Annotated in this window: 50 protein-coding genes (1 of these 50 only partly in view); 25 read left to right on the top strand and 25 right to left on the bottom strand. The window is 63.2% G+C overall.

Annotated features, from left to right (window positions below; translation table 11 throughout):
• Positions 1–635 carry the 3' portion of an ATP-dependent Clp protease ATP-binding subunit ClpX gene (gene clpX, locus BUB62_RS18125; protein ID WP_073112624.1) on the top strand. It extends 595 nt beyond the left edge of the window, so the window shows 635 of its 1,230 coding nt (coding positions 596–1,230); its start codon lies beyond the left edge, outside the window; its stop codon occupies positions 633–635.
• Positions 636–983: 348 nt separating this feature from the next.
• Here the strand turns inward: clpX and lpxB are convergent, their stop codons facing one another.
• The 4 genes from lpxB to BUB62_RS18105 form a co-directional block, all read right to left on the bottom strand.
• Complete coding sequence (gene lpxB / locus BUB62_RS18120; RefSeq protein WP_073112622.1) at positions 984–2,093, bottom strand: lipid-A-disaccharide synthase; 1,110 nt, start codon at positions 2,091–2,093, stop codon at positions 984–986.
• Between the two features lie 146 nt (positions 2,094–2,239).
• Complete coding sequence (locus BUB62_RS18115; RefSeq protein WP_073112620.1) at positions 2,240–2,656, bottom strand: 6-pyruvoyl trahydropterin synthase family protein; 417 nt, start codon at positions 2,654–2,656, stop codon at positions 2,240–2,242.
• 159 nt (positions 2,657–2,815) lie between these two features.
• Positions 2,816–3,814, bottom strand: coding sequence for a FecCD family ABC transporter permease (locus tag BUB62_RS18110; protein WP_073112618.1), 999 nt, complete (start codon positions 3,812–3,814; stop codon positions 2,816–2,818).
• On the bottom strand, positions 3,811–4,719 hold the full coding sequence (locus BUB62_RS18105) for an ABC transporter substrate-binding protein (RefSeq protein WP_073112616.1): 909 nt from the start codon (positions 4,717–4,719) through the stop codon (positions 3,811–3,813). The genes BUB62_RS18110 and BUB62_RS18105 overlap by 4 nt, the downstream gene beginning before the upstream one ends.
• A 161-nt stretch (positions 4,720–4,880) precedes the next feature.
• Here BUB62_RS18105 and rfaD point away from each other — a divergent pair, with 161 nt between their 5' ends.
• The gene (gene rfaD / locus BUB62_RS18100; RefSeq protein ID WP_073112614.1) at positions 4,881–5,846 is read left to right on the top strand and encodes an ADP-glyceromanno-heptose 6-epimerase; all 966 of its coding nucleotides are present in this window, start codon (positions 4,881–4,883) and stop codon (positions 5,844–5,846) included.
• Positions 5,847–6,084: 238 nt separating this feature from the next.
• Entirely contained in the window at positions 6,085–7,491 is a 1,407-nt protein-coding gene (locus tag BUB62_RS18095; protein ID WP_143164273.1) for an FAD/NAD(P)-binding protein, read from the top strand.
• Positions 7,492–7,658: 167 nt separating this feature from the next.
• On the opposite strand, the gene BUB62_RS18090 is transcribed toward BUB62_RS18095, so the two are convergent.
• The 3 genes from BUB62_RS18090 to BUB62_RS18080 form a co-directional block, all read right to left on the bottom strand.
• The gene (locus BUB62_RS18090; protein WP_073112610.1) at positions 7,659–7,916 is read right to left on the bottom strand and encodes a hypothetical protein; all 258 of its coding nucleotides are present in this window, start codon (positions 7,914–7,916) and stop codon (positions 7,659–7,661) included.
• A gap of 109 nt (positions 7,917–8,025) precedes the next feature.
• On the bottom strand, positions 8,026–9,030 hold the full coding sequence (locus BUB62_RS18085) for a zinc-binding dehydrogenase (RefSeq protein ID WP_073112608.1): 1,005 nt from the start codon (positions 9,028–9,030) through the stop codon (positions 8,026–8,028).
• An 80-nt stretch (positions 9,031–9,110) separates the two neighbouring features.
• Complete coding sequence (locus tag BUB62_RS18080; protein ID WP_073112606.1) at positions 9,111–9,518, bottom strand: thiol-disulfide oxidoreductase DCC family protein; 408 nt, start codon at positions 9,516–9,518, stop codon at positions 9,111–9,113.
• Positions 9,519–9,734: 216 nt separating this feature from the next.
• On the opposite strand from BUB62_RS18080, the gene BUB62_RS18075 reads away from it, so the two are divergent.
• Complete coding sequence (locus BUB62_RS18075; RefSeq protein ID WP_084539195.1) at positions 9,735–10,751, top strand: MBL fold metallo-hydrolase; 1,017 nt, start codon at positions 9,735–9,737, stop codon at positions 10,749–10,751.
• A gap of 20 nt (positions 10,752–10,771) precedes the next feature.
• Here BUB62_RS18075 and BUB62_RS18070 read toward each other — a convergent pair whose 3' ends face one another.
• Positions 10,772–11,470 (bottom strand): Dph6-related ATP pyrophosphatase, encoded by a 699-nt coding sequence (locus tag BUB62_RS18070; RefSeq protein ID WP_073112602.1) that lies wholly within the window; start codon positions 11,468–11,470, stop codon positions 10,772–10,774.
• A 107-nt stretch (positions 11,471–11,577) separates the two neighbouring features.
• On the opposite strand from BUB62_RS18070, the gene BUB62_RS18065 reads away from it, so the two are divergent.
• The gene (locus tag BUB62_RS18065) at positions 11,578–11,946 is read left to right on the top strand and encodes a hypothetical protein (RefSeq protein ID WP_143164272.1); all 369 of its coding nucleotides are present in this window, start codon (positions 11,578–11,580) and stop codon (positions 11,944–11,946) included.
• Between the two features lie 70 nt (positions 11,947–12,016).
• Here BUB62_RS18065 and BUB62_RS19235 read toward each other — a convergent pair whose 3' ends face one another.
• From BUB62_RS19235 to BUB62_RS18050, 3 genes are all read right to left on the bottom strand, one after another.
• Positions 12,017–12,574 carry a hypothetical protein gene (locus BUB62_RS19235; protein ID WP_073112598.1) on the bottom strand — a complete coding sequence of 186 codons (558 nt, stop codon included), beginning with the start codon at positions 12,572–12,574 and terminating at the stop codon, positions 12,017–12,019.
• 305 nt (positions 12,575–12,879) lie between these two features.
• Positions 12,880–13,422, bottom strand: coding sequence for a DUF4126 family protein (locus BUB62_RS18055; protein ID WP_073112596.1), 543 nt, complete (start codon positions 13,420–13,422; stop codon positions 12,880–12,882).
• A 91-nt stretch (positions 13,423–13,513) separates the two neighbouring features.
• Positions 13,514–15,373: a DUF885 domain-containing protein gene (locus BUB62_RS18050; protein ID WP_073112594.1), complete on the bottom strand. Its 1,860-nt coding sequence runs from the start codon at positions 15,371–15,373 to the stop codon at positions 13,514–13,516.
• Positions 15,374–15,691: 318 nt separating this feature from the next.
• Here BUB62_RS18050 and BUB62_RS18045 point away from each other — a divergent pair, with 318 nt between their 5' ends.
• The 6 genes from BUB62_RS18045 (at position 15,692) to BUB62_RS18020 (ending at position 18,762) form a co-directional block, all read left to right on the top strand.
• Positions 15,692–15,892 (top strand): type II toxin-antitoxin system HicA family toxin, encoded by a 201-nt coding sequence (locus tag BUB62_RS18045; protein ID WP_073112592.1) that lies wholly within the window; start codon positions 15,692–15,694, stop codon positions 15,890–15,892.
• 111 nt (positions 15,893–16,003) lie between these two features.
• Positions 16,004–16,384 (top strand): helix-turn-helix domain-containing protein, encoded by a 381-nt coding sequence (locus BUB62_RS18040; RefSeq protein WP_073112590.1) that lies wholly within the window; start codon positions 16,004–16,006, stop codon positions 16,382–16,384.
• A 232-nt stretch (positions 16,385–16,616) separates the two neighbouring features.
• Positions 16,617–17,240, top strand: a complete 624-nt coding sequence (locus tag BUB62_RS18035) for a Holliday junction resolvase-like protein (protein WP_200799949.1) — start codon at positions 16,617–16,619, stop codon at positions 17,238–17,240.
• A gap of 25 nt (positions 17,241–17,265) precedes the next feature.
• Complete coding sequence (locus BUB62_RS19705) at positions 17,266–17,388, top strand: hypothetical protein (RefSeq protein ID WP_084539192.1); 123 nt, start codon at positions 17,266–17,268, stop codon at positions 17,386–17,388.
• 266 nt (positions 17,389–17,654) lie between these two features.
• Complete coding sequence (locus tag BUB62_RS18025) at positions 17,655–18,371, top strand: 3-ketoacyl-ACP reductase (RefSeq protein ID WP_073112588.1); 717 nt, start codon at positions 17,655–17,657, stop codon at positions 18,369–18,371.
• Positions 18,372–18,513: 142 nt separating this feature from the next.
• Complete coding sequence (locus BUB62_RS18020) at positions 18,514–18,762, top strand: antitoxin VbhA family protein (RefSeq protein ID WP_143164271.1); 249 nt, start codon at positions 18,514–18,516, stop codon at positions 18,760–18,762.
• Positions 18,763–18,844: 82 nt separating this feature from the next.
• Here BUB62_RS18020 and BUB62_RS18015 read toward each other — a convergent pair whose 3' ends face one another.
• Both BUB62_RS18015 and BUB62_RS18010 read right to left on the bottom strand, forming a co-directional pair.
• Positions 18,845–19,660, bottom strand: a complete 816-nt coding sequence (locus BUB62_RS18015) for a universal stress protein (protein WP_073112585.1) — start codon at positions 19,658–19,660, stop codon at positions 18,845–18,847.
• Between the two features lie 107 nt (positions 19,661–19,767).
• A complete protein-coding gene (locus BUB62_RS18010) occupies positions 19,768–20,022 on the bottom strand; it encodes a VOC family protein (RefSeq protein ID WP_234988815.1) in 255 nt (84 codons plus the stop codon).
• Between the two features lie 330 nt (positions 20,023–20,352).
• On the opposite strand from BUB62_RS18010, the gene BUB62_RS18005 reads away from it, so the two are divergent.
• Together BUB62_RS18005 and BUB62_RS18000 are read left to right on the top strand one after the other, a co-directional pair.
• Positions 20,353–21,798 carry an MBL fold metallo-hydrolase RNA specificity domain-containing protein gene (locus BUB62_RS18005; RefSeq protein ID WP_234988814.1) on the top strand — a complete coding sequence of 482 codons (1,446 nt, stop codon included), beginning with the start codon at positions 20,353–20,355 and terminating at the stop codon, positions 21,796–21,798.
• Between the two features lie 52 nt (positions 21,799–21,850).
• Positions 21,851–22,738 carry a DUF6544 family protein gene (locus BUB62_RS18000; protein ID WP_084539191.1) on the top strand — a complete coding sequence of 296 codons (888 nt, stop codon included), beginning with the start codon at positions 21,851–21,853 and terminating at the stop codon, positions 22,736–22,738.
• Here BUB62_RS18000 and BUB62_RS17995 read toward each other — a convergent pair.
• Positions 22,692–23,432, bottom strand: coding sequence for an LOG family protein (locus BUB62_RS17995; RefSeq protein WP_073112581.1), 741 nt, complete (start codon positions 23,430–23,432; stop codon positions 22,692–22,694). The two genes, BUB62_RS18000 and BUB62_RS17995, sit on opposite strands and share 47 nt — an antisense overlap.
• A gap of 197 nt (positions 23,433–23,629) precedes the next feature.
• On the opposite strand from BUB62_RS17995, the gene BUB62_RS17990 reads away from it, so the two are divergent.
• From BUB62_RS17990 to BUB62_RS17950, 9 genes are all read left to right on the top strand, one after another.
• Complete coding sequence (locus BUB62_RS17990; RefSeq protein WP_073112579.1) at positions 23,630–25,141, top strand: L,D-transpeptidase scaffold domain-containing protein; 1,512 nt, start codon at positions 23,630–23,632, stop codon at positions 25,139–25,141.
• A 480-nt stretch (positions 25,142–25,621) separates the two neighbouring features.
• On the top strand, positions 25,622–25,861 hold the full coding sequence (locus tag BUB62_RS19390) for a hypothetical protein (RefSeq protein WP_073112577.1): 240 nt from the start codon (positions 25,622–25,624) through the stop codon (positions 25,859–25,861).
• A gap of 127 nt (positions 25,862–25,988) precedes the next feature.
• Positions 25,989–26,852 (top strand): universal stress protein, encoded by an 864-nt coding sequence (locus tag BUB62_RS17980; RefSeq protein WP_073112575.1) that lies wholly within the window; start codon positions 25,989–25,991, stop codon positions 26,850–26,852.
• Between the two features lie 54 nt (positions 26,853–26,906).
• Positions 26,907–27,752: a universal stress protein gene (locus BUB62_RS19700; RefSeq protein WP_073112573.1), complete on the top strand. Its 846-nt coding sequence runs from the start codon at positions 26,907–26,909 to the stop codon at positions 27,750–27,752.
• 62 nt (positions 27,753–27,814) lie between these two features.
• Positions 27,815–28,696: a universal stress protein gene (locus tag BUB62_RS17970; RefSeq protein ID WP_073112571.1), complete on the top strand. Its 882-nt coding sequence runs from the start codon at positions 27,815–27,817 to the stop codon at positions 28,694–28,696.
• An 870-nt stretch (positions 28,697–29,566) separates the two neighbouring features.
• The gene (locus BUB62_RS17965) at positions 29,567–30,997 is read left to right on the top strand and encodes a BON domain-containing protein (protein WP_073112569.1); all 1,431 of its coding nucleotides are present in this window, start codon (positions 29,567–29,569) and stop codon (positions 30,995–30,997) included.
• A 252-nt stretch (positions 30,998–31,249) separates the two neighbouring features.
• Complete coding sequence (locus BUB62_RS17960) at positions 31,250–31,732, top strand: Hsp20/alpha crystallin family protein (protein WP_073112567.1); 483 nt, start codon at positions 31,250–31,252, stop codon at positions 31,730–31,732.
• Between the two features lie 193 nt (positions 31,733–31,925).
• On the top strand, positions 31,926–32,750 hold the full coding sequence (locus BUB62_RS17955; protein WP_073112565.1) for a universal stress protein: 825 nt from the start codon (positions 31,926–31,928) through the stop codon (positions 32,748–32,750).
• 177 nt (positions 32,751–32,927) lie between these two features.
• Positions 32,928–33,806: a universal stress protein gene (locus tag BUB62_RS17950; RefSeq protein ID WP_073112563.1), complete on the top strand. Its 879-nt coding sequence runs from the start codon at positions 32,928–32,930 to the stop codon at positions 33,804–33,806.
• A 54-nt stretch (positions 33,807–33,860) separates the two neighbouring features.
• Here BUB62_RS17950 and BUB62_RS17945 read toward each other — a convergent pair whose 3' ends face one another.
• From BUB62_RS17945 to BUB62_RS17900, 10 genes are all read right to left on the bottom strand, one after another.
• Positions 33,861–34,868 (bottom strand): MlaD family protein, encoded by a 1,008-nt coding sequence (locus tag BUB62_RS17945; protein WP_073112561.1) that lies wholly within the window; start codon positions 34,866–34,868, stop codon positions 33,861–33,863.
• Between the two features lie 99 nt (positions 34,869–34,967).
• Complete coding sequence (locus BUB62_RS17940; RefSeq protein WP_073112559.1) at positions 34,968–35,744, bottom strand: ABC transporter ATP-binding protein; 777 nt, start codon at positions 35,742–35,744, stop codon at positions 34,968–34,970.
• A gap of 9 nt (positions 35,745–35,753) precedes the next feature.
• Positions 35,754–36,512, bottom strand: a complete 759-nt coding sequence (locus BUB62_RS17935; protein WP_073112557.1) for an MlaE family ABC transporter permease — start codon at positions 36,510–36,512, stop codon at positions 35,754–35,756.
• Positions 36,513–36,968: 456 nt separating this feature from the next.
• A complete protein-coding gene (locus BUB62_RS17930) occupies positions 36,969–40,241 on the bottom strand; it encodes a TonB-dependent receptor (RefSeq protein WP_073112555.1) in 3,273 nt (1,090 codons plus the stop codon).
• 240 nt (positions 40,242–40,481) lie between these two features.
• Positions 40,482–43,193, bottom strand: a complete 2,712-nt coding sequence (locus tag BUB62_RS17925) for a cyclic nucleotide-binding domain-containing protein (RefSeq protein ID WP_073112553.1) — start codon at positions 43,191–43,193, stop codon at positions 40,482–40,484.
• Between the two features lie 108 nt (positions 43,194–43,301).
• Positions 43,302–44,207, bottom strand: a complete 906-nt coding sequence (locus BUB62_RS17920; protein ID WP_073112551.1) for a DUF6929 family protein — start codon at positions 44,205–44,207, stop codon at positions 43,302–43,304.
• 173 nt (positions 44,208–44,380) lie between these two features.
• Positions 44,381–46,414: an RICIN domain-containing protein gene (locus BUB62_RS17915; RefSeq protein WP_084539188.1), complete on the bottom strand. Its 2,034-nt coding sequence runs from the start codon at positions 46,412–46,414 to the stop codon at positions 44,381–44,383.
• 996 nt (positions 46,415–47,410) lie between these two features.
• On the bottom strand, positions 47,411–48,094 hold the full coding sequence (locus BUB62_RS17910; RefSeq protein WP_073112637.1) for a response regulator: 684 nt from the start codon (positions 48,092–48,094) through the stop codon (positions 47,411–47,413).
• Positions 48,095–48,366: 272 nt separating this feature from the next.
• Positions 48,367–49,671 (bottom strand): amidohydrolase family protein, encoded by a 1,305-nt coding sequence (locus BUB62_RS17905; RefSeq protein ID WP_073112546.1) that lies wholly within the window; start codon positions 49,669–49,671, stop codon positions 48,367–48,369.
• A 367-nt stretch (positions 49,672–50,038) separates the two neighbouring features.
• Complete coding sequence (locus tag BUB62_RS17900; RefSeq protein ID WP_073112544.1) at positions 50,039–53,098, bottom strand: amidohydrolase family protein; 3,060 nt, start codon at positions 53,096–53,098, stop codon at positions 50,039–50,041.
• 160 nt (positions 53,099–53,258) lie between these two features.
• On the opposite strand from BUB62_RS17900, the gene BUB62_RS17895 reads away from it, so the two are divergent.
• Positions 53,259–54,419 (top strand): serine hydrolase domain-containing protein, encoded by a 1,161-nt coding sequence (locus BUB62_RS17895; protein ID WP_073112542.1) that lies wholly within the window; start codon positions 53,259–53,261, stop codon positions 54,417–54,419.
• Between the two features lie 33 nt (positions 54,420–54,452).
• Positions 54,453–54,671: a hypervirulence associated TUDOR domain-containing protein gene (locus BUB62_RS17890; protein WP_073112540.1), complete on the top strand. Its 219-nt coding sequence runs from the start codon at positions 54,453–54,455 to the stop codon at positions 54,669–54,671.
• Between the two features lie 91 nt (positions 54,672–54,762).
• Here BUB62_RS17890 and BUB62_RS17885 read toward each other — a convergent pair whose 3' ends face one another.
• Positions 54,763–56,331: an amino acid permease gene (locus BUB62_RS17885; protein ID WP_073112538.1), complete on the bottom strand. Its 1,569-nt coding sequence runs from the start codon at positions 56,329–56,331 to the stop codon at positions 54,763–54,765.
• 454 nt (positions 56,332–56,785) lie between these two features.
• On the opposite strand from BUB62_RS17885, the gene BUB62_RS17880 reads away from it, so the two are divergent.
• Positions 56,786–57,009: hypothetical protein (locus BUB62_RS17880; RefSeq protein WP_143164270.1), on the top strand; the 224-nt coding region annotated here is incomplete at its 3' end.

The following is a 57,009-nucleotide window of genomic DNA, read 5'->3' as shown; positions in this document are numbered from 1 at the left end:
AGGGCGTGCAGCAGGCCATGCTGAAGCTGCTGGAAGGCACCACCGTGAACGTACCGCCTCACGGCGGCCGCAAGCACCCCGAGCAGAAGATGATTACGGTGAACACCGAGAACATCCTGTTCATCTGCGGCGGGGCCTTCGTGGGCATCGAGCGCATCATCAAGAGCCGCCTGAATACCAAGCCCATGGGCTTCGCCAAAACGATGCTGGACGATAAGGTGGACACCAACAACTTCCTGCGCTACGTGACGGCCATGGACATGAAAGCCTTCGGCCTGATTCCGGAGCTGATTGGCCGTCTGCCGGTGCTCACCCACCTCAACCCGCTCGACCACGCCACGCTACGCAAAATCCTGACCGAGCCGAAAAACTCGATTGTGAAGCAGTACAACCGCCTCTTCGAGATGGAAGGCGTGGAACTGACCTTCACCGAGGAAGCGCTGGAGTATATCGTGGTAAAAGCCGACGAGTACCGCCTCGGGGCCCGCGGCCTGCGCAGCATCTGCGAAAGCATCATGACCGATGCCATGTTCGACATTCCGTCGGAATCGGATGTGAAGGAGCTGGTTATTGATCTGGACTACGCCCAGAGCAAGTTTGAAAAGTCACCGCTGAAGCAGTTGCGGGCGGCGTAAGCGTTAGATACAAGCCTTGTTGGGCAAAGACCTGAGTTTAAAGGTTACTTTGACTGTTGACTTTGCAATGTCTGTAGCTGGGGTTGTGGACTTCTTCTCATTTGTAAAAATGGTATTATCCCAAAACTTGACAGCCATGATGACATCGCTCATAAGTGTAGTAGGTGGAGTAGCTCTCGTGGGAGGAACGGTTCCGGCTCCATGCTATCAAGATATTGAAAGCATAGAATAAGTAATCTTAATTCAGGACAGAGAGCGGAGGTTCGAGTCCTCCACTTCCCACCAGACTCAAAAAGCCCCATTAGAAAGTTCTAATGGGGCTTTTTTATAAGTTAAAATATCACTCACTTACTCTTTCAAATACCCCACCATCAACTCCGCCGCTTTCTGCGCGGCATTATTGCGCCCGAGTTTCTCCTGTAGTTCCGCGTAGCCGGCTTTCTGCTCGGCAATAAATGCTTCGTCGGCAGTGATTTTTTTCAGTTCCGTGACCAGGTTGCGGGAGTTGAATTCGCCCTGAATCAGTTCTTTTACCACTTCCTTGCCGGCAATCAGGTTGACCAGGGAAATGTAGGGCACTTTGATAACGGCCTTGCCGATGGCGTAAGACACAGCGCTGGTGCGGTAGCAGACCACCTGGGGCACGTTGAACAGGGCTGTTTCCAGGGTGGCGGTGCCGCTGGTGACGAGGGCGGCTTTGGCGTGAGCGAGCAGGTCGTAGGTTTGGTCGAAAAGGATGCGCACGTTGTTGCGCTCGAAGTTGGCGTAGTAGCTGCGCTCCAGGTTCGTCACGCCGGCCACGATGAACTGGTAGTCGAGGAAGGGCGGCAGGATGGCGAGCATCTCGTAGAGCATCTCCTCGATTTCCTGCTTGCGCGAGCCGGGCAGCACAGCAATGATGGGCTTCTGCGAGTCGAGGTTGTTGCGCTGGTAGAAGTCGGTGGTGACGGGGTGCTCAGCAATGGCATCCACGGTGGGGTTGCCGATGTAGTCCACGTCGTAGCCGAAGCGCTGGTAGAATTCCTTCTCGAAGGGCAGGATGACGAACATCTTGTCTACCAGGGCTTTCACTTGATGCACGCGGCCTTGGTTCCAGGCCCAGATTTTGGGCGAGATGTAGTAGAATACTTTCAGGCCCTGGGCCTTGGCGAACTTGGCCACGCGCAGGTTGAAGCCGGCGTAATCAATCAGAATCACGACGTCGGGCTGGTAGGCCTGAATATCGCGCTGGCACTCCTTGAGGTAGCCGCGAAACTTGAGGATGCTGGTAGCCGCTTCCCAGAAGCCCATAATGGCCATTTCCTGGTAGTGGTGCACGAGCGTGCCGCCTTCGGCCTGCATCATGTCGCCGCCCCAGCCACGGAATTCGGCTTCGGGGTCTTGTTGGCGCAGTTCGCGCATGAGGTGCGAGGCGTGAAAGTCGCCGGAACGCTCACCGGCTATCAGGTAATACTTCATTTAGTTGAAATGCGGCCTTTATGAGCCTAATCAAAAATCGGTGCGTGTCATGCTGAGCTTGTCGAAGCATCTCTACCGCTTCGTTGTAATGGCACTAATTAGCATTGCAGTAGAGATGCTTCGACAAACTCAGCATGACAGTACAGTTACTCGCCGTAATATTCCACGAAGTTGCGGGGGGTTTCGTAGAGCTTGATGCAGTGCAGTTGGGCAGCGGAGATTTTGGCGATTTCGGGGGCCAGAATTTGCCAGAAGGCCACCACCAGGTTTTCGGTGCTGGCGAGCTGGTCCTTCATGAAGGGCACGTCGAGGTTGAGGTTTTTGTGGTCAACCTGGTCCACGACATGCTCGCGGATGAGGGAGCTGAGGGCCTTTAGGTCGATGACAAAGCCGGTTTCCGGGTCGGGCTGGCCCTTCACGGTTACGATCAGGTCGTAGTTGTGGCCGTGCCAGTTGGTATTGGCGCAGGGGCCGAATACCTGCTGGTTGCGCTCCTGGGTCCAGGCAGGGTTATACAGCTTGTGAGCGGCGTTGAAGTGCTCCTGCCGGCTGACGTAGATCATTCGTTGATGTGCTAATGTGTTGATTTGCTGATGTGCTGATGGACATGCCGCAGTTGAGCGGCTCGGGTCAGGCTTCGTGCCGAAGGCAGTTGAGCAATGGAGAAAACCGGCCGTAAGCCGATAGAAATCAACACATCAACGCATCAGCAAATCAGCACATCAACTCTTTTTCCGCAGCAAATATACGAAGAACGGTACGCCGAACAGGGCCGTAATGAGGCCGACGGGCAAACCGGCGGGCGGGTAGAGCAGGCGGGCCAGCAGGTCGCAGCCGAGCAGGAAGTCGGCCCCGAGCAGGGCGCAGAACAGCAGGTTGGCCTTGCCCGTGACGCCCAGCAGCCAACGCGTGAGGTGCGGAATCATGAGGCCTACGAAGCCTACGGGGCCGCACAAAGCCACAATGCAGCCCGTGAGCCCCGAAGCCGTGATGACCAGCAGCCAGCGCGTGCGGGCTACCGGCACGCCCAGGGCCTGGGCCCGCTCCTCGCCCAGGAGCAGGATATTGATGCCTTTCTGCAGGAAAATCAGCAGTCCCAAAGCCAGCAACAGCGCCCCGGCGGGGTAAGCCAGCACGTCCCAGCCGGCCCGCTCGAAGCTGCCCATTGCCCAGAAAACCACCGTGCGCAGCTTGCCTTCGGAAGTGGAAAGAAACGTGAGCAGCCCGCCGATGGCCGTGGTGAGGGAGCTGAGCGCGACGCCAGCCAGCAGCAATTGCGCCGGCATAATCTTGCCCCGCTGCGTGCCCAGCGCTACCACCACCAGCGTAGTGACCAAAGCCCCAGCCAGCGCGGCCAGCGGTGGCAGATACAGGCCGTGCAGCATTACATCGGGCAGCAGGGCGAAGCACAGAATAGCGCCCAGCGAAGCGCCCGAGGCGGTTCCGAGCAGATACGGGTCGGCCAGAGCGTTGTTCACCATAGCCTGCATGAGGTAGCCGCTCACGGCCAGGCCGGCTCCGGCCAGCAAAGCCATCAGAATGCGCGGCAGGCGCAGCTGCACCAGCACCAGCTGGGCGGGGTCGGTGGCATCGTAGTGGAGCAGGGTGCGGCCGATGAAGGCGTAGTCCAGCGCGAAGCTGCCCACGCGTAGGCCCACCACTACTAAGGCGGCCATGAGGAGCAGCGCGGCCAGCAGCCAGGGCGCGGCAGGGCGGCTCATGGACGCAGCAGCCCTTGCAGCTCCCGCACCGACTGCATCACGCGCGGGCCGGGCCGCTCCATCAAATCACCCGTAATGGCGTAGATGCGGTGGTTTTGGTAGGCTTTGATGCGCTTCAGCTCGGGGTATTTTTTGAAAAACGTGCTGTCCAGCTTGCCGAAGCTGCCGCCGATGAGGATGTCGGGGTTAAGCTGCAGAATGTACTCGCGGGTGAGGGCCGGGTAGGGCTGGGGGAATTTTTCAACCACCGCATTCTGGCCGCCGGCAAGGCTGATTTTGTCGGTGAACAGCGTGTTTTGGCCGTACACGTAAATCGGGTCCTGCCAAGTGATGGCCAGCACTTTCGGGGCCGGCTGGGGCGGCTGTTTCGGCTGAATTGCTCGCAGCTCGGTGGCCAGCGAGTCGGTAAGCCGCTTTGCCATCTGCTCCCGGCCCAGGATGCGGCCCAGATCTTGGAGGCCGCGCAACACATCGGCTACTTTCTCATATTTCTGGTAATAAACCGGGATGCCCAGCTTCTGCAGGCGGGCCGCGTCGTCCAGGGAGGTGATGCCGTCGGTGGTGAAGACTACGTCGGGGTGCAGCTTTACGAGGCTTTCCAGGTCGAGCGGGTAGCTGTTGACGATAGGCTTGCGCAGGGCGGCTTTGGGAAAATCGCAGACCTGGGTGCGGCCGATGATGGTAACGGTATCGGCCACGGCGTAGAGCATTTCGGTCATGGACGCGGCCAGGGCCATAATGCGGCGCGGGTGGGCGGGCACAGTGAGGCGGCGGCCGAGGTCGTCGGTGAGCTGATGCGGCGCGGCGGCCGCGGCGGGCGGCCGGGCGTGGTTGTCAGATTGGCAGGCGCTGAACAGCAGGATCAGCAAAAGCGGCTGCGAGAGCCGGAGCACGAAACGAATCATGCGTTAAAGGTAGTGCGACGCGGCAAAGCCGGCAGCGTTTTTTCGTTTATGCTCTGCGCCCTCTGCGTTTTCCTCTGCGTACCTCTGCGGGAACCGTCGTTGTTTATTTCGCGCCTCCCACCCCACCGTTTTTCCCTACTTTTGGCCAAAATCTTCGCCTTATGATAGTTGTCACCGGAGCGGCCGGCTTTATTGCCAGCTGCCTTGTTACCCGCCTGAACGCCGCCAATTTCAACGATATCGTGGTGGTCGATAATTTTGCCGTGGAGCGCAAGCTCGCCAACCTGAAGGGCAAGCGCCTGCGTGAATACGTGGACCGCAACGAGTTTTTTGAGTGGCTGGACGCCAACCACGAGCAGGTCGAGTTCATCTTCCACCTGGGGGCCCGCACCGATACCACGGAGCAGGACAAGGCCATTTTCGATCTGCTGAACCTGGAGTATTCGCAGAAGATGTGGCGGGCCTGCTGCCAGTATCAGCTGCCGCTGGTGTATGCCTCCTCAGCCGCCACCTACGGCTCGGGCACGCTGGGCTACTCCGACGACGACGCGCTGCTGCCTTTGCTCAAGCCCCTGAATCCCTACGGCGACTCCAAGAACGACTTCGACAACTGGGCCGTGCAGCAGCCGGAGAAGCCGTTTTTCTGGGCGGGCCTGAAGTTTTTCAACGTGTATGGCCCCAACGAATACCACAAGGGCCGCATGGCCTCGGTGATTTTCCACGCCTTCGAGCAGATCCGCAAGACTGGCTCCATGACCTTGTTCCGCTCGCACAACCCCGACTTCGCCGACGGCGAGCAGCAGCGCGACTTCGTGTATGTGAAAGACGTGGTAGAAGTGTGCTTCTTTCTGATGAACAACCGCAAGCACTCCGGCATCTATAACCTGGGCACCGGCGAAGCTCGTACGTTTATGGACCTCACCCTGAACACCTTCCAGGCCCTGGACCGCACCGCCGATATCCGGTTCCGCGATACGCCTGAGGACATCCGCGACACCTACCAGTACTACACCCAGGCTGATATGAGCAAGCTGCGCGGCATTGGCTACGACCGGCCCTTCACGCGCCTGGAAGACGGTATTGATGACTACGTGCGCAATTATCTGGTGCCCGGCGCGTATCTGTAGCCGCGCGGCCCGGCAGCGAATGCCATAATTTTAGTGTGGCCGCCAATGGGCTGACCGCTCGCCGTTTCTACGCAATTGCCCTTATTGCAGCCCGGCTCCGCTTAACTCGGGGCCGGGCTTTTGCGTTTTGCCGAAACCGAGGCCGCCGCAACTCCTGTCAACCAGCATACAGGACTTTACACCCGCTTTTTTCACCTTTTCGCCACCAGCTTCCCTCACGCTTTCACATTACACCTGGGTGCAACGACGAACGATTACGATTATCGGGGGCGGCTTTTCGGGCGCGATGCTGCTGGTGCAGCTGGCGCACCTGCGCGGCGGCCCGCACCCCATCGACGTCCACCTGGTGGAGCCGCGCCCGGCGCCCGGCCCCGGCCTGGCCTACTCGGCGCGGCGGCCCGAATACCTGCTAAACGTGCGTACGCCGGCCCTGAGCGCCTTCCCCGGCGACCCCGACCACTTCACGAACTGGGTGGCCACCACCGAACTGCCCGCCTGCGCCCAGCAATTCTGCTCCCGCCAGATCTACGGCCGCTATCTGCAGGAGCTGGTTTCGACGGTATTGGCGCAGCCAGCCATGAATGGCATGCGGTTTTTCTGGTACCAGGATGCGGCCGTGGCCGCTACGGTGGCCCCCGATAAGTACTCCGCGACGGTGCAGCTGGCCAGTGGGCACGCCCTGCGCACCGATCAGGTGGTGCTGGCGCTGGGCAATTTTGCGCCCCTCCCTCCTACCGGCCCGGCTCAGGCGTACCTCCACCACCCCACCTACCACGGCAACCCCTGGGCCAAAGGGGCGCTGCGCGGCATTGCGCCGGAGCACTCAGTGCTGCTCATCGGCTCGGGGCTGACGGCGGTGGATGTACTGCTGGGGCTGGCCGCCGATGGCCACACCGGCCCCGTGACGGTGGTTTCGCGCAACGGCCGCTGGCCCGCTGAGCACGGCCCCATAACGACCGGCTACCCCAGCTTCTACGCCACCGAGCTGGCGGGTCTCACCACCGTGGGCGCGGTGTTGCGGGCAGTGCGCGGCCGGGTGCGGGCCGCCGCCCGGCAGGGCATCGACTGGCGGCCGGTGCTGGATTCGCTGCGGCCGGATCTGGGCCGCATCTGGGCGGCGTGGCCGCTGGCGGAGCAGGCGCGGTTTCTGCGCCATCTGGCCTCCATCTGGTCGGTGGTGCGGCACCGGAGCCCGCCGCAAAACCAGGCCGCCGTGCAGGCCATGCTGGATGCGGGCATCGTCAGGATGCAGCTGGGCCGGGTGCGGCAGCTGGTGCCCCAGGGCGAAGACTTAGCGGTACAGATTGAGAAGCGGGGCTACCAACACTGGCTGACGGCCCGCCACGTCATCACCTGCACCGGCCCGCTGCTCGACTACCGCCGCATCGACGACCCGCTGGTAATAGGTCTGCGCGAAGCCGGGCAGCTGGTCCCAGATCCGTTGGGTTTGGGCATGCTGACTGATTCGCACGGTGCATTATTAGACAAAGAGCAGCAGGTGTCGCCGGTATTTTTCACGCTCGGCCCCAGCCGCCGCCCGGCTTACTTCGAATCGACGGCCGTGCCGGAGCTGCGCCAGCAGGCGCTGGCGCTGGCCCAGTGGCTGGCTGAGATGTCTGACAGCCAAAAACGCCTGTCATCCTGAGCAAAGCGAAGGACCTTCCTCTTTGCCAGTACAAAGCTGTTTTAAATGAGCAAAGCTCTTTACTAGCGTGCGGTAGAGGGCTTTGTGCGTTGAAAGGAGTTTTGGTAGTGCGAAAAGAGGAAGGTCCTTCGCAAGCTCAGGATGACAAAATATAGGCAGTAGCCAACTCAGGCGGCTTGTTCCAGTTCCCTGTACATGGGCACCACTGCCATTTCCGGAGCGGCGGCCATCGGCGCTTGCGCAGCCAGATCGTCGGCGTGACGGCGCAGGGCGCGCATGAGCAGATATTTGTATTTTTCCGCATCAGCCAACGCAGCTTCGATGGCTTGCACGGCATCGGCGTAGGCCACTACAGGCTGCAGCTCGCGGCGCGGACGACGGGCTTCAAAAACGTGATTCTCCAGGTATCCAGCGGGGTTTTTCATAAAGAAAAGCAGGTTGAAATCAACTTATTCACAGCTGCATTTAGAACACAAAAACCCGCTCCAACATTCCTTAGAGTGGTTTTTTTTCAATAGAATATTTACGCTAAAGTCACTCCGGAATCCGGAGCACTATTTTGCCGAACTGATGGCCTTCATCCATCCGGCGCATGGCCTGCTCGCCCTCGGCCAGCCCAAACACCTGATCTACCATTGGCACCAGCTTATGCTCGGCCACGAAGCGCACCATAGCAGCAAAATCGTCGTCGGTGCCCATCGTGGAGCCCAGGATGGAGAGCTGCTTCCAAAAGATTTTGGCCGGCGGCAGTTGCGAAATAGCGCCCAGCGTGCCGCCGTAGAACATGATGCGCCCGCCCGGCGCGGCGGCATCCAGCAGCGCCCCGAAGCCCGGCCCGGCCGCACTGTCCACTAGCACGTCGAAGGCCCCGCCGGCCTGCCGCACGAGGTCGGCGGGCCAGTTTTCGTCCTTGTAGCTAACGCCGCCTCTGGCTCCCAGCGCCACGGCCCGCGTTATTTTTTCGGGCGAGCCGGAGGTTACCCACACTTCAGCCCCCGCGGCCACAGCCATTTGCAGGGCCAGAATGGCCACGCCGCCGCCCACGCCGGTAATCAAGACCCGCTCGCCGGCCCGCAGCCCGGCCCGCGTGAACACGGCCCGGTAGGCCGTGAGCCCGCCCAGCGGCAGGGCCGCGGCCTGCTCGAACCCAAGGTGCGTTGGCAGAGCGTGCACTTTTTCGGCCGGCACGGCCACGTACTCAGCGAAGGTGCCCTGATGGGGCAGGCCCAGAATGGTGAAGCTTTTGGCCTGCGCGTGGGGGTTGTCGCCCCAGTTCTGGCCGGGGTTGATGAGCACGGCCTGGCCCAACAGGTCGGCGGCCACGCCCTCGCCGAGGGCTGCTACCACGCCGGCCCCATCGGAACCCAGGATGCAGGGGAATTTCAGCCCGGCGTACTGGCCCTTCTGAATCCAGACGTCGCGGTGATTGAGGGCGGCGGCGCGGAGCCGCACCAGCACCTCGCCGGGGCCGGGTGCGGGAGTGGGCACTTCGGTGAGAACCAGGGGCTGGTTGATGCCATTGAGCTGGAGAGCCTGCATAAGTCGAAGAATTAAGGAGGGAAGAAAAGCAGCCACCGGCCGCGGCGGGCGAAGATAGCCCGCCGCGGCCAACGTCGCCGCTACAAAAACCGCCCGGCCAGGGCCGGCGTGGGCAGCATACAGGCCTGCTGCCGGCCAAACCAGCGGTAGCGGTGCCGGGCCACGAAGCGGTAGAGCGCATCGCGCCAGCGCCGGGGCAGCAGCCCGCCTACCGCCGCCAGCCCCCGCCACCCGCCACCCAGGCCACGGGCAATGCGCAGCACGGCGGTGGAGTGCGTGTATATCTGGCCGTCTTCTACCAGCAGCACCGTTTCCGGCTCAGCCGGGGCCACTAGGCCGTTGGCGGTCAGTAGCGCCTGTCCACCTGCCGACTGCAGCGCCGCAAACCGGAAGCGGCCGGCGGCATCGTGGCGGATGATGAACTGCACGAAGCCATTGCAGAGGTTGCAGACACCGTCGAAGAGGATGGTAGCGGGAGCAGCGGGCATGAGGCGGGGTGAGTGCGGGGAGAGGCTAACGAACTAAAAGAACGTCATCTGAGCTTGTCGAAGCATGACGTGCTTTCTTCAGTCGGCACCCTTGCTGCGCACTTTAACAAAAAACCAGGCGAAAAGTACGGCCGGAGCGTAGTCATCCTACCGCGCCGAATTGCGTAAGCAGGCTCTGTATAACGCTCATTCATTCAACCCTGATACCCGTCTGCCATGTCTGAACACGCGAATCGTGCTACCACCCCTACCCTGCAGGCCGTTGCGCCGGGCGTGTGGGGGCTGCGCAATGTTTTTGTCAACCTGTATTTCGTGCGCGACACATCGTCGCCGCTGGAGCCCTGGGTGCTCGTTGATGCCGGCCTATACGGCTCGGCCGAAAAGATCAAGCACCACGCCGAGGCCATTTTCGGGGCCAACAACCCGCCCGCGGCCATCGTGCTTACCCACGGCCATTTCGACCACATCGGGGCGCTGAAAACGCTGGCGGAAGAGTGGAACGTGCCCGTGTATGCCCATCCGTTGGAGATGCCCTACCTCACGGGCCGCTCGTCGTATCCGCCGCCGGACCCCACGGTGGGCGGGGGTATGATGGCGGCCATGTCGTTTCTCTACCCCAAAAAGCCCATCGACCTGGGCTCCCGCGTGAAGCCGCTGCCCGTGAACGGCACCCTGCCGTTTCTGACCGAATGGCGCTGGATTCATACGCCCGGTCACACGCCCGGCCACGTCGCGTTCTTCCGCGACTCCGACCGGGTACTGCTGGCGGGCGATGCTTTCGTGACGGTGCAGCAGGAATCGGGGCTGGCGGTGTGGGAGCAGCGCCAGGAGGTGCACGGCCCGCCCGCCTACTTCACCCCCGACTGGCAGCAGGCCCGCGAATCGGTGCAGCGGCTGGCGGCGCTGGAGCCCCAGATTGCGGCCACCGGCCACGGCATTCCGATGCACGGCCAGGAGCTGCGGCGGCAGCTGCACGCGCTGGCCACCAACTTTGAGCAGCAGGCCGTGCCGGCCCACGGCCGCTACGTGGGCCACCCGGCCGTAGCCGACGAGTCGGGCGTGGTGTCGGTGCCGCCGGCCCCGGCCGATGCGTTTCCCAAGTGGGTAGCCGGGGCGGCGCTGGTGGGCGGGCTGGGCTACTTGTTGCTGCGCAAGCGCAAAAACGGCGCGGCCCCGCATCGGCCTTATGCCAACCGCTACGCGAGCCGGCACCGCGACGAATACGAGTTTTAGCGGATTTCCGCATTACTGCTTCAGCCCGCTGGCAGCAGGTCGCAGAACCAAAAGGCGGCCTCGCCCCCGCCGCCGGGGGCTGGGTAGGTGCGGCGCACGATTTCGCCTTTGGTAAAGAGAATGGGCGTGGAGAAATACGGCGCGTCGAACACGAAGCTGTGGTACTCCCCGTTTTCGCCGCAGGGGTCCACGCCGGGAGGCAGGTCGCGCAGAAAATCTTCGTCGAGCAGGCGGCCGCAGAAGCTTTGGTCGAGGTGCCGCGCATTCACGCACACGATGATGGCGCGAAAGCCCAGACTGAGGTATTCGCGCAGAATATCGGCACCGGGGCGCTGCCAGAGCGGAAACTGGGCCTGCATGCCGAGGCGGGCCAGCTGCTGCTCGCGGTAAGTGCGCAGGTCTTCGAGAAAGATGTCGCCGAACATGGCGTGCCGGATTCCCTGGGCCACCAGCGGGCCGAGGGCGGCCTGCATGAGTTGCTCGTACGCGGCCATATCGGGAGTTTCGGGCAGGGCCAGCTGGGTGAGGGGCAGACCGATGCGCCGGGCCTGCGCCTCCAGCAGCGCCACGCGCACGCCGTGCATCGATACGCGCTGGTAGTGGGCATTCACGCTGGTAAGCAGGTGCGCGGCCTGGTAGCGGGCATCGTGCAGGAGGTGGTACAGGGCCAGGGCCGAGTCTTTGCCCCCGCTCCAATTGATAAGAACCGGAATTGCCATGCGGCAAAGCTAGCGGTTTGGGCCGGCGTGGGTTAGCCACGGCCCGGCCATCCCGCGTATACCGCACTTCAAACCGACATAGCATCGCCCAACCAACCCAACCCCAAATGAAACTATCCCAACGAGTGCTGCTGGCCGGGGCGCTGGCCGCTTCCGCCACCTTCGCCGCCTGCGACCGAAGCCGCACCCCCGGCACCGACCAGCAAACCAACAACGACTTCTCCGATGCTCCGCCGGCCCGCAAGATGGAAACCGACATGGATAGCGTGAACACCGCGCAAAACGTGAATCCGCCCGCCGGCACCGGCTCCGCCGCCGATCAGCAGCAGGCCACCGACCAGGGCACGGCTACCCCGCCGGCCGGCCTCAACGAGTCGACGCCAGTGAAAGGGGCGGCCGGCGGCCCGCCACCGCCCGGCGCGGCCTCCTACAACAACACCAAGAGCGGCACCAACTCCGGCACCACCCAGAAGTAAGGCCGAATCAGCCGCCCAAAAAAGAGGCCCGCAACGCACGTTGCGGGCCTCTTTTTGATTGATTCGGGCCTTACGCCGGCTCCGGCGGGGGCAGCAGCTCTTCCAACAGCTCCACTTCGCGGACCAGGCCCGCGAGGCGGGCTTCCAGCAGGCGCTGGGGGCCGGCTCCGCACAGGTCGCGAAGCTCGTCCACGGCCTCGCCCTCGAACAGGGCCAGCCAGCCGGCTTCGCGGGCGGGGTTCTCTACCGGGCCGGCGTAGGCCCGCAGGGCGGGCAGGGCCGCCAGCCGCAAATTATGCTGGGCGGCGCGGGCCTGCATCCGCTCCAGGCGGCGGGTTAGCTGGTACATCTCGTGGCGGGCTACCCGCACGCGCCAGGCCAGCGGGTCGGTGGTGATGGGTGGAGGCGGCAGCGGCGGCGGGGCCGGGTGGGGCGCGTCGGGGGTGGCGGGGTCGTACACTTTGCCCTGGCCGGCCAGCAGCAGGCGCAGATTATTCACCCAGTTGGCCCCCGGCAGCCCGCGGCTGCCGTTGCCTTCGCCCATCGCCAGCGTGCCGCGGGCAATGCCTAGCCACGAGGCCAGGCGCTCCTGGGTTAATCCGAACTGGTCGCGGAGGTAATTGGGCATAGCGGGTGGGTGTGACAAAAAATAAGGAAGATGCACATCGTGTCACAAGCCAGCGTGTGACAACAATCGGTAATGTACAGAATTGTGTCACACACTGGCTTGTGACAACAACAGGCAGTCAGCATTATTTTGTCACACCCAATCGGCCTACCGCAGAGCCAGTCCGTGAAGATTCTGAACGATGAAGCGACGCGACTTTCCACGTCTCGGCATTCGCGACCCTCGGGAGTCGTTCAACGCCAAGACGCGGAAAGTCGCGTCGCTTCATTGTTCGGGCAGTTTAAAAATCAGCCTGACCGGCCGGCTCAGCCCCAAAACCCGCGCTGCCCGTAGCGGGGCCAGGCGTAGCGGCCAAACCGCGGCCGGGCCTCTTTGGGCGCTTTAGCCACGGCCAGGCTGCTGCCCAGCGTGGCGGCATCTTCGGCCAGAGCCCAAGCCGTGTCGGGCACCTGGGTTTGCTTGCCCAGGCTTTTGCGCAGGTGGAAGCTGGCGAAAGTGGCGGCCACGGCGGCCACGCTGCCTAGCGCGGCCCCCACGGCTACCTGCCGGTTTTTGCCCGCTTTATACATCGTGGCCCCAATCAGGGCCCCGGAAAGGGCACGGCCCAGCAGAGCGGTTGGGTTGGTGCGGTTGGGCATACCGGGGATTTTGTCGGCCACCATTTCGCCGCCGGCCAGCAGCTTGAGGCCCGTAGCGGCCGCTTTCGACTGCAGAAACCGCAGCGGCGAGGCGGCCAGATTGGCGGAGTTGTGCTTGGCCAGCGAGCTGCTCAGCGTGGCCAGCGGGGTCATGCTGCGCAGGCCGGCCAGGGCACCCGCGCCCAGGGTTTTCCAAAGAAGATTTGCCATAAGAAGAAAGGGATGGGTAGAAGAATGAGTTTCTGGCCTAAACGCAGGAGCCGGCCCGGCGTTGGGACGAAATTCGGGCCCAAGCGCCGACCTACTTCTCCCCGGCGGCCCAGTCGTCCATCTTGCGCTCCAGCACGGCCAGCGGCATCACGCCATCCCGCAGCAGCTCATCATGAAAGGCGTTGAGGTGGAAATGATTGCCGTTCTGGTGCGGGTACTTCTCGCGGAGCTTACCCGCCGCGCCCGGCCCGAGCTGCTGCTCGTATTTGCGACGCAGCTCCCCGATTTTCAGCGACCCGATCTTATACGACAGCGCCTGCCCCGGAATGGCCATGTAGCGCTCAATCTCGGCCGTCGCGCCCTGCTCGCCGATGGCTTCGTTGGCCATCATGTAGTCGATGGCCTGCTCGCGGGTCAGGTTCTGGGTGTGCATGCCCACATCTACCACCAGCCGGATGGCGCGGTGAATTTCGTCGCCCAGCGCGCCCATGTACTGGTAGGGGTCGGTGTAGAGGCCCAGCTCTTTGCCCAGGCTTTCGGTGTACATCGCCCAGCCCTCGCCCATGGCTCCGTACCAGGCAAAGCGGCGGAATTTGGGCAGGCTTTCATTTTCCTGCTGCAGCGAAACCTGGTAGTGGTGCCCCGGAATGGCCTCGTGCAGAAACAGCGACTCCATGCCGGAAGTGGTGTTGAAGGTGGTGGCATCCAGAATGGGCACGTAGAAGATGCCAGGCCGGGAGCCGTCGGGGGTGCCGGGATTATACTCGGCCGAAGCCGAGGCGGCGCGGAAGGCCTCGGTCTGCCGGACTTCAAACCCGGTTTTGGGCGTGCGCCCAAACATTTTTTTCAGGTTGGGCGTGATGCGCGCCTGGATGCCGCGAAAAGCGCTCAGCACCTGCTCCGGCGACTTGTAGGGCATAAACCGGCGGTCGGTTTTCATGTACTCGAAGAAGGCTTTCAGGTCGCCTTTGAAGCCCGTCTGGGCTTTCACCCGCTCCATCTCCGTGCGAATGCGCGCCACTTCGCTCCGGCCGGTCCGGTAGATTTCCTCCGGGGTCTTGTCGGTGGTGGTCCAGTATTTCACCAGAAACCGATATTGCTCCGGGCCGGCCGGCAGGGCGCTGATGCCGGTGGTGGCGCGGGCTTTGGGCAGGTATTCCTGCTCCAGGAAATCGGCCAGCTTCCGGTAGGCCGGCACCAGCTCCTGCCCGATGGCCTGCTGGTAGGCCGTGGTCAGGCGCGGCCGGTCGGCGGCGGCCAGGTCTTTGGGGAAAGTGCTGATGGGGCCGTAGAACAGACTTTTGGCGGGGTCCGTGACCACCAGCGCCCGCATTTGCGGAATCATTTTCTGCACCAGGGCCCGGGGCAGCACCACGCTGGCCCGCATCCCCGCCCGGAAGTTGCTGATGGCCGAATCGGCCCACACCGGGAAACCGTGGACGCGGCCCAGCCAGTTGTCGTAGTCTTTGGCGGTTTTGAACGGCTGACTGCCGGTGCCGGCCCCGAACTGGCCCAGCGAGATGGGCAGGCCGCCAAACTGGCTGAAGGGAATCATCCAGTGGGCGGGATAGTCGCTGCCCACCAGAATGCCCTGCTGCAGGCCGTCGAGCCGCGTTTGCAGATCATACTGGAAGATATCGTAGCTGGTGCGGTCGTTGGCCGACAGCTTTTCGCGCTCGAAGCGGCCGAGCTGGGTGAGGTAGCGCTGGTAGAAGGCGGCCAGGCTTTGGCGAAAGGCGCGGGTCTGGTCGTTGGGCAGCTGGTCGTTGTAGCGGTTGTCGCCCTGGGCGGTGGCGGCCAGCGGAAACAGCTTGGCTTGCTCTTCCCAATACGTATCGAACAGCGCGGGCAGCTCTTTCGCGTCGGCGGTGTTGGCGGTGGTGGTTTTCTGCTGGTTGCAGCCGGCCAGCAAAGCGGCGGCCAGCAGGCCGGTGAGGGCAAGGTTTTTCATGCGGAAAGAAGGCGTGTGGTTCGGAGGCGGAATGTAGGAAGTTCGGGGCATTTGGGCGGTATTGCGGGCCACCTGAACTTTGTACCGGCACCTACATCGAGTACTTTGGGCGTAGCAAACCGTATTCCCGATACCAGTAGCTTTAGTTGGAATAATCAATTCTACAGCAACCTCATCGGCCGCAAACCCATCGAGCCGTTATTGACAACGGATAAACGACATTTACGCTTCTCCTCTCTACCTTAAAACCATGTTTTTCCCCCTCCTCCTGAGCGCGCGCGCCGACGCTACCGGCCAACTGATTGCTTGCATTCAGCTATGAAAAGCTCGGAACTCTACCGCAGGCTGACCAGAGACGGCTGGTACAAGATTGCCCAGACGGGCAGCCACATCAAGCTGGCGCACGCCACCAAGAAAGCTCTCACCCGAAGCGGCTACCTGGAATTTCCGCTCCACGGCAGCGCGGAGGTCGGCAAAGGGCTGGCGGCGGTGCTGCTGAAACAGGCGGGCCTCAAGTAGCGCCGCTGCTAAAGCATGATGCCCCGCTGGGCGGCTGCGATATTGGTAGTGAATTAACTACCTTTGAGAATAGAACCAGATGCCCAATCTACTCAAGTAGCAAGCCAGACGATGAAAAAATATGAGATGATAGTAGAGCGCACCGCCACGGGCTACAGCGCCTACAACGAAGGCGAAGGCGCTTACACAGTGGGAACCAACTTCGAGGAGTTGAAGGCCAACATGGTAGAAGTGCTGAACCTAGCCCTGAGCGACACGGGCCGCACTATCAGCATCGAAGACGTGAAAATCACCTATGACTTGAAATCGTTTTTCGACGCCTACAAAGTCATCAACGCCGCCGCGCTGGCTAAGCGTCTGGGCATGACCCAAAGCCTGCTCAGCCAGTATGTTTCCGGCAACAAGAAGCCCAGCCCCACCCAGACGCGGCGGATTCTGGAAGGTGTGCGGGCCGTAGGCCGCGAGCTGGCAGAAATGGACTTTGCTTTTTGAGCGCCGAATAGCATCGCCAGGCTACCCCGCGCCGCTGCTTGCGGCTTCTGCCTCCACGTTCCGGCTGGCACGGTGGTGCGCTTCGAGCGTGTGGGCGGAAGCATGTGCGGCTGGTGGCCCTAGCTGTCGAGCGTATCGCGTACGGCGGCAATACATTGATGAGAATCTGAATGATGTTGGAAAGAAGCAGATAGCTTTGGAGAAGTTGAACCAACAAAAACAAACTTAACTCATGGAGACAAGCACAATTCTGGCATTCATTATTGCAATAATATTTTTTATTCTTTATTATTTCAGAGGACAAGAGATAAAAGTCATAAAGAACAGAGAAGTCTTACTAATGAAAGAATCAGAGACTTTGCAATTTGAAAGAGAGACCTTTTTCAGAAAAGAAATAGAAGATATTCAGTCAAAACTTAATGACACCTATAAAAATATACCTATTCTGGCAAATCAGCAATTTGACGAATTCAAAAATAATGAGATTGAAAGTTTGAGAGCAGTCTTATCTGCAGCCGCTGCTAAGACTGCTCTTGCTGACTTGGAAGCATGGAAAACCAAATATGAGATGTTTTATCGGCAAGATGCAATTAATCGAAGCCAGTCAGTAATTTTAGGCAAAGTCACCGAACATCTAATTCCTTTTCATCAAAACTTCCCCTTTAATCCTAAAGAAGCTAGGTTTATAGGAAGTCCAATTGATATGATTGTGTTCGAAGGAATAGAAAACGAAGACGTTGTTGATATTTATATTCTCGAAATAAAAACTGGTAAATCATCTTTAAGCAAGCGGCAAAGATTAATCAGGGATGCGGTTGAAAATGACAGAGTTAGTTGGCGAGAACTAAATGTATGATTTGTTCTAAACACTAACTTGAAAGTTGGAAAATCAACATACTTGCCATATCCCTTGCATCTCCCGCCGCACGTATGCCGACATGCACGGCCCCACCACCGGCAACTGGGTGCGCCTCGGCAATACCGGCCTGCTAATTGAAATCTAACGCAGCTACCGCTTATATGGCTTGAGTTGCAAATCGGGCGGCGGTAGGGTGTTACACGACAGAATATACTAGAATCAAAACTTAGAGGGGGGCTAGCCAACCAATTCCCTGGTCGTCGGTTGTAGCCTTTCGTAGTCCGGCCGCGTAGTATCTGCCCATCCTTGCAGCCGTTCTCCGGTTGGAATATGGCCCCCGGCGCGGGGTAACTCGCTCCGCTCATCGCGGAACGGATTTCCGCGCTACTTTTTCATCCTTACTCCTCCCCCATGGAATCACTCACCGGAAAAATTGCCCTCGTCACGGGCGCGGGCAAAGGCATTGGCCGCGCCGTCGCTATTGCCCTGGCCCACGAAGGCGTACACGTAGGCCTGCTGGCCCGCACCGAAAGCCAGCTGCAGTCGGTAGCGAAGGAAATTGAGGCGCTGGGCGGCAAAACCGCCGTAGCCGCCGCCGACGTGGCCGACCGCGCCGCCGTAGAGGCCGCCATAAAGCAGATAATCAGCCAGCTCGGCCCCATCGATATTCTTATCAACAACGCCGGCATCGGCACCTTCGCCAAGCTGGTGGATATGCCGCCCGCCGAGTGGGAGCATATCGTGCAGGTGAACCTGATGGGCACCTACTACGCCACCCGCGCCGTGCTGCCCGACATGATTGCCCGCGAAACCGGCGACATCATCAACATTGCCTCTACCGCCGGCCTGCGCGGAGCAGCCACCACCAGCGCCTACAGCGCCTCCAAGTTCGCCATCATGGGCCTCACCGAGTCGTTGATGCAGGAGGTGCGCAAGCACAACATCCGCGTGTCGGCCCTCACGCCCAGCACCGTGGCTACCGAACTGGCCATCAGCAACAACCTCACCGACGGCAACCCGGCCAAGGTGATGCAGCCCGAAGATCTGGCCGAGTTCATCATTGCCCAGCTCCGGCTCAACCGCCGCATCTTCATCAAAGAGGCCGGCATGTGGAGCACCAATCCCTAGCAGCTTTTTCTCGGCGCTGAAAAAGGGTTTCTGCTGACTGTCAGCGGGCTTTGGGCTGGTGAGGCTGCCGCCACGGAGGTAGGAGTGTGTAGCCTTTTTGAGTGGTGGTCCGTATAAAATCCCGTATCACCCAACTCAACCAATGAAAACGCCATTCAACCCTTTGCCAGCGGGTTTGAGCGAAGCCGAGACAGCGGCCCGACTCAAGCGGCAGCGGTGCGCCGAATGGGGCGTGGCCGTGGCAGCGCTGGGCGGCACTCCTCCCAGCCCCGAAATAATTTCTGAGCTGCAACGCTACATCGACGGCGAGATTACGCTGGCCGAATTTGCCTTAGCCGACGAATTCCCCGCCTATCAGGCCGTCGTGACCAGGGAGCGGCTGGTGGCCTAGCCCCGCTTCTCCCGCATATTTTCAGCAGAAAGCCCCGCCGGAACATTCCGGCGGGGCTTTCTTTTTGGACGCGAAAACGGGGCTATTCGGCCGGCAGCACCAGCACGGGCAGGCGGCTATTCAGCAGCACCTGCGCCGTGACGCTGTGGTGAAAAAGACTGCCGAGGAAGCTGCGGCGGCGGGCAATGAGCACCACCAGATCGAAATCGGCGGCGCGGGCAGCCTGCAGGATGGCGTCGGCGGGGCTGGTGCCGGCCACGGTGCGGGTGTGCACGGCGGGCAAATCAATCAGCAGGCCCGTATCGTGCACCGCGCTCAGGGCCGCCGGGTCGATTTCGGCCGCCGCGGCCGCGGCTACGTGCAGCACGGTCAGCTCGCAACCCAGGGAAGTGAGCAGGTGGCGGGCCATGCCGGTGTGCTCGCCCAGCGTGAACGGCTCACCATCGACGGCCAGCAGCACGCGCCGGGGCGGGGCGGTGGTGCTCACGGTGTGCGGCACCACCAGCATGGGATAGGGCGCGGTGCGCAGAATGTCGAGCGACGTGGTTTCAACCAGCTCGTCGGGCGTGCCCGAATAGTCGGGGCGGCCCAGCACGATGAGGGCCGGCTGGTGGCGGCTCACGGCATCGGCCAGGGCTTCCAGCACCTGCCCGTGCCCCACCTCGGCCACCACCGGCACCGACAGGTTGGAGGCCACCCGGTTGAGAGCCAGCCCAATGGCTTCCTGATTGAGGTTCGACAGCTCGCCAGTAAAGGTATCCGGGTCGAGGAGCGAGTCGCGGCGCACGTGTAGCAGTACCAGGCGGGCGCTAAGCGGGCCAGCCAGATTGGTGGCGTAGTCGAGGGCGCGGTTGGCGGCCTGGAAAAAATCGGTGAGGATGAGCAGGGAGACGGCCATGAGCGGGAAGGGTATCGGATGGGAAAACAGAGTGTGTGGACAGCTAGCGTATCAAATCAGGAGTAGCGAGTAAGTGCGCAGCAGTTGGCAATGCAACTTGCTCTCCTTTACGAATTAAACTCGCCTATGTGCCACAGAATACCGGAGGGGTCGAAGATAAAACCCTCCTTGCCCCAGGCTTCCTGCCGGATAGGCATAATTCGTACGCCTTTGTATTTACCGGGTAGGTCCAGCGCCGTTAGCTCAGCCCAATACTGCTCTACATCCGCTACTTCCAGAAACAGCATAGTGTTATCAACCCAGTCCTGCACGTAGGCATGCTGCAGATAAAAGCCCACGCCTTGCCGAGAGAAATATGACATAACGGGTGAGAGAATCATTTCGCTGAAGCCGAAAGCGCGGTAGAAGTTACGCGAAACGGTGAAGTCTCTGGCTCCAATAAAGGGACGGAGAGAAATGACTTGGGAGGGCATAGTGTGAGGAGATGAAGAATACTGCGGAAGGGGGCCAGTATTGCGGGGCAAAATGGGGACTCTTTGCCAATTAGGCGTCCAGGCAAGGGCGAATCTGATGTTCGTGCTATTCTACTGTCCACAAAGCCTAGACGGGCAAAGAACCAGCGGCGGAACAACCGCTAATATGCAAAATATTAGCGCCGGCGCATGATTTCGGTCATAGTTCGGAGGCGGTAATTGCCGGAACCTTGGGGCAAAATCACCTTCATTGCCAACGACATGGATGTCAGCCTCCAGTTTCTCGGTGCGGCCCATTGCGTCACGGGGTCCAAGTACCTGCTCACGCTCGATACCCCGCCCGCGCGGCAGCAGGTGCTCGTCGACTGCGGCCTGTTTCAGGGGCTGAAGGAGCTGCGCCTGCGCAACCGCGAGGCGCTGCCGCTGGAGCCCGCGCAGCTGGCGGCCGTCATTCTCACTCACGCCCACATCGACCACAGCGGCTACCTGCCCCGGCTGGTGAAAGATGGGTTCCGGGGCCGCATCTTCTGCACCGAACCCACCGCCGACCTGCTCAGCATCATGCTGCTCGACTCGGCTAAGCTGCAAGAGGAAGAGGCGGCTTTTGCCAACAAAAAAGGCTTTTCCAGGCACCACCCCGCCCTGCCGCTCTATACCCAGGCCGACGTGCAGCAGGTGCTGCCGCTGGTAGAAAGCGTGGCCTACGACGCGCCCCTGGCCTTCCTCGACGGCCAACTCACGCTCACCTTCCGCGAGGCCGGCCACATTCTGGGCTCGGCCGTGGCCGAGGTGAGCGTGCAGGGCGCTACCCAGCGCAAGCAGCTCGCATTTTCAGGCGACCTGGGCCGCTACGACAACCCCGTGATGCACGACCCGGCTGCCATTGCCCAGGCCGATGTGCTGCTGGTCGAATCCACTTACGGCGACCGGGACACGCGCATCTCAGACCCCGAGGCGGAGCTGGCCCGCGTGGTGCACGCAGCCCTGGACCCTCCCGGCGGCGTGCTGCTGATTGCGGCCTTTGCCGTGGGCCGCACCCAAACGCTGCTCTACTACCTGAAAAAGCTGCGCGCCGAGGGCCGCGTGCCGCCGGTGCCGGTGTACGTGGATAGTCCGATGGGCATCCGGGTGTCGGATCTGTATCCGCGCCACCCAGCCGCGCACCGGCTGGGCCACGGCAATGTGTTCGACTTCGCGGGCCTGCGCTTCATCACGGAGGCCGCCGAATCGAAGCAGCTGAACGACAAGACGGGGCCGGCCATCATCATCTCGTCGAGCGGCATGTGCACGGGCGGGCGCATTGTGCACCACCTGTTTCACCGCCTGCCCCGCCCCCAGGATACGCTGCTGCTCATCGGCTACCAGGCCGAGGGCACCCGCGGCCGCAGCCTGCAGGAAGGCGCCACTGCCATCAAAATGTTCGGCGAGATGGTGCCCGTGCGCTGCCACGTGGCCCAGCTAGACGGCTTTTCGGCCCACGCCGACCGCCAGGAGCTGCTGCACTGGCTGGGCAACTTCCGGCAGCCGCCCAAGCGCACGTTTATCGTGCACGGCGAGCCCGCCGCCGCCGAGGCCCTGGCCCACACGCTGCGCCAGGACCGCGGTTGGCCCAATGTGACCGTACCCGACTATCTGGAGAAACAGCTGCTGTTTGAGGGTATCTGAAAAGCCGATTTCACTGATCCGTTCCCGTAGCCTGCTCCTTACTACTATGCGTATGAACCGCAAAAACACGCTGCTGCTGGCCGCCACGGCCCTGACGATGCCCGTGCTGACGCTAGCGCTGGGCCGCGCCTTGGCCGCCTACCGGCTGCGCCGGGATGTGACCCGGCTTTTTGCCCGCGTGCCGCCCACTGCCGGCCAGGTGTTTCGGGCGGCGGAGCTGGCCGGGCTGCCCGCGCCGGTGCAGCGCTACTTCCGCCACGTGTTGCCCGAGGGCCAGCCCTACCTGCGTGGGCTGCGCCTGCGCCATACGGGGCAGTTCAAAACCGATTTGAAGAACGACTGGATAGCCATTGAGGGCCAGCAGTACATCACCGCCGACCCGCCAGGCTTCATCTGGCAGGGCATCACGCGCTGGTTCACGGCCCGCGACGAGTATGTGGCTGGCCGCGGCCGGCTGGCGGTGCGCCTGCTCGGGGCCGTGCCCATTGCCGGCGGCACTGGCCCCGCCTACAACCAAGGCGAGCTGCTGCGCTGGCTGATTGAAAGCACTTGGCTGCCCACCACCCTGCTACCCGGCAAAAACATAACCTGGACGGCCATCGACGACCAATCGGCCCGCCTCACGCTCAGCCATCAGGGCCAGGTGGTGTCGTGCCTGGTCCGGTTTAATGCGCAGAACGAAGTGACCGAATGCGAAGCCATGCGCCAGATGGACGAGGCCACGCAAGGGCTTTGGTTGTGCCGTTTCGAGCAGTACCGCCGCTGGCAGGGCGTGCTCATCCCCGGCGTGGGTGAGGCCAGCTACGTGGTGGAAGGCGTGCGGCAGCCGTACGCGCGCTTTCGGGTGCAAACTCTTGAATTTGAGCCGCTGCAGCCTTTTTGCGGGGGCGCGGCTACTCGCCCAGCCACCAGCGCCGCCGCGGGGGCGGCACCAGCTTAAACTTCACCACGGCATGCCGCTCGATGTAGGCCAAAGCTTCTTCCACCGAGTCGGTGTAGGTGAGCAGGCGCAGATCGGCGGGCGCTACCATGCCCTGCTCCTCCATGCGGGCCAGCAGCGTTAGCAGCGGCTGCCAGTAGTCGCGCCCCACTATCACCACCGGAAAGTCGAGAATCTTTTTGGTCTGGATCAGGGTGAGGGCCTCAAACAGCTCGTCGAGCGTGCCCAGGCCGCCGGGCATTATTACGAAGGCGTAGGAGTACTTCACCAGCAACACTTTACGCACAAAGAAATACCGGCAGGCCAGCCAGCGGTCCAGATACGGGTTGGGCTGCTGCTCTTGGGGCAGCACGATGTTGCAGCCCACCGAGGGGCCACCCGCGTCGCGGGCTCCGCGGTTGGCGGCCTCCATGATGCCCGGCCCGCCGCCGGTGAGTACCGTGAAGCCCTGCCGGCTCAGGCCCGCGCCCAGCTGCCGGGCCAGGGTGTAATACAGCGAGCCGTCGGCCACCCGCGCCGACCCGAACACCGACACGCACGGCCCCACAAAATGCAGCACCCGAAAGCCGTGCGTGAACTCGCGCAGCATCGTCCAGAGAAAGCGCAGCTCGCTGCGGCGGCTGCGGGGGCCGGCCAGAAAGCGGCGCTCGGCGCGGGCACCGGGTACGGCGGCAGACGAGGCGTTGGGGGACATGGGGCAGGGACCAGGCGGTGGAGAAAGTCTAAGGTGGGCAGAATTCTGCTCTTCGGGCCGCTCCGCACCTATTTCGTAACTTATAGCAGTTTCACTGGCTCCGGGCTGGCGGCTGTTTTTCACCAGAAATCCGCGCCGGGCCGGCCGGCCGAAACAGTAGCGGGGAAAGTCGGAAAAACAGTTTCAAATTCAGCATCATGGCCATCTTTGTGCCTTTGCTCGCCGCCATGCGCCCGTTTGTTGGGGGTGTGGGGCTGCTGCTGGCGGTGCAGTGGTGCAGCTCCGCGCCGCCGCCAAGTCTGCTAACGGCTCCCAAACCAGTCCGGGCGCTGCCGCCGACTACGGCCCCGGCCGTGCCCGTGGCCCCGCTGATTCGGGCGCTGCTCGATACGGCTGCCGGCCCCGCCCGCGCCGCCGATGCCCGCCTGGGCCTGCGGGCCGGCTCCGATGTGCGCACTTTCTACGGTTCCACCTTCGCCCCCGCCTGGACCCAGCCCACCGACAGCCTCAACCCCGATGCCTCGGCCGCGCTGGGGCTGCTGGCCCGCGCCCCCGCCCACGGCCTGCGCCCCACCGACTACGGCTGGCCCCGCCTGCAGGCCCTGCGCGACTCGTTGCGGCAGCCGGCCGGGCCGGCGCTGGCGGAAGCCCGCGCCCGGCAGCAGGCGCGGCTGGAGGTATACCTTACGGATGCAGTGCTGCGCTTCATGCGCGACCTGAGCCGGGGCCGGCTGCGGCCCTACACGCTGTCGGGGCGGGAAAAGGCGGCGGGGCGGGCCTGGCAGCCGGCCCTGGGGCTGCGGGCGGCGCTGGGCCACGGCGCGGTGCCCGCCACCATGCTGGCCGGCCAGCCCCCCAACCGCGAGTACCGGGAGCTGCAGCGGGCCCTGGCGCAGTGGCTGACCCGGCCCGTGCCCCCCGATTCGGGGCGGCAGCACGAGGCCCGCTACCAGCAAGCGGCCCTGAACCTGGAGCGCTGGCGCTGGGATGCCATTGCCGACTCGGAATACCTGCTCATCAACATTCCGGCCTACGAGCTGCAGGTGGTGGCCCACGACTCGGTGCTGCACCGCCGCCCCGTGGTGGTAGGCAAGCCCAAAACGCCCACGCCCACACTCAGCAGCGCCATCGGCTACTTCACCCTGGCCCCCGACTGGCACGTGCCGCGCTCCATTGCCACCAAGGAGATATTGCCCCGCCTGAAGGTGAGCCCCGGCTACCTGGCCCGCAACAACTACACGCTCTACGACGAGCGGGGCCGGCTGCTGGACCCCTACCGCATCAATTGGCGGCGCGTGACGGCGCAGAATTTTCGCTACGTCATCCGGCAGTCGGCGGGCTGTGAGAATGCGCTGGGCAACATCGTGTTCCGGTTCGAGAATCCGTACTCGGTGTATCTGCACGATACGCCCACGCGCCAGCTGTTTGCGCAGCCCGAGCGGGCGCTGAGCCACGGCTGCATCCGGCTGGAGCAGCCCATGCAGCTGGCCGCCCTGCTGCTGCGCCGCGACGGTCAGCCTCTGCGCCTGCCCAGCGAGGAAGAGTGCGCCCGCCAGCCCCGCCCCCGCGACGTGCGCCTGCGCCGCCCCATCGCCCTGCACGTGCGCTATGCCACCTGCATCGGCGAAAACGGCCACCTGCGCTTCCTGCCCGACATCTATCAGCGCGACGAGGTGATTCGGCGGGGTCTGTTTGGGGCGAGGCGCTAAGGGGCGACCGGGGCCGGTGCAACGTGGGGCGAAGCCGGGAGTCTTTCAGTAGGAAAGCCGGAAAAAGTAGCGCAAAAGCAAGATTGACGTGCAGAAGCGTTATCTTTAAGAGAGTTTCCGGGCCGCGACCGGCCTTGTGCGCAGCCACCCTTGGGTCGGGTGGGTGCGGTTGATGGAATGTTGGTGGAAGGATGGGGTTGGAATGACAAAAATCAGCGGCGGCAACTGTCGTCAGCGCATTGGCCCCACCTAGCATCGACATTTGACTCCTGCTGCTGGCTCCCGCGGAGCCGTCCACTTTTTACCCCCCACCTCCGTCATGGTAACTCCCACGCTGCTGTTTTCGGTGCTGCTGGTAGCCGCGCTGGCTATGTTGGGTTGGCAGCTCGGTGCCCCGCGCCGCCACGCTACCACCTGAGCGCCCCGCGCTCCACTTCCCCCTTCCAAACAACAGGTGGCCCCGCACCGCCGCTACCGCCTATGAAAACTATGCTGAACCCCGCCGGGCGCGGGCAGCTCCGCGCCGAAAGCCGGGCCCCGACCACGGCGACTCTCACCATCAGCCCCTCCACGCTCCAGGTAGCGCAGGAGGCCGATGCCACGATGTCGATGGACGTGTGGGGCTGCGACTACCCTGAGCTGGCCGCCGAAGCCCAGGAAGCGGCTTCCGACGAAAACCTGCCGCCCACGCCGCTGCCGCTGGCCCTGCTGCTGCAGTAAAGCCCCATTCTGGTGCCGCTACTTCCGGCCGAAGATCAGGCGGGGTAGCCCGGAAAGCTCCCCGAACGTCATGCCTCATCTGTCAGCCCGCGAGACGCTTCGTTTCTCCACTCCTTTTTTGCCTGCTATGAATCCGACCTTTGTTGTGCTGGCCAATCTGACGGATACCGCCGAGCAGGCCGCGCGGTACGCGGCCGTGCTGGGCGAGCCGCTGCACGCCCGCGTGGCCCTGCTGCACCTCTACCACGACCCGCTGCTGGACCCCGAGCTGGCCACCGTGACCACCGCCCAGGCCTACCGCACCCAGGCCGAAGTGGCCGCCGGGCTGGCCGATATGGCCGGGCGGCTGCCGGCTCCGGCCGAGGTAACGGTATCGGTGCAGGCCATGCCCGCGGCAGTAGAAGAGGCCGTGCAGCGCCACCAGCCGCTGCTGCTGGCTATGGGCCTGAGCACCGAGCACGACCTGCTCGACCACCTGCTGCACAACCAGGCCCTACCCGTGCTGCGGGCCACCCACCGGCCGCTGCTGCTGGTGCCCGAGGCCGCGCCGCCGGCCCGCGTGCCGCGCCGCGTAGTGCTGGCCATCGATGCTGAGCGCTTCACGCTGAATGCCGCGGCCCGGGCCCTGGCTCCGCTGCTGCGGGCCTGGCCGGCCGCCTATACGGTGGTGCACGTAGCGGCTGCGCATGAGCGGCAGGCGTTTCCGGGCCAGCGGGCGCTGGGGCAGGTGCACCTGAGCGGCCTGCTGCCCGTCGCCACCCCGCTGGAGCTGTACGAGGAAAGCCACCTGAGTCCGGCCACCGGCGTGCTGCAGGCCCTGGACGACGTGCAGGCCGATCTGGTGGTGCTGATAGCGCGGCCGCGCAGCTTTCTGGGGCGGCTGTTTCATCAGAGCGTCACGGCGCAGGTGCTGCGCCACAGCCGCGTGCCGGTGCTGCTGCTGCCGGCCGAGGCCCCCACGCTGCCCGGCTGGATGCCCGGCCTGAGCTGAGCCTGAATTCTGAAAAGCGGCCGGTCATTCTCTCATCTTTTTGCCTGCTTCGCCATGAAACCCTGCTTTGTTGTTCTGACGGATTTTTCGCCTGCTGCCGAGCGGGCCCGGGCCTACGCCGCCGCGCTGGCCGCCCCGCTGGGGGCCGAGCTGCATCTGATTCATGTGTTTTTGCCCATGCCCACCACCACCGAATACGGCACCGTATTGCCCATTCTGGATACGAGCTACGTGCCAGACACGCGCCGCTCGCTGGAAATGGTGGCCGCGGCGCTGCCCGTGCCCGCCACCGCCGAGCTGCTCGAAACCAGCTGGACCGATGCCGTGGAGCAGGCCCTCGACAAGTACCACCCGCTGGTGCTGGTGGCGGGCCTCACGGCTACCAACGGGCTGCTGGACGAATGGCTGAGCAACCGCGCCCTGCCCCTAGCCCACCAGACGGGCTACCCGCTGCTGCTGGTGCCCGAACACCTGCCCGATGCCGCCCTGCGCCCGCCCCACCGCCTGGCCCTGGCCGTGGAGGACCAAGACTTTCGGCTGGCTCCCGGAGCCCGGGCCGCCGCTCCGATGCTGGATGCGCTGGGCACCGAAATCGTGACCCTATGCGTGCTGACACCCGAGCAGCGCACGGGCGGCTGGGACGGCTTGTGTGCGGCCCAGCGCTGCGGCCTCGCCTCCACTATGGCCCATAGCGGCCTGCACAAAGTGGTGAGCGAGCTGCCGGCCTCCGGCATTCTGCAGGGCGTGCGCGAGCTGCAGGCCGATGTGCTGGCCCTGCTCGACCGGGGCCACGGCTGGGTGCATAAGCTTTTCAGCGGCAGCGTAACCGACCATGTGCTGCGCCACACGCGGGTGCCCGTGCTGCTGCTCTCGGCCCCGACGGAAGCAGTTGAAAGCTGACGCGCGGCCGCGGGCCGTGGGCGGCCGCCAGGTTTTTTCTGCCACCTAATTTCCGTTCTGCCATGTCTCTCACCCTGATTGCCTTTGCCGGTTTCTACTCCGCGGCCCGCCAGGCCGTGCGCTACGCCGATGCGCTGGCCCAGGCGCTGCGGGCTAATCTGGTGCTGCTGCACGTGAACCGCGCCTCTCTCTTCGACCCCTACGAGCTGGTGGGCGAAGCCTACCGCGAGGAGGAGCTGACCCGCCAGACCGACACGGCCGCCACGCTGTATGAGCAGGCCGCCGCGCTGCGCACGCCCGCCACCGTGGAGCTGGCCACCGACCTGCTGCCCGTGGTGGCCCAGGATCTGGCCGCCCGGTATCGGCCGGCGCTGTTTGTGCTGGGGCAGCCCCACCACGAGCACGCCGCCGCCGCCAGCGTGGCCCAGGCTTGCGCCGAGCTGCTGCGGGCTGGCCACTACCCGCTGCTGCTGGTGCCCGCCACGGCCACCGCCGCGCCGCCCCCGCGCCGCGTGCTCATTGCCGCCGACCGCGAAGCCTTCGCCCTGGCTCCCACCGCGCACCCGCTGCACCAGCTGCTTGCCGGCCTGGGGGCCACGGTAGTGGTGGCCCACGTATCGAGCGGGGTGCAGGACGATGCCGGGTGCGCCGCCGCCCTGCGGGCCGTGCAGGCCAGCGGCCTGCTGGCCGACCTGCCCACGCCCGAGCTGCGCGGCTACGAGCACGACGACTACGCCGATGGTCTGCTAGCGGCCGTGCAGGATACCGGGGCCGACCTGGTGCTGGTGATGGCGCGGGAGCGCAGCTACCTGGGCGAGCTGTTTCATCGGAGCGTGACGGCCCGGCTGCTGGCGCACTGCCCGGTGCCGGTGCTGGTGGTGCCCACCGCCGCCGAGGTGCCCCAGTCGGCCCCGGAAAGCCGCGCTACTGCCGCTGCCCGCTGATCTGATCCGCCTTTGGCGGGCAATTGTATTGAATGACAATGTCAGCCTTTATTTGCCGAAGGGCCTCTGTTGTTGCGTCAGCAAATCAATTAGCCCAAGTATCGGATTAGCCGCAGCGCGGCGGCAGGTTTGTAGAACATGGGCGGGGAGAAAACCCAAAGCCGCGTAGCGGTGACAGAACCGCCCGAACGACTCTGTTACCGCCACCCGGCTTTAAACTTGCTGCTTATGGGTTGCTACAAACCTGCCGCCGCGCTGCGGCTGTTCCACGATCTAAGTGAAACCAGGCGTGCGAGACGCCACTGAATGAATGCAGCTGCGCGAGCGGGTGCTGCGCCCGGACCCAGAGTGTGCGGCGCTTCGAAGCCATATTCACCCACGCCACCACCACTAGCACCTGCGGGCCTCGTCTCATGCCCCTCCGCAGGTGCGGGCTATGGCGGCCAGCCGCTCCCGGCAGGCCCGTCGCCCCTACCGCCGACGGGCACACAAGAGCGGTCATACCGTTCAGATTCAATGATATAAATCATGTTTCGACGTGACAGGAATCATCGGAACCGGCGGGCCTTTTTCGGTTCTTTGTCGTACCAGCCACCACCGTTCTGTAGCCACCATCCCCGCTCGGGCCGCCGTTTTGTCGCCGCCGACTGATGCCTGTCCTGCGGAAACCGGGCAGCATCTGCGTCCGGTCGGCTCCCTTCTCCTGCTGCACTATTTCTGCCGCACTATGCGCCCCCGGCGGGCCGGGCTTCGTGCGCCCGGCCGGCTTCCCTGGCTTCGTAGGCCGCCGCGGTTCTGCGCTGCCGGCCCGGCCGCTTCCGGCGGCTCCCGCCGCTGCTTCCTTCCCCTTCCTTTCCCCCTTCCTTTGCTATGGAAACCGCCGAAACTCTGACCGAAACCCTCCCCCAGCTCTCCGATGAGGCCATCACGACGGCCATTGAGCGGCTGTTTGCTCTAAAGCACGGCGTATCGGCCGCCTGGATTGATGTGGCCACCACCGAAGGCATTGTCACGCTCACCGGCTTCACCGATAACCTGCTCTCGCTCAGCCGCGCCGAGGAAATTGCCAAAGCCGTGCGCGGCGTGCGCGGGGTGGTGAACGAGCTGGAAATCCGCACGCCGGAAATTCCCGACGCGCAGCTGCTGCTCGATCTGGAAGAAGCCCTGGCCGCCGATGCGGCCACGCACGCCTACGCGCTGGTGTGCCACGTTCGCGAGGGTGAGGCGGAGCTGCGCGGCACCGTGCGCAACTGGGCCGAGCGGCAGCTGGCGTTGCGCGTGGCCAGCGGCGTGCGGGGCATCCGCCGCCTCACCGACCACCTGCTCTACGCCGCCCCGGCCACGCCCTGCCCCGATGCCGAGTTGACCACCCAGATCCGGGAGCTGCTGCGCTGGAACGTGCGCGTGCACGCCGGCCTGGTGCAGGTGGCGGCCCAGGACGGGCACGTGCAGCTGAGCGGCATAGTGGGCAGTGCCGCCGAGCGCAGCGAGGTGGTGGCCACGGCCTGGGCCGCGGGGGCCAGCCAGGTAGCGGCCCAGGAGCTGCGCGTGGAGCCGGGCGTGCCCTGGGAAGAGCTGCGGCAGGATAAATACGACTACCACCCCGATGCCGACATTGCCCAGGCCATCCGGGCCACCTTCAAATATGACTCGCGGGTGGTTTCCTTCGAGCCGCTGGTAGAAGTGCACAACGGCGTAGTGACGCTGCGCGGCATTGTGAGCAATCTGGCCGCCCGGCACGCCGCCGGGCAGGATGCCCGCAACGTGGTGGGCGTGGGGCTGGTGCATAATCTGCTGAAGGTGCGCCCCGTGGGCCTGCACGAAGACCCGTTCATTCAGACGCGGGTGCAGGGGGCGCTGTTTCGCGACCCGTACGTGGGCCGCTTCGGCGTGGCGGTGCAGGTACACGGCGGCGTGGTGAGCCTGAGCGGCAGCGTGCACACGCATTTTCAGCAGGCGCACGCTGGGCAGGTAGCGGCCGGGGTCAGCGGCGTGGTGCAGGTAGACAACCACCTGCAGGTGCCCACGGCGGCGGCGCTTTTCCGGGAGCCCACCGACGCGCCCCCTGCCGCTTCCGGCAGCCAGGATCAGGCTCTGGAGCAGGCCATTCGGCAGGAGCTGTACTGGAATGCCTTCCTGCACGGCCAGCACCTGCGCGTGACGGTGAAAAACGCCCAGGCCACGCTGCGCGGCACCGTGGACACGTGGCAGCAGGCCCAGATGGCCACGCACTGCGCTCTGACGGTGGGGGCCAGCACTATCGTCAATAAGCTGCGCACCAGGGCCGAAATGCCGCTGTAGGCGCGTTCGAGCAGCCTGGGGGCGAGAGTACCGTCTTTTCCTTTACACACGCTCGGCGCGGCCGCGTTTCCTGGGCCGCCTGATACTGCGCCGGGCAGGCCGCGCACTACCGGCACCCGTCCGGTGCCCCACTCCGCTCCCAATCAGGGGCCGGCAAAGCACTAAGCCCTTTGCCACTCACTGCGTCCCGCTTTCCGGCGCCCCCATCCGATCCGCTTTCTTTCTTTTTCATCCATCTAACTCTTCAAAGCCATGGCCATCCAGAAATACCAGGATCCGTTCTTTGACGTGATGCCTAGCAGCTTCAGCACCATGCTGGACCGCTTTTTCAATGACACCGTAACCACGCGCGGGCAGTGGACCAGCTTCTCGCCTAAAGTGGATGCCTACGAAACCGACCAGAGCTACGACATTGAGGCCGCCCTGCCCGGCCTGAAGCAAGATGATGTGAAGGTCAGCTTCGACCAGGGCCGTCTCACCATCTCGGGCGAGCGGAAGTTTGATAAGGAGCGCACCGAGCGTCAGTATCATGTGGTGGAAAGCTCCTACGGATCGTTTACGCGCACGTTCCAACTGCCCACTGTCGCCGAGCCCGGCAAGATTGAGGCCTCTTTCGACAATGGCGTGCTGCACGTGCACGTGCCCAAAGGCCAGCAGCAGCCCTCGCAACACCAGATTCCGGTGCGTAGCGGGTCCAGCAATGGCGCTTCGGGCAATGCCCCAAAAAGCGCCTGACTCCCGACAACCGGGCGGGCGGCTGGTGCCACCCGCCCGGTTCAAATCTCTGACACGACCCGCGCGGAATCCGTTGCCGCGCTCTGTGCTCCCCTCCCCAACGACCCGTGCGGCGGCCCCAACCGGCGCAACCCCGCACCCTCGCTCTCATTAGCCGGACGGAACGGAATCTGGCCCCAACACCCCTTTTGCTATGAAACCAGCTTTTGTAATTCTTACCGATCTGTCGGAGGCCGCCGAGACGGCGTTGACGTATACTGCCCGCCTGGTCAGCCAGCTCAACGGCCGCTTGGTACTGCTGCACGTGTATCAGGACCCGCTGCTGGAACATGAGGCGCACGCCGGGGCCGCCCCCGCCGTGCTCGACAGCCGCAAACAGATAATGAGCCAGCTGGTGCGCCGCGTGCGGCGGCTGGCCGTGCCCGCCGTGGCCGAGCTGTCGGCGGAGGGCCTGGGCACGGCCGTTGCCGAGGTGGTGCGCCACCACCATCCGCTGCTGCTGGCGCTGGGCCGCGAGCATCCTGACACGATGCTCGACCGCCTAATCGGGCACCAGGCGCTGCCCATTCTGCAGGCGGCGCACTATCCGCTGCTGCTCGTGCCCGAAGGCTGGACCGATCAGGCACTGCCCAGCCGCGTGGTGGTAGCCGCCGACGACCGGCCTTTTCAGCTCAGCAGCTCCTCTTTGGCGCTTACTGAGCTGCTAGCGGCCCTCAAGCCCACCACCACGGTAGTGCACGTAGCCGCCGGTGCCGGCGCTTCCCGCGCCGATGTGGGGTTGGAAGCCGTGCGCCGCACCGAGCTTTTTGGGGCCCTGAACAGCAACAGCCTCTACGAAGTGCGCGAAGAAACTCCGGTAGAAGGCATTCTGCACGCCGCCGCCGACCTGCAGGCCCAGCTCATTGTGGTGCTGGCCCGGCCCCACACGTTCGTGGGTGGCCTGTTTCACCGCAGCGTCACGGCGCAGGTAATGCGGCGCAGCCCCTTGCCCGTGCTCATTCTGCCTACCACCACCTGATAGCGCTGCCCGGCAGCCCCGCCGTAGCGCGAAAATCGGGGGTACGGCCCGTGAAGTGAGAAGCAGGCGCTCTGCCCGACCGGGGCCCGCGCCCATTCCCGCTTTGCGCGCCGCGCCCCCGATTTTCGCGCTATATTCCTATTCTGGAAACCAATCCGGGCATTTATCCCTACCGCCATGAATCCCCCAGCCAAGCAGCCCGCATCCAGCACGGAAGGCGGCGCGGCGCGACCCGCGCTGACCTTTATTGTGCTGACGAGCTTTTTTCCCGAAGCCCGCCGGGCCCTGCGGTTTGGGGCGGCGCTGGCGGGGGCGCTGGGCGGCCGGCTGGTGCTGCTGCACGTCAATCAGCTGGCCCTGCTGGCCGGCGACGAGCTGCACCTTGCTGAGCCGCCCCAGGTGATACAACAGCTGCGCCAGGCACTGCAAACGCTGACCGCCGGCCTGCCCGTGCCGGCCAGCATGGAGCTGGTCACCGATCTGCTGCCCGATGGCGTGGAGGCACTGGCCCGACGCTACGGGCCGGCCGTGTTTGTGGTGGGCCGCCCGGCCAATGCGCAGACCGACACTGATATAAGCGCGGCGGTACTGGAAGTGTTGCGCAATGCCCGGCTGCCGCTCCTGCTGGTGCCCGAAACCTACGCCGGCCCCACCCTGCCGCGGCAGCTGGCCATTGCCGCCGATGAAGAGCCTTTCGGGCTGCCTGCCGGAGCCGGAGCTGCGCAGCAGTTGCTGCACCAGCTGCCGGCGCTGCCCGCCACGGTCGTCACGGCCTCACCCATGCAGGATGATATGGCCTGTGCTGCGGCCCTGCACCATGTGCGCACCAGCCGCCTGCTGCCCGACCGACTGCCGTCGCCCACGGTGGCGGGCTTCTACGGCACGCATCCCGAAGACGGCCTGCTGCAAGCCCTGACCACCACCCAGGCCGACTGGCTGGTGCTGCCGGCCCGGCGACGCAGTGTGCTGGGCCAGCTTTTTCACCGTAGCGTAACGAGCCGGCTGTTGCGCAACAGCCCGGTGCCCGTGCTGGTAGTGCCCGCCACCGACGCGTAATTAACCTAAGCTGCGGACAACCGGCAATAAGCCCCAGCGGGATTGCTGCCGGCGCTATTTGTTTGCCTCGGGCTGGGCGGCGGCGCGGGCCTGGCGCTTCTGCTGCCGCCGGAAGTAGCCCCGAAACAGAAAGTTGTGCTGCAGGGCCTGCATGGTCTGACTGAAGTCCTGCGTGCCCTGCGCGACATGGCCCATGCTCTGGCGCATCTGACGGCTGAAAGTGGTATCGGTGAGCAGCGTGCTCATGGGGCCTTCACCGGTCCGGACCTGGGTTTTCAGGCCGTTGAGCATGGTGGCCATCGTGTCGGAGGTGCCGGCCAGCTGCCGGGCGGCGTGCCCGAGCTGGCCGGCGAAGGCCGTATCGGTGAACAGGTAGCCGAGGGGGCCACGGCCCTGCCGGGCACCGCGGGTAAGCACTTTTACATCGTGCGCAGCGGCGTGCAGATGCTCGCCGGTGCCCTGCGCCAGGGCCGTGGCGGCGGCCGTGTTGCGCACGCTCTGCCGCAGATTGGCGGCCAGCTCCTCATCGCTGAGCAGCCCCCAGAGTGCGGGGCTGGTGTTCAGCTTCTCGGTGATGCTGGTCATGTTTCGGGTGATGCGCACCAGGTTTTTGTTGGAAACAGCGAGCGTGCTCAGAATATCATCAATGCCCACCGGGCTTTTGGTGCGCAGCACGTCGCCGGGCTGCACGGCCGGGGCCGGGCCAGGGCGGGCGCTCAGGTTGATAATGGTGTTGCCCACCAGCCCATCGGTGCCGATGGCGGCCACGGCGTTTTTGCGCACGAAAGGCTGCGCGTCGCGGTTCAGGTTCATCACCACGCGCACGGTGGTATCGTTCAAGATCTGGATTTTGCGCACCGTGCCCACCGGAATGCCGCCCAGCCGCACGTTGTTGCCGGTGAGCAGGCCCGAGACGTTGCGAAAATCGGCCTGCACCAGAAAGCTGCGGCTGAACAGATTCTGCTGCCGCCCCAGCAAAAACAGCGTGACGAGCAGAATTCCCAGCCCGACCAGCACAAACAGGCCCAGGCGAACATGATTACTGGCGGTGCGCTGCGACATGGCGAGGTAGGGTTAAGACGTACAAGAATCGGTCATGCTTCGACTTGGCTCAACACGACGTTCTTTATTCATTCCAAACACAAGTTCTTCCTTAGGCACTTAGGCAAAAAACTCCCGGATTTTCGGGTCGTCGCGGTGGCTTAGCTCGTCGTAGGGGCCTTCGGCGTAGCAGCGGCCTTCTACCAGCAGGGCCACGCGGTCGGCGGTGAGGCGCACGCAGCTCATGTCGTGGGAGATGATGAGGGCCGTGGTGCCGTATTTGTGCTGCACTTCCCGAATGAGGTGGTCGATTTCGCGGGCCGTCACCGGGTCGAGGCCGGTGGTGGGCTCGTCGTAGAGAATGATGTCGGGGCGCAGAATGAGCGTGCGGGCCAGGGCAATGCGCTTGCGCATGCCGCCCGACAGCTCGGCCGGCATCATGTCGGCGGTGTGAGCCAAACTCACGTCTTCCAGGGCCTGCATCACCAGCTCGCCTTCCTGGGCGCGGGGGTGGTCGAGCCAGTGCCGGCGCAAGGGGAACAGCAGGTTTTCGCGCACCGTCATCGAGTCGTAGAGGGCGTTGCTCTGGAACAGGAAGCCCACTTTGGCCCGCAGGCGGTCCATGGCCTCGTGGTCGAGGGTGGCTACATCCTGCCCTAGCACCACAATGCGGCCCGCCTCGGCCCGCAGCAGCCCGATGATGCACTTGATGAGCACTGATTTGCCGGAGCCCGACTTGCCCAGCACTACCACGTTTTCGCCCCGGTGCAGCGTGAGCGAAAAGTCCTGCAGTACGTGGTTGTCGCCGAACGACTTATACAAATGCTCCACCGTGAGCACGGCTTCGGCGGCGGGCGGCGTGGCGGTGGGTTGGGCCTGGGGTTCGGGGGCGAGCATACGGCGCGGTTAGTTAAGGCCCAGCAGGCCGGTAAGCTGCACGGCCACCAGATCGATGATGAACACCACCAGCGACGACACCACCACGGCGGAGTTGGCGGCCTGCCCCACGCCCTCGGTGCCCTTATCGGAATAATACCCTTTGTAGCAGCCGATCAGGCCGATGGCGAAGCCGAAGAAGAAGGTTTTGATGACCGCCGGCAGCACGTCGCCGAAGGTGAGGCCCGCAAAAATGTTGTTCACAAATAGCGCCAGCGTGGTCACGCCCTTCATGTTGATGCCCACATAGGACGCATACAGTCCAATGGCATCGGCCAGAATGGTGAGCACCGGCAGCATGAGCGTGGTGGCCAGCACCCGCGTGACCACCAGGTACTTAAACGGATTGGTACCCGATACTTCCATGGCGTCAATCTGCTCGGTCACGCGCATCGAGCCCAGCTCGGCCCCGATGCTGGAGCCGATTTTGCCGGCGAAGATCAGGGCCGTAATGATGGGGCCCATTTCGCGAATAATAGTGAGGCCCACCATGGTCGGAATCCAGGATTCGGCCCCGAACTGGGCCATGGTGGGCCGGCTCTGCAGCGTGAGCACCATGCCCATGATGAACCCGGTGATGCCCACCATCGGCAAGGACTGATAGCCGATGACGTAGCACTGATACAGCAGCTCGGGTACCTCGTAGCGCGGCCGAAACCCCTCGCGAAAAAACCGGGCGGTAAACCGGGTCAGAGCGCCGGTTTCGGCAAGCAGAGCGTTGGCGGACATGGTACAGCTGGGTTAGTAGCCATGAGCTGGCCGGCGAAGACTGCTGGGCTCCGGGGCGGCCGCGGCCAGGGCAGCCGCCGGCGAAAAGCCCGCCGGCATTGTTGGGCAGAAGATAGCAAAAGATCCGGCCAATGGCTACTGCCCGCGCCTGAGCGGGCTTAATCTAACCGTGACCCTGCCGCAACGTCGGCATAATCTTCCGGCCGGACCTTTGCGCCGCAAACCAGCTCCCGAATTTTAACCTGCCTATGAAAACTCTGCTCAAACGCTGGCTGCGCCGGCTCACTGCTGCGCTGGGTCCGGCCACGCTGGGCCCGCCCCCCGGCAGCGCCCTGGTGCTGCTCCTCTGAGGCTTACGGGCCAAACCCAAATCCACAAAAAAAGCCCGGAGCAGCGAATGTGCTCCGGGCTTTTCCATGCTACGAGCCGCCGCAGCGGCCCGGGGTGGCGCTAGCGCTAGTCGAGAATGTAGCGCAGACCCAGCTGGGCGCGCCAGCGGCTGTTCAGGTCGGTGTTGTTCACGAAAGTCTGGTTGCCGCCGCGGAATTGGTAGGTCGGGATGTCGGTAGTGCCCTGGTAGCCCGCAAACGTAATCGGGCGGTTGTTGGCGAAGGCCTTCCGCACACCCCAGTCAGAGCTGATCAGGTTGCCCAGGTTCTGGATGTCGAAGCTCAGCTGGAACGTGTGCTTTTTCTCGTTGGCCGTCAAGGAGAAGTCCTGGAGCAGCTTGGCATCGAGCTGGGTATACCACGGGCTCAGGTTGCCGTTGCGCTCGGCATACTGGCCGCGACGGGTGCTGAGGTATTTGTCCTGCGCGATATAGGCGTTCAGTTGCTGCCACTGCTGGGCGGCCGTGGCCACCAGCACCGTATTGCCGCCGTTGTCCACTCGGGTGATATCCACCAGCCGGATCTGGTCCTGCGAGGCGGGCACGAAGATCAGGTCGTTGCCGGGCACTCCGTCGCGGTTCATGTCGCCGGCGTAAGTGTAGGTGAAGCGGTTGCCCTGGGCGGCCTCGAAGAAGAAGCTCAGCGTAGTGGCCAGCTTGTCATCGGCGTAGCTGAAGCGCTTGCCGGCCGCCCCGATGATGCGGTGCTGCAAACCAAAGTCGCTGTAGGCCAGCTGGGGCTGATTAGCGTTGCCGACCACCGGATTGCGCTGGAAGGCGTCGCCGGCAATTTCGCCGGGGTTCGACGTTACGTCTTTAGCCTGCGAGTAGGTGTAGGCCGTGGTCAGGTAGAGGCCGTTGGCAAAGTCCTTCTTCAGCTGCCCTGTGAGCGAGTATTGGTAGCCTTTCTTGGTGTTTTCGAGCACGATTACGCCCGCATCCAGGAAGCTGAAGCCGCCTTCGGGACCGGTGAAGCCGGGAGTGATGCGCGGGCCAGCGGCTGGGTAAATCAGGCGGTTGTCGGCGCCGGCCGCACGGGCTGTCGGCGTCACCAGGTTGTAGTTGCGATGAATAGCGGCGTTGATATCTTTGGAATAGATGCCCTCGACCGTAGCAACGATACCGCCAGGCAGTTGCTGGTCGATGGCCAGATTGGAGCGCCAAACCTGCGGAAACTTGAAGTCGCGGGCCGTGCCGTTGATCTGGAACGTGTACTCATTGTCAAACTTGCTATTGGAAGCCTGGTTGCTGATCCAGACGAACGGAATGCGGCCGGTGAAAATACCGGTTCCGCCGCGCACCTGGGTGGTGTAGTCGCTGCTGCCAGCGGAGTAGTTGAAGCCCAGACGCGGCGACCAGAGCGGGGTAGCCTTCGGGAAGCGCGTCAGATCAACTTTAGCCGGCTTACCTTCTGAGTCGAGGAAGGAAGCATCCGCAATCTGCTGGTTCTGCTCTACCTCGGTGTCGTAGATTGGCATATCAGCCCGCACACCCAGCGTCAGCTTGAAGGCCGGGTTAACGGTCCATTCGTCCTGAAGGTACAGGCCCAGCTGCGCCACGTTCACGTCCACCGATTTAACCGGACGCCGCCCCCCAGCCTGGGCCAGTTCATTTAGGTCCAGCGGCACGTTAACACCAAGCCTATTGGGGAATGCATTGCGCTTGTAAAGTGGGTCGCCCGGGGTCAGCGTGCGCAAGAACAGCTCCGGGGTGATGCCGCCGAAGTAGGGGTAGCCGTGGCGTTGCAGGTTGAAAGCATTCACGAACGCAAACCGCTCGTAGGTCAGGCCCGCCGTCAGCACGTGCGCCCCGGCAAAGTAGCTCAGGTTGTCGGTGAACTGGGTGATGTTCTGATCCAGCGTATTTTCGGCCGAAAACTGCTCCGTGCCGAAGCTGACGTAGGTGGTGCCGCCGCGGGTGATGTCGATCTGGGGGAAGAGCGGGGCATCGGGCAGCTCGCGGAAGTCGCGGAAGGCCGAGAAGCTGAGCTGCGCCTTGTTGCTGAGTTTCTCGCCGAAGCGCGAGTTCAGCTCGCCCACCACCGAGTTCAGGTTGTTGTTGATGGTGTAGCCCGAGTTGGCGTATTGCAGCACGCTCACGCCCTGCACCCGCGTCGAGTTGTTGGGCGAAATGGCCACCGGGTGCGGACCCTGCTCACGGAAGCTCCGCAGGTAGTTGTAGCGCAGCGAGAAGGTGTTTTTGGGGTTGATGTTCCAGTCGAACTTCGCCAGGAACTTGTCGCTGGAAGTGCGGTACTTGAAGCCCTGGTAATCACCGGGGTCGTAGCCGTATTCGCGGCGCAGGCCCTCACGGATGGCAATCAGGTCACTTTCTAATACCCGGCTCACGCCGTCGGCCTGGCCGTCGACGGCGCGCTGGGCCTCGGCGGCGTCGCGGGCGGGCCGGAAGGTCACGCCCGGATCGTCGCGGCGCGTGATTTCGGCATTCGTGAAGAAGAACAGCTTGTTTTTGATAATGGGGCCACCCAGCGCGAAGCCGCTCTGGTTGAACTTCAGGTCAGGGTTCTTGATTTTCACATCGCCCACCTTCTCCCCGATCAGGTTTTCATTGCGCAGATACGAGTACACAGTGCCCTTAATGGCGTTGGTGCCGCTCTTGGTCACGGCATTCACGCCGGCCCCCGTAAAGCCGCCCTGGCGCACATCAAACGGAGCCAGGCTCACTTCCAGCTGCTCAATGGCATCGAGGCTCACCGGCTGCGAGTTGGTCTGGCCGCCGGGCGTGGGCGCATCCAGCCCGAAGGAGTTGTTGAAGATGGAGCCGTCGAGGGAGAAGTTGTTATACAGCGTGTTGCGGCCGCCGAAGCTCAGGCCATTGCTCTGCGGCGTGAGGCGCGTGAAGTCCTCCTGCGAGCGGCTGATGGTGGGCAGCGTGCGAATGGCGGTGCTGCTCACGTTGGTAGAAGCGCCCGTGCGGTCCTTGTTGATCTGGCCGTCGCGGTTGCCTTTCACCACCACTTCGCTCAGGGCCTGCGCGCCGTCGCTGAGCGCAATGCGGCTCTCAAACGTCTTGCCCAGCGCCAACTGAATCCCCGACTCGGTGTAGGTCTGGGAGCCGACAAACGACACTTTCAGCTCGTAGGGGCCGCCAATGCGCATGTTCAGCAGGTCATACTGGCCGTTGTCGCGGGTGGCGGTGCCGTAGGTGGTGCCGGTGGGCAGGTGAGTCGCCAGCACGGTAGCGCCCGGCAGCGGTTGGCCTTTGGCATCCGTAATGAGGCCTTTCATGGCGGCGGTGGTCACGCCTTGGGCAGTGGCCAGGGGGCTGTTAGTGAAAAGCGTAAAGCCTAACAGCAGCAGGAGTAAGCGGTTGATGGTCATACAAAGGGCTTTTTTGTTTATCAGAAGGGCATCCCCTGAATTTCGCCGCGAAGGTAGGTTCATCATTTAGTGATATATGCATAACAATTCGTTAAAGAGTGAATGGTAACAAAAGCATCATAATAAGATAATAGTAGACAAATACGTTATGCATTGTCAATACTCGATATTCCCGCGGGCTGCCAAGCCTTCATTCTTTCCAAAGATCTGCGGCTGCCGCTGGCTGAAAGCTGCTCCCGCTTAGGCCGTGCCGATGGGCTGGTGGATCTTCTCGTTTTGGCGGCGCAGGCGCTGGCACAGCACCCGCAGAATGTTGCGCAGCACCTCCCCGCGCTCCTCCATCACGTCATAAAAATCTTCCTGATCGAGGCGGAAGGCGACGACGTGGCCTTGCGCAATGGCTGAGGCTGAACGGGGCTCGGCATCGAGCAGGGCCAGCTCGCCGAAAAAGTCGCCCTTGCGGAACGTGGCCAACCGCTGCGGGCCGTTGAAAATCCCGACTTCGCCCTCATAGGGAATAAACAGCGAAGTGCCCAGCTCGCCCTTGGCAAAAATCAGCTGCCCATCCACAAACGACACCTCCTTCATGATGGGCACGATGCTGCTGAGCACGTTTTCGGGGGTTTCGGCAAACAGGGCCGTGTTTTTCAGCGCATTCACCCGCTCGGCGGCGGAAATGTGGGCAGTGGTGGCAGAATGGCTCATAGCGGAGGCGGTAAGAGTAGGATAATCGGCCAGAAACTGCCGGTGCAAACCCGGCTGCTGCCGGGCCAGCGCGGCCAGCACTGCCAGGGCGCTTTCCCGGATCAGGAGGCTGGCACTGGCCAAATGGGGCAGCAGCGCGGGCAGCGTGCCGGCCGTAGGGTGCCACTGCCGCAGCGCCACGCTGATGGTCCAGTCGGAAAAAGCGGCCTCGCCGCGCTGCACGATGCCGGGCACCACAGCCACGGGCCTGACTATACTACCGAACAGCGCATCGAATGTTGCTATTTTTTCTGAGATGGGCATCATATCCAGCAAGGCCTGGAGGCCCTGGTACACGGAGCGCGGAATGATGTTGTCGAGAATCTCGAGGGCGTTGGCCTGTCGCTCGCGGGTGGCGTGGGCCACGCCGCGCTGAGCATCGGCAATGATGTGGGGCGGATAAAGCTGGAGCAGCAGGCCAAAAACGCGCTGCTCGACCTTGGTCAGCTCATACTGTAGGGCGCTGGCGAGGTCTTCGTCGGGGTTGGCATCGAGGCCGTGGAGCAGGTGCTGGGCCAGGCGCATTTCTTCCTGCACCAAGGCTTGGAAGCCCGCCGCATCGGCCGCTACCGGCGCAAAACTGCGCAGGGCCCGCAGCGCCACCTCGCGCCGAAACAGATTGGGCTGCCGGGCCAGCGCCACCAGGGCCTCGCGGCTGGCCGGCAGCGGTATGCGGCCGCAGATATGGGCCACGCGCCGCACCAGAGCCTCATCGGAAGTGGTGGCCAGCACCTCGCGCAGGGCGGGCAGGGCCGCGGCCCCGAGCCGGATGAGGCGGTCGGCGGCGGGGGCGCGGGTGGCTTTGTCGCGCAGGGCGGCCAGCAGGTCGGGCACGGTATCGGCCTCGGTGGGCGCGGCCTCGGCATCGGTCAGCAGCTGGTCGGGCTCCGGCTCCCCATCTTCGGCGCTGAAGCGGCGGCTCAGTGAGTGCTGCAGCTCCGTGAGGTAGTGGCCGTAGGTGTGGTGCAGCAGATACAGCGCCCCCACCATAAGCAGGCCCATCCAGCCAAACGGAGCCCACTGGCTGAGCTGCGGAAAGCGGTGCAGCCCAAACAGCAGCAGCCCGGCCAGGGCCATACCCAGCGGCTCGAAAAAGCCCTTGGCCAGCGTGTGCGCCTGCAGGCGCTCGGGCGGCGAGAGTGGCTGAAACAGTACCAGAAACACCGGATCGAACACGCCCCGGCGCAGCACTTCCATCACCAGATACAGGCCGCAGAAATACAGCAGCAGCGCGCTTTCGCCCACGCCCGTCAGCCACAGGCCATAGAATACGAAAATGCCGCTCAGCACCACCACGGGCAGGGTTACCAGCGTCCAGCGCACGCCCAGGCGGTCGAGCAGCTGGCCGGAAAGCAGCAGCTTAAACAGCATGGCCAGCAGATACGTGACGGCCAGCACGCTGCCCACGTACTGCATCACAGTGGCCTGATCGTGAAACTTGTGCTTCACATTGACGAAAAAGGCGAATTCCACGCCTGTGGTTACGGCCGCAATGGCCGTCATGCTCAGGCACACCGACAGCACCATGCGGCTGTTGCCGAACCAGCGCTGCAGTTGCGCGGCCATGGCCTGCCGCCGCTCCCGGCGCGGCGCGGCGCGGGCATCTATCACATGCGAGCGAAGCGTGGTGCGCAGCGTATACAAGGCCCCCAGATAGGCCCCGAAGGCCGTGAGCAGCAGGTAGAGCAGGTCGGTGTGGGCGTGAATGAGGATGGCCAGCACCGCGCCCAGGGCCTTGGCGGGCATGTCGCCGGAGCTGATGATGCTGAACAGCCGCCGGCCCTGCCGCACGTCAAACACCACCGCCGACACGCCCCAGAACTCCAGATTGGTGAGCAGGTAGATGACGCGGTAGCCGGCCATGATGGCTACGGCCGCCGCCACCGAGTGGCCCACCACCACCAGCACGCCCAGCACGCCGGTGAGGGCCACCACGGCCAGCAGCACGCGCACGGCCAGCTTTTGCAGCAGCAGGTGGTGCTCGTAGTAAGTATACACGCGGCCCACCACCATCATGGCCAGGGCGGCCACGCCGTAGGCCAGCGGCAGGTTGCGCTCGGGGTTGTTTTCGAGCAGAATCACGTTGGCCGACACGTAGACCAGAATGGTGCCGATGCCCAGCAGGAAGTTGTGCAGGAAAAACAGCCAGACTGTTTTTCCCTCATCCGGACGGATGCCGAGGGAGCGGTGCCAGGTGGTAGGAATCATTAAGTAGCCTCCGAAAGTATAGGGTGGCAAGGTAGTGCCTTCTGCAGAAAACCAGCGGCGAAAACGAGCCGATCATAAGGCATAGCCAGCTTTTTCCGCAAAAGAGCGTCAGACCCGCAATTCCACCACTACCGCCGTCGAGCCGCCCGCGTCGTCGTCGGTTACCAGCACGGCTTCCCACTGGCCCGGCCCGATTTGCTGCCGCACGGCCAGGCTTTCTACCTTGCCCCGGTACGGCCGGCCATCTGGCCACTGCAGCCGGGTGAGCGTGGCGGCGGTGCCGGGCGGCGCGGCCAGATCCAGCACGCCTACGAAGCTGCCCAGCACTGCGCCATCGGCCACGGGGTCCAGCGTGTCTTCCACGGTAGCCGTAATAAAAAGCTGCTCCTGAAAGATGCTGGCCCCGGAAAAGCCCGCTGGCTGCCCGTCGATGGTGGGCAACGTATAATCCTGAACCCCGAAAGCCGGCACCTGCGCCGTGTGGCCCCAGATAAAGGCCCACGCCGCGCCCAGCGACAGCCGATATAGCAGGTTGCCGCCGGCCGCTCCCACCGTGCGCTGAAACAGCAGCAGCTCGGTAGCCGAAGCCGCCACCGCTTCCAGGTTCAGCGGGATACCGGCCGGCAGCGCCCCGCGCAGCGCCGCATACAGCCCACCCAGCGCCAGCGGCTGCACCCGCGCCGCCCCGGCCGCCGAAAACGTGACCCAGAACCCAATTTCGCGCTGCTCCGTTGCGCCCGAGCCGCAGATCAGCAGGCCGGTTTCGCCAGTTGGCGCAGTAAGGGTGGTGAGGCACTCCAGATCAGGCTTGCGCATTTTGGGAATGCGGCCGGTGTCAAATTGTGTCGTCTCAAACAGCGGCACGCGGTCTGTAATGCCCAGCGTCCGGGCATCGAGGCAGTACAGAAACGGCGAGTCGTCGCCGATAACGTAGGCCACGGAGCCCACTATTTCGATTCCCGAGGCAGATGGCAGCCCCGGCAACTCCAGTTGCTGACGGATGATGGCTTGCATATACGCGCGCTAAAAAGGGGTGCGACTTCAGGCCTGTTAGACAAGCTGTTTAGAAAGCCGATCAGAATCTACCAGAACGTCATTCCGAGCGCAGCCGAGGAATCTCGCGTCCGCTCGTTGCCAAAGTATTGTCATCCTTCATCTGGCGTACGCAAAGCGAAGGATGACAATGGCTACTTCGTAATCGTAAACTCCACCCGGCGGTTCAGCTTGCGGGTTTCCTCTTTGGCATTGCTGGCCCGCGGCTTAGTGCCCCCGAAGCCGATGGTGCTGATGCGCCCTTCCGCAACGCCGCGCGTGACGAGGTAGCGCCTTACTTCGGCCACGCGGTCTTCGCTGAGCTGCTGGTTCAGCTCGGCCCGGCCCTGGTTGTCGGTGTGGCCTTCCAGCCGGATGTTGACCGCGGGGTTATCGGTGAGAGTGCGGGCCAGGCGGTTCAGTTCTGCGTAGGAAGCGGGCAGCAGGCTGGCTTTGCCCTGGGCAAAAATGAGCGTGGGCAGGTCGAGGCTGGCCCCCACGGCGGCGGGCACCAGCAGCAGCTCCCGCGTGAGCGTGCCCACCATGCGCACCGTATCGGTGGCCGTGAGGTAGCCTTTGCCGGCCACCGCCAGCCGGTAGGGCCCCTGCGGCAGCGTGAACTGGAACCGGCCGGTGGCATCGGTGCGAGAGGTGGCATTGAAGGCAATGTCGTTGCCCATCCGAATGGCTTTTACCTCGGCCACTACTGGCAGGCGGGTTTTGGCATCCAGCACCTGGCCCGTGAACAGGGCGCGCTGGGCCACATTGGGCACCACGGGCGGCGGCACCGTATCGGGGGGCGCTACGCCGCTGGCAGTGGCCCGGTACAGGTCGGCGGGGCCGTTGGGGGTGCGGGCGGCGGCGTAGTAGGCCTGCTTGCCGTCGGGGCTCAGCATGAAATAGGCATCGAAGCCGGCCGTGTTGAGGCTGGGCCCTAAGTTGCGCGGCTCGCTCCAAGCGGTCCAGCTGTCGTCGAGGCGGGTGCTCACGAAGATGTCGGAGCTGCCGTAGCCGGCGTGGCCGTAGGAAGAGAAGTACAGTGTTTTGCCATCCGGATCCAGCCAGGGCGCAAACTCGAAGCCCGGCGAATTGAGCACGCCGCCCAGGTTGCGCGGCTCGGTCCAGGTGCCGTCGGCGGCGGGGAAGCTCACGTACAGATCGTTGCCGCCGAACGAGTCGCCGCGCTCCAGTGAGAGGAGCAGAATTTTCTCGTCGGCGCTCTGGAAGAACGTAGTGGCCGCGGCAGCCGAGTAGTAGTTGCGGATCGTCAGCGCCTCGGGGCGGCCGCTCTTGCTCTTGGCCCCGCCCGCCCGCGCCACCCGCGACACGCCATCGTCGCGGAAGCCGCCGTCGCGGTCGTAGGTGCCGCGCACCAGCAGGTGGCTGCCGCTGGGGCCCAGCACGGCCATCACGCCATTGTTCTGCTGCGTATTCAGGGCATCGAGGCGCGAGGCCGGCCCCCAGGTCTGCCCCTCATCCGCCGACTGGCTCACCCAGATGTCGCCCGAGTCGGTGCTGCCTTCCGTGTTGCCGGCAAACTTGGTGCGGGCCAGATACAGGGTTTTGCCATCCGGGGCCAGCACAGGCTGCAGTTCGTTGCCGGGCGTGTTCAGGGCCTTCAGCGGCTCGGCGGGGCCGAAACCAGTCTGGCTGGCATCCAGGTTGAGGTGCAGCTTAAAGAGCCGCCACTGCTGGGTGGCGCGGTTCATGGGCCGCTGCGCCACGATGGGCGTACCGTTGAATTTGTCGGAGGCGGCCACGGCGGCGCACTTGTCATTGCCGCGGCTCACCAGCTGCCAGCTGCCGGCCGGCCCGGCCGGCACCAGCTTCCACTGCTGATAAAAGCCGCCCGTCCAGGGTCGCTGCGTGATAACGGCGTTTTCGTCGGGCTTTTCCACCGTCAGGCACTTGCCGCTACTTTTAGCCTCGATGCGGTAGTACTCGCTGCCCGCTGCGGCCCGCACGAAGCGCCATTGCTGGCTGGGCGCGTGCGTAAACTCCCACTGCACGGCCGGCACGCCCGCCTCGGCCGAAGAGCCGGTAATATCGAGGGAGCGGCCACTACCGCGGGCTACTAGGCCGTACCAGGCGTTTTCATCGGGCTGAAAGCCAGCCTGCTGGGCCTGCCCCACCAGGGGGCTGAGCACGAGCAGCAGGGGCAGCAAAAGGCAAAGGAGCGGATTGGGCATGCACGCAAAACGGATGAACCGGGTCGCAAGTTAGATGAAATATGCGCGGCGCACGGCCAGGCCCAGGCAGCAAAAAGCGCCGTGCTTCATCCCGCCAGGGAAGCACGGCGCTTAGCTAAAACCACCAGGCAGGGGCTGCAAAGGCCTTAGTTGCCAGTGTTATTGATGTACTTGAAACGGACAAACCGCTCGTTCTCATAGATGGCCGTGAAATGCCCGCCATCGGCTTTGGACTCGGCCGCTGCTCTGCGTTCGGCTGGCCTGGGTGCCGGAGTAGCAGGCATAGTAGGATAGGCTCCGGGCATCATACCGGGCACATGACAGATGAAGGAGAGGATCTTTGACGGCATGGTTTGGTTTCCGTTAAGGTTTGAAGTCAAGGATAAGAGCAGCAATGTTTTGAGAGAGAACAGACACTGATTAAGTAGCAGTGACCTTGTTGTAACCCCCTGAACAAATATAAAGATATTATTATTTGATTGACCATTGTCAAGTTAATTTTTTTCAGAAAATCAGTAAAATCAGTAGTACCCCGGAAGTTTGGGTACGTGCTGGCACGGATATGCCTATCCGTGCCAGCACGGATATTTGAGTAAAATAAGGGCTACTGAGCTTTATAAGTAGTACCGCCCACTTCAGCGGCAGATGGGCTTAAGCCCTCTCCTACCGGCATTCTCCAAAAATGACGTCGGCGGCCTACAAATCAGGCTTTTTCGGCATTTCCAGGGCGTTTCAGCTTATTCTGCTCTGGCTTCGGAATTGATTATTCCCTCTCGCCCGCCCAACAGAAAGCATGTATTTATTCATAGCGGCTAAGCTGAACCCTACCCAGTCAGCTGTTCTCAACCGTAACGCGCCCCGGCACCAAATATGGCAGGTGCAAGCAGCTACTTTAACTATAAAGGCAAAATTGACTTATTCGGTTGCGCTGGTGGCCGAACCGGCCAGTACAAGGCAGCGCTTAAATCCATTTATCAATAATCAATACATTTTCAATCAGACAATTAGCTTATGACGCAAGGCGTACTGAATCAAGCCGACGACTGACTTGGAATTGGTCTTGGTCAGGATATTTTTGCGGTGCGTCTCCACGGTTCGCTCGCTGATGAAGAGGGTTTCGGCAATGTGGGAGTTGGAGTATTCGCGGGCAATGAGCTGCAAAATTTCCCGCTCGCGGTTGGTTAGCTCGGCGGCGCGGTCGTCGCGGTTTCGGTCGCGGTTGGCCATTATTTGCAGGTTGGCCAGCAGCGTGGAGGCCACTTCGGGGCTGAAAAACGTATTTCCCGCCGCCACCTGCCGAATGGCGGCGCTCAGCTCCTGCTTGTTCGTGCTCTTGAGCAGGTAGCCCGAGCCGCCGGCTTCCAGCACCTCCGCCACCGAGGCATGGTCGTGAAACATGCTCAGCGCCATAATCCCGATCTGGGGGTAGGCGGTATGAATGGCCCGCGCCAACTCCACGCCCGACATCTGCGGCATATTCAGGTCCAAAATGGCCACGTTCACGCCCGGCTGCGTCTGCAGCAGGCGCAGGGCCTCGGCTCCGCTGGTGGCCTGCGCTACCACCCGAATGTCGGCTTCGCCCTGCAGCAGCGTTTTTATGCCTTCGATTATCATCTGGTGGTCATCAACCAGCAGCACCTGGATAAGGTCGGGTTCGGGTTCAGGTCGGGGAGCGGTCATGGGAATGCAGGTATTCAAACTAAAACCCTGTCAGCCACTACTATTAGCAGCGGAATAAGGCCGGCAAGCCAGCAGGAAATTACCGGCCGGCCCTGTGCGCAGCTCCTGGCGCAGAGTATGCCGTCAGGAGAGCTGATTACCAAAAATAGTCATTCATCCATATTTAAGTTGGCCGCTAGCCCGAAGCAGGGCGGCGCGGCGCGCTCAAACGACCAAAAAAAGGCCCTGTCCGACCTGGACAGAGCCTTTTCGACGCGGCGGTGGCCGGTCATTTATTTCTGCCCGTACTTGCCCTTGAACTTGTCGCGCAGGTAGGTTTGCTTGTTGGTCAGGTTGAAGCCGCGGCCATCGATGTAGGCGCGGGTCACGTTGTTGGTGCGCATATCCAGCAGGTCGCCGGTGCTTACCACCAGCGTGGCCGATTTGCCGGCTTCGAGGCTGCCGTAGTCCTTATCAATGCCCAGAATGCGGGCCGGGCTCAGGGTGACGGCCGTGAGGGCCTGCTCCGGGGTGAGGCCGTGGCCGGCGGCGGTGCCGGCAATGAAGGCCAGGTTGCGGGCGCCGGGGGCTTCCATGCCGCCCTCGTAGTCGAGGCAGTAGCGGATGCCGGCCTGCTGGAGCTGGGCGGGCAGCTTATAGGGCTGGTCGTAGTCGTCGCCGGTGCGGCGGGGCAGCGCGTGTACCCGGGACAGAATCACGGCCACGTCGTTCTGCTTGATGAAGTCGAGCATCATCCAGGCGTCGCGGGCGCCTACTACGGTCACTTTCTGCACCCCGAGGCGCTTGGCAAACCGCACACCTTCAATGATTTCCTTGCCGTAGTCGGCGTGCAGAAACAGGGTTTTGGAGCCGTCGAACAGGCCGGCCAGCGACGAGAGGCGCAGGTTTTCCTTGCGGCCAGCGGGCAAGCTACGGTAGGCCGCGGCTTCCGACAAAAGCTGCTCCAGGTCGCGCAATTGCTGCTGGCGGGCCTTTTCGCGCTTTTCGAGGGCGGCGGCATCTTCGGCGGGATTCAGCTTGAGAATCAGCGCGGGCCAGTTCAGGTGCAGGCCGTCGTCGGCCCGGACGGCCGCATCCTGCCAGTTCCAGGCATCGAGCTGCACAATGCTGCTCTGGCCCGAGATGACGCCGCCGCGGGGCGTAATCTGGGCCAGCAATACGCCGTTGGTGCGCACGGTGGGCAGAATGTCGGAGTCGGTGTTGTAGGCAATCAGGGCCCGCACGTTGGGGTTGATGGCGCCTACTTCGGCCTCGTCCACGGTGGCGCGGATAGCTTCCACTTCGGTGAGGCCGAGGGTGGTGTTGGGCAGAATCAGGCCGGGATAGATCTGCTGGCCTTTCACATCCACTACTTCATAGCCGGATTTATCCTGGGTGAAACCAGCCTGGGGGCCGGCGTAGGTGAGGCGGCCCTTGTCGAAGGCAACGGTGGCATCGGGAATCACGGTGCCGTTGCCTACGTGCAGGGTGCCGCCCATGAGCAGCAGGGGCTTGCTCTGGGCCGGGGCCGGCGTGGGCACCTGGGCCAGGGCCGGCAGGGCAGTGAGCAGCGTTAGGGAGAAGAAAATATGTTTCATTGGGTTCGTTGAGTTGGGAATCACACTCCCCTCCTTTTTTCAAGGAGGGGTGCCCGAAGGGCGGGGTGGTTGGGCGTTGTTTGGTTGTTTACCAGCACGTCATTCTGAGCGTAGCCGAGGAATCTCGCGTGCTGACGTTGGGTTAGTAAGCAGACAAAGCGGCAGAGGTCCTTTGCTTTACTCAGGATGACAATACCACTCCAAAGAAGCGGGCGAAATTCCTCAATAAGCTCGGAATGACGGGCTGGCTGCTCGTTCTGGCTTGTCGTTCCTGCTAAACAACATCAGCACGCGGGTCAACCACCCCAGCGGCGGCTTCGCCACCGCGTCCCCTCCTCCTCTGAGGAGGGGAGCTTTGTTCTACCGGCTACTTATCCAGCTCCTTGCCCTCGCCTACCGTGTCGCAGTGGAAATGGCTGGTGGATTTGGCGGTGGGCGTTTGGGTGGGGGCGCCGGCTTTTTTGGCCAGCAGCATCTTCTGAATCAGACGCAGACGCTCCTGTTGCACCTGCTGGCGCAATACCTTGTCAGACTCGAGGTCGAACAGCTGGCGGCCATCCACGAAGGTGCGCTCGGCGTGGGCGTAGATGCTTAACGGGTTATCAGACCACAGTACCACGTCGGCGTCCTTGCCCTCCTTGATGCTGCCCATGTGGCTGTCGAGGTGGAGCATTTTGGCGGGGTTGATGGTGACCAGCTTCAGGGCTTCCTCCTCGGAAAGGCCGCCGTACTTCACAGTTTTGGCGGCTTCCTGGTTGAGGCGGCGGCTCATTTCGGCGTCGTCGGAATTGATGGCCACGTTCAGGCCCGCGTCGTGCATGATGGCGGCGTTGTAGGGAATGGCGTCGCGCACCTCGTTTTTGTAGGCCCACCAGTCGGAAAAGGTGCTGGCGTTGGCGCCGTGGGCCTTCATCTTGTCGGCCACCTTGTAGCCTTCCAGAATGTGGGTGAAGGTGTTCACCTGAAAGCCCAGGCGGTCGGCTACGCCCAGCAGCATGTTGATTTCGCTCTGCACGTAGCTGTGGCAGCTGATGAAGCGCCGCTGGTTCAGGATTTCGACCAGCGCCTCCAGCTCCAGGTCGCGGCGCGGGGCCTCGGCTTTGGCCTGTTTGCCCTTGCCGAGCTTGTTCCAGGCTTTCCACTCCTGCTCGTATTCTTTGGCGCGGGTGAAGGCATCCACGAACACCTGCTCGGTGCCCATGCGCGTTTGGGGGAAGCGCAGCACGTTCAGCTCGCCCCAGTTGCTCTGCTTCACGTTTTCGCCCAGAGCAAACTTGATGAAGCCGGGCGCCCCCTGAATCTTCATCTGCTCGGGCGTCATGCCCCAGCGCATCTTAATCAGGGCCGACTGGCCGCCGATGGGGTTGGCCGAGCCGTGCAGCAGCTGCGAAGCCACCACGCCGCCAGCCAGGTCGCGGTACACGTCAATGTCCTCACCGTCCACCACGTCGCTCACGCGCACCTCGCTCGTCACGGCCTGGGTGCCCTCGTTCACGCCCTCACTGATGGCAATATGGGAGTGCTCATCAATAATGCCGGGGGCTAAGTGCTTGCCGGTGCCGTCGATGCTGCGGCCGCCACTAGGCACACTCAGGTTTTTGCCAATCTTCTGGATTTTGCCGTTTTGCAGCAGCACATCGGTGTTTTCGAGCTTGCCGGCGGCCTCACTGGTCCATACGGTAGCGTTCTTGATGAGCACGGTTTCCTGCTTCGGCACCTCCGGCCGGCCGAAGGCCACGAACGGGTACAGCACCTGGCCGAGCTGGATGGGCTCGGGGGCCTTTACCGAGTCGCGGCGGGCAGCGCGGGTGGCTTCCTCCTGGCGCTGGGCGCTCCACTTCACGGCCGTGGCATCGGGCAGCTGGCCGTCGCCCTGCAGCAGGCGGCTTTCGGGGGTGTAATAGCCGCTCAGGCGCACCGAGCCGCTGTTTTTGGTTTTGGGCGTGGGGTTATACACGATGGTGGCCAGCTCGCCGGCTACCAGCAGGGAGCCGCGCACAGTGTCCTTGGGGGCCAGCACGAGGCGCATCTCGGGAGCTTCGGGCTTGCCGGCCACCAGCATTTTCACCTCGGGCTGCCCGGCCACTTTCAGCGTGTACACGCCGCGGTAGTCGGCGGGCACGGTGCTGAGCTGATACCGCTCGCCCTGCACCCAGTTGTCGAGCAGCACGTTGTCGTCGGCGAAGAGGCGGTTGGAGCACACCAGAAAGTTGGCCTGCATGCCCGCTTTCAGGCTGCCCACTTGGTTCTGGGCCTTGATTAATTCGGCCGGCGTGGCGGTGAGGGCGCGCAGGGCCTGCTCCTCCGTGAGGCCGTATTGAATGGCCTTTTTGAGGTTGGGCAGGAATTTCTTCTTGTCTTTGAGGTCGGCGGCGGAGAGGGCGAAGGGCACGCCGGCTTTGGCCAGCAGACCGGCGTTAGCGGGGGCCATTTCCCAGTGTTTCAGCTCGCTCAGGTCGATGCGGGAGGCGTCGTACACGTCGTCCACGTTGTAGGCATCGGGGAAGTTGAGGCTGACGATGAGCGGAGCCCTAGTAGCCTGAATATCGGGCAGGCGCTGGTACTCGTCGCCGTTGCCCTTGATAATGTACTGGGTTCCGAACTCGTCGCCCACCCGATCAGCCCGCAGCGCCGACTGCTTGTCGCGCACCACAAAGATCTGGGGCAGCGTGCGCTGCTGGTTGAAGGCCCGCAGCGAGAGGTTCTGCTCCCGGGCCGGGTTGCGCTGGTTCCAGTCGGCGTCGAGGTAAGTCTGGCGCAATAGCGCGATGCTGCCCATCAGGGAGCTGGGGTAGTCCTGGGTGCTGGTGCCCTTGTCGAACGAAAGCGCGGTGGCGGCGCGGTCGGTGAGCACCAGTTCCTGCTCCTTGCGGCTGGTGTTCAGGCTTACCAATGCCGCCGTGCCGCGCACGATGCCGTCGGGCTGCTGGGTGAGTACCGCCCCGAAGCCCAGCTTGCGGTACACATCGGCCTGCTCGTCGTTGGCTTTGAACAGCTCCGCGGCATTGATTTCGGGGTGCACGGCCTGGTTCCAGTCGTAGGCGCCGGCTTTCTGGCTCTCAAACTGCGGCCCGCTGCGGCGGCTCTGGCGTTCGGGCGCTTTCACCTCTGGCACACCGTAGCTGGCGTACAGATCCACGAAGCCGGGGTAGATAAACTTGCCCTTCAGATCCTGCACCACGGCCCCGGCCGGAATCTTCACGGCCGTGCCCACGGCCTCCACTTTGCCGTCCCGAATCAGCAGCGTAGCGTCATTCAGGCGGGTTTTGTAGTCGGTGAAGATGATGGCATGGGTGAAGGCGTAGAGGCCCGGGCGCTGGTCGTACACGCCATTGCGCGGGTAGGTGCTGGGCTGCTGGGCGTAGGCGGCGGCGCTGCCGAGCAGCAGGCCGCCGGCCAGGCCTAATTGGGGTAAAAATTTTGGCATTGAAGAATGGTACAGTAGGGGAAAAACAAGTCAGGGCCGTAAGGTAGCGGCGGCGCGGCACATTGCCGCGGCTGCGGCAAAGAAACCGGCCGGGCTGGGCAGGTTGCAGGCGCGGGCGTACATTCGGGCCGCGTCTTTCCTGCTCCCAACTTTCTGGCTTATGTTCCCTATCCTGCTCCTGGCCGGCTTCACGGCTTTCACGCTGCTTGCCACACCCGCACGAAGCCAACCTGCCCCGCCCACACCGCCCGACACCGCCGCGCTGACCACGGCTCTGCGCCAGCACTGGCAGCAATCTGATTTTCCGGGTTTTGCCGTGGCCGTGGTGCGGCCCGAAGGCATTGTATATGAGCACGGCTTCGGCTACGCCAACAAGGCCCGCCAGACTGCCTATACGCCCGCTACGGTGCAGTGCGTGGGCTCGGTGAGCAAAACCCTCATCGGCGTAGCGCTGTTGCAGGCCGCCGCCGAGGGCAAGCTGCGCCTCGACCAGCCCGTGAATGAGCTGCTGCCCTTCCGCGTCGTCAATCCGTATTTCCCCGACCAACCCATCACCCTGCGCCAGCTGGCCACCATGACGGCCGGCCTCACCGACAAGCAGGGCTTCTACGGCCGCCGCGCCTACGCCAAGGGCCGCAGTTCTGCGCTCAGCAACGAGGAATACCTGCGCCGCACGCTCAGCCCCGGCGGCCGGTGGTATAGCCGCCGCCGCTTCGTGAACCACGCGCCCGGCACCTACTATGCCTACAGCAACGAAAGCGCCGCCCTGGCTGCGCTGGCCCTGGAAAAAGCTACCGGCCAGCCCTACGACGCCTACACCCGCCAGCGCATCCTGCTGCCGCTGGGCATGTCGGACTCGGGCTGGCGCTTCGCCGATACCGACTCCGCCCGCCACGCCACGCTCTACAGCCCGCGCGGGCGGGCCGTACCGCCCTACTACACCATCACCTACCCCGATGGCGGCCTGCTCACCAGCACCCACAGCCTGGCTCTGTACCTGCGCAGTGTTCTGAATCCGGCCAGCCCCGGCGCACCCCTGCCCGCGGCCGCCGTCGATTCCTTGCTGCGCCCGCAGTTTGCGGCGGCCCGACTGCCCGCGCACCTCGACCCCGCCGAGCCCAACCAGGGCCTGTTTTGGGCGCACCGCCGCAATGGCACCGTAGGCCACACCGGCGGCGACACGGGCCTGACCACCTTCCTGTTTTTCGACCCCGTAACCCGCACGGGTAAAATTTTCGTTACCAACACCGAAATCCACGACTCGCCCCGCAGTCTGGCGCGGTTCAAGGCCATCTGGCAGCTGCTGGACCAGGTGCCGTAGTCGGCGGGCTACTCATTTAACCCCGAAAACCTTATGCGCAAAGGCACCCAAGTCACCTGGAAATACGGCACCGGCACGGCCACCGGCAAGATTGAGGAAACCCACAAGGAAACCGTCACCCGCAAGTTCAAAGGTGCCGACATCACCCGCCACGGCACCCCTGACAATCCCGCGTATGTCATCGTGCAGGAAAACGGCGACCGGGTGCTCAAGCTGCAAAGCGAGGTGAAGGCGGCAGCCGCGAAAAAGTAGCGTCCAGCGGCACTTCCATAAAACCGAAAAGCGCCCCGCTTCGCAGCAGGACGCTTTTCGGTTTTGGGCCAGCAGGCCCATCGGCTAAAAGCTAGCTTTTAATGGTCGCCTCTTCTTCCATTTCCGTCGGCATCACCACGATGCCTTTCTGCAGCATGGAATTGCGCTTGCCATAGAGGAAATAGACGATGAAGCCCAGCAGCATCCAGCCCAAAGCCACTTTCAGCGTGAATGAGTCGAGGGCCAGAATCATGCTCGTGCAGACCAGCACGCCCATGATGGGCACGAACGGGAACGACGGCGACGACAGCGGCGCGCGGAACGGCCGGGGCTGCGCGGGGTCGGAGCGGCGCATGATCCAGATGCCGGCCGACACCAGCACGAAGGCCAGCAGCGTACCGAACGAGGTCAGATCACCGGCCAAAGAGCCGGGCACGAACGCGGCGAAACCGCCCACGAAAATCAGCAGCGCAATGTTCGACTTATAAGGAGTACCGAAGCGCGGGTGCAGCTCCGAAAACGCCTTCGGCATCAGACCATCTTTGGCCATGGAGAAGAATACGCGGCTCTGCCCCATCAGCATTACCAGAATTACGGAGGAGAAACCCAGCAGAATGGCCACCGTCACGGCCGTGCTCAGCCACTCGTAGCCGGGCATGTGCGCCTTGATGGCGTAGGTCACGGAAGCCTCGCCGCCCAGGGCCGGGTCAGCAAATTCGCGCCAGTTGGCTACACCGGTCAGCACGTGGCCGAACAGAATGTAGAGCACGGTGCACACGGCCAGCGAGCCGAGAATACCGATGGGCATGTCGCGCTTCGGGTTCTTGGCTTCCTGCGCGGCGGTGCTCACGGCATCGAAGCCGATGAAGGCGAAAAATACAATGGCCGCCCCGCCCAGCACGCCACCCCAGCCATGCTTGTTCCAGGCCGTGTACTCGCGCACGATTGCGCCGGCCGCGTTTTTCACGGGCTCGGCATCTTCCGGAATCAAGTAGGGCGTGTGGTTGGCGGGGTTGATAAACTGCCAGCCCACAGCAATGAAAACCAACACGATGGCCACTTTCAGGAACACCACTATGGCATTGAACAGGGCCGATTCCTGGGTGCCCTTAATCAGCAGCAGGCTCAGGGCCGCAATGACCAGCAGGGCCGGCAGGTTGATGATGCCGTGCTCCGTCACGCCGTTCACCACGGCGCTTTCGAAGGGCGAATGGCTCATACTATACGGTATGCTGGTGCCGAAGACCTCCAGCAGCTTATTCAGGTATTCGCTCCAGGCAATGCTCACCGTGGCCGCGCCCAGCGCGTATTCCATAATCAGGGCCCAGCCGATAATCCAGGCCACAAACTCGCCCATGGTGGTGTAGGCGTAGGTGTAGGCCGAGCCGGCAATGGGAATCATGGCGGCAAACTCGGCGTAGCACAGGCCCGCAAACACGCAGCCGATGGCGGCCACGATGAAGGCCAGCGTAACGCCCGGCCCGGAGGCCTGGGCGGCGGCGGCGGCGGTGCGCACAAACAGGCCCGCCCCGATGATGGCCCCCACGCCCAGCGCGACGAGGTTGCCGGCCCCCAGCGTCCGCTTCAGCGTGCCGTGGCCGGTCGAGTTAGCCTCGCCCAGCAATTGGGCGAGTGGTTTTTTGGCGAAAATATTTGCCATACAGAGTGAAAGAGAGAAGAGAGATGAAGTGTTGTGAAAGTCAGAAGTTGATACGGAAAGCCCGAATATAGGCGATAGTTGGCATTCGGTGGCTAAAGAGCCGTACCTAGGCTGATAGTTGCGCCGCAGCATCACTGGTTGGCCGCTGTAAAGCACAGAGCGGTCCGCGACCCATCCGAATCTTCAACTAGGCCAGCCAAGGGGTATTTTTTCCCGGAAGCTGACGGTGCTAACAGCCCTACCATCCTAGCAGCTCCGCTGACCTACTTAAACCCATAGTCTCAATTTATAGGGATAGTGGGGTTATACAAATTAAAAACGGCGCAGAATCATCCATCCGGCGCCGCCCACGTATAAACCGCGCTTCGGATCAGATCGGCTTTCGTTTTTGGTACGACAATTGGCAAGCATTCGATAGCTCCTGAATTTTCTTTCCTTTTCACAAAAAATTCTGATGAAATACACTACCATATTCCCCCAGTTCCTTGTTGCTCTAGCCCTGCACGCTCCCGTGTTTGCCGCGGCCCCCACGTCCCTGCTGCCCACTACCACCCTGCAGCAAAGCACCACCGCCCAGGCAGCCGCTATTCTCAACCGCTTTGAGCAGGGCATTCCCGGCGGCCTCACGACCACCCAGCGCGACCAGATTCGTCAGGCCGCCGAGTCCTACGTTCGGGA

It is taken from the genome of Hymenobacter daecheongensis DSM 21074 (assembly GCF_900141805.1).
Lineage (GTDB): Bacteria > Bacteroidota > Bacteroidia > Cytophagales > Hymenobacteraceae > Hymenobacter > Hymenobacter daecheongensis.
The sequence above is the reverse complement of the archived record's forward strand: the minus strand, read 5'-3'. Positions and strand labels throughout refer to the sequence as shown.

Bases quoted from the DNA above. Each gene is read 5' to 3' on its own strand.
- BUB62_RS17970 (WP_073112571.1), top strand. From the start codon at position 27,815: ATGTCTCTCACCCTGATTGCCTTTGCCGGTTTCTACTCCGCGGCCCGC.
- BUB62_RS18105 (WP_073112616.1), bottom strand. From the start codon at position 4,719: ATGATTCGTTTCGTGCTCCGGCTCTCGCAGCCGCTTTTGCTGATCCTG.
- BUB62_RS17885 (WP_073112538.1), bottom strand. From the start codon at position 56,331: ATGGCAAATATTTTCGCCAAAAAACCACTCGCCCAATTGCTGGGCGAG.
- BUB62_RS18010 (WP_234988815.1), bottom strand. From the start codon at position 20,022: ATGTCATATTTCTCTCGGCAAGGCGTGGGCTTTTATCTGCAGCATGCC.
- BUB62_RS17895 (WP_073112542.1), top strand. From the start codon at position 53,259: ATGTTCCCTATCCTGCTCCTGGCCGGCTTCACGGCTTTCACGCTGCTT.
- BUB62_RS17935 (WP_073112557.1), bottom strand. From the start codon at position 36,512: ATGTCCGCCAACGCTCTGCTTGCCGAAACCGGCGCTCTGACCCGGTTT.
- BUB62_RS19235 (WP_073112598.1), bottom strand. From the start codon at position 12,574: ATGCCCAATTACCTCCGCGACCAGTTCGGATTAACCCAGGAGCGCCTG.
- BUB62_RS18015 (WP_073112585.1), bottom strand. From the start codon at position 19,660: ATGGCCGTCTCCCTGCTCATCCTCACCGATTTTTTCCAGGCCGCCAAC.
- BUB62_RS17900 (WP_073112544.1), bottom strand. From the start codon at position 53,098: ATGCCAAAATTTTTACCCCAATTAGGCCTGGCCGGCGGCCTGCTGCTC.
- BUB62_RS18075 (WP_084539195.1), top strand. From the start codon at position 9,735: ATGTCTGAACACGCGAATCGTGCTACCACCCCTACCCTGCAGGCCGTT.
- BUB62_RS17995 (WP_073112581.1), bottom strand. From the start codon at position 23,432: ATGTCCCCCAACGCCTCGTCTGCCGCCGTACCCGGTGCCCGCGCCGAG.
- BUB62_RS17910 (WP_073112637.1), bottom strand. From the start codon at position 48,094: ATGACCGCTCCCCGACCTGAACCCGAACCCGACCTTATCCAGGTGCTG.
- BUB62_RS18085 (WP_073112608.1), bottom strand. From the start codon at position 9,030: ATGCAGGCTCTCCAGCTCAATGGCATCAACCAGCCCCTGGTTCTCACC.
- BUB62_RS18035 (WP_200799949.1), top strand. From the start codon at position 16,617: ATGGAGACAAGCACAATTCTGGCATTCATTATTGCAATAATATTTTTT.
- BUB62_RS17990 (WP_073112579.1), top strand. From the start codon at position 23,630: ATGGCCATCTTTGTGCCTTTGCTCGCCGCCATGCGCCCGTTTGTTGGG.
- BUB62_RS19390 (WP_073112577.1), top strand. From the start codon at position 25,622: ATGAAAACTATGCTGAACCCCGCCGGGCGCGGGCAGCTCCGCGCCGAA.
- lpxB (WP_073112622.1), bottom strand. From the start codon at position 2,093: ATGAAGTATTACCTGATAGCCGGTGAGCGTTCCGGCGACTTTCACGCC.
- BUB62_RS17980 (WP_073112575.1), top strand. From the start codon at position 25,989: ATGAATCCGACCTTTGTTGTGCTGGCCAATCTGACGGATACCGCCGAG.
- BUB62_RS17965 (WP_073112569.1), top strand. From the start codon at position 29,567: ATGGAAACCGCCGAAACTCTGACCGAAACCCTCCCCCAGCTCTCCGAT.
- BUB62_RS18065 (WP_143164272.1), top strand. From the start codon at position 11,578: ATGAAACTATCCCAACGAGTGCTGCTGGCCGGGGCGCTGGCCGCTTCC.
- BUB62_RS17960 (WP_073112567.1), top strand. From the start codon at position 31,250: ATGGCCATCCAGAAATACCAGGATCCGTTCTTTGACGTGATGCCTAGC.
- BUB62_RS17940 (WP_073112559.1), bottom strand. From the start codon at position 35,744: ATGCTCGCCCCCGAACCCCAGGCCCAACCCACCGCCACGCCGCCCGCC.
- BUB62_RS17950 (WP_073112563.1), top strand. From the start codon at position 32,928: ATGAATCCCCCAGCCAAGCAGCCCGCATCCAGCACGGAAGGCGGCGCG.
- BUB62_RS18110 (WP_073112618.1), bottom strand. From the start codon at position 3,814: ATGAGCCGCCCTGCCGCGCCCTGGCTGCTGGCCGCGCTGCTCCTCATG.
- BUB62_RS18040 (WP_073112590.1), top strand. From the start codon at position 16,004: ATGAAAAAATATGAGATGATAGTAGAGCGCACCGCCACGGGCTACAGC.
- BUB62_RS17930 (WP_073112555.1), bottom strand. From the start codon at position 40,241: ATGACCATCAACCGCTTACTCCTGCTGCTGTTAGGCTTTACGCTTTTC.
- BUB62_RS17890 (WP_073112540.1), top strand. From the start codon at position 54,453: ATGCGCAAAGGCACCCAAGTCACCTGGAAATACGGCACCGGCACGGCC.
- BUB62_RS17920 (WP_073112551.1), bottom strand. From the start codon at position 44,207: ATGCAAGCCATCATCCGTCAGCAACTGGAGTTGCCGGGGCTGCCATCT.
- BUB62_RS17955 (WP_073112565.1), top strand. From the start codon at position 31,926: ATGAAACCAGCTTTTGTAATTCTTACCGATCTGTCGGAGGCCGCCGAG.
- BUB62_RS18050 (WP_073112594.1), bottom strand. From the start codon at position 15,373: ATGAAAAACCTTGCCCTCACCGGCCTGCTGGCCGCCGCTTTGCTGGCC.
- BUB62_RS19700 (WP_073112573.1), top strand. From the start codon at position 26,907: ATGAAACCCTGCTTTGTTGTTCTGACGGATTTTTCGCCTGCTGCCGAG.
- BUB62_RS18045 (WP_073112592.1), top strand. From the start codon at position 15,692: ATGAAAAGCTCGGAACTCTACCGCAGGCTGACCAGAGACGGCTGGTAC.
- BUB62_RS18115 (WP_073112620.1), bottom strand. From the start codon at position 2,656: ATGATCTACGTCAGCCGGCAGGAGCACTTCAACGCCGCTCACAAGCTG.
- BUB62_RS18000 (WP_084539191.1), top strand. From the start codon at position 21,851: ATGAACCGCAAAAACACGCTGCTGCTGGCCGCCACGGCCCTGACGATG.
- BUB62_RS18020 (WP_143164271.1), top strand. From the start codon at position 18,514: ATGAAAACGCCATTCAACCCTTTGCCAGCGGGTTTGAGCGAAGCCGAG.
- BUB62_RS17915 (WP_084539188.1), bottom strand. From the start codon at position 46,414: ATGCCCAATCCGCTCCTTTGCCTTTTGCTGCCCCTGCTGCTCGTGCTC.
- BUB62_RS18090 (WP_073112610.1), bottom strand. From the start codon at position 7,916: ATGAAAAACCCCGCTGGATACCTGGAGAATCACGTTTTTGAAGCCCGT.
- BUB62_RS17905 (WP_073112546.1), bottom strand. From the start codon at position 49,671: ATGAAACATATTTTCTTCTCCCTAACGCTGCTCACTGCCCTGCCGGCC.
- BUB62_RS18080 (WP_073112606.1), bottom strand. From the start codon at position 9,518: ATGCCCGCTGCTCCCGCTACCATCCTCTTCGACGGTGTCTGCAACCTC.
- BUB62_RS17945 (WP_073112561.1), bottom strand. From the start codon at position 34,868: ATGTCGCAGCGCACCGCCAGTAATCATGTTCGCCTGGGCCTGTTTGTG.
- BUB62_RS18055 (WP_073112596.1), bottom strand. From the start codon at position 13,422: ATGGCAAATCTTCTTTGGAAAACCCTGGGCGCGGGTGCCCTGGCCGGC.
- BUB62_RS17925 (WP_073112553.1), bottom strand. From the start codon at position 43,193: ATGATTCCTACCACCTGGCACCGCTCCCTCGGCATCCGTCCGGATGAG.
- BUB62_RS18070 (WP_073112602.1), bottom strand. From the start codon at position 11,470: ATGGCAATTCCGGTTCTTATCAATTGGAGCGGGGGCAAAGACTCGGCC.
- rfaD (WP_073112614.1), top strand. From the start codon at position 4,881: ATGATAGTTGTCACCGGAGCGGCCGGCTTTATTGCCAGCTGCCTTGTT.
- BUB62_RS18025 (WP_073112588.1), top strand. From the start codon at position 17,655: ATGGAATCACTCACCGGAAAAATTGCCCTCGTCACGGGCGCGGGCAAA.